The 52,905-nt window shown below is 44.0% G+C and carries 77 protein-coding genes, 1 other RNA gene and 2 pseudogenes (1 of these 80 only partly in view); 26 read left to right on the forward strand and 54 right to left on the reverse strand.

All coding sequences use genetic code 11. From position 1 onward, the window contains the following. The 9 genes from sstT to P404_RS0100405 form a co-directional block, all read right to left on the reverse strand. Positions 1–1,260 carry the 5' portion of a serine/threonine transporter SstT gene (sstT, locus tag P404_RS0100360; RefSeq protein ID WP_026829667.1) on the reverse strand. It extends 12 nt beyond the left edge of the window, so the window shows 1,260 of its 1,272 coding nt (coding positions 1–1,260); the start codon lies at positions 1,258–1,260; the stop codon falls past the left edge of the window. Positions 1,261–1,683: 423 nt separating this feature from the next. Continuing rightward, positions 1,684–2,535 (reverse strand): hypothetical protein, encoded by an 852-nt coding sequence (locus tag P404_RS0100370; protein ID WP_026829669.1) that lies wholly within the window; start codon positions 2,533–2,535, stop codon positions 1,684–1,686. Between the two features lie 126 nt (positions 2,536–2,661). Then, entirely contained in the window at positions 2,662–2,895 is a 234-nt protein-coding gene (locus tag P404_RS0100375; protein WP_236624172.1) for a hypothetical protein, read from the reverse strand. 274 nt (positions 2,896–3,169) lie between these two features. Continuing rightward, on the reverse strand, positions 3,170–3,364 hold the full coding sequence (locus tag P404_RS0100380; protein WP_026829670.1) for a hypothetical protein: 195 nt from the start codon (positions 3,362–3,364) through the stop codon (positions 3,170–3,172). 19 nt (positions 3,365–3,383) lie between these two features. Continuing rightward, positions 3,384–3,767: a hypothetical protein gene (locus P404_RS0100385; RefSeq protein ID WP_014970234.1), complete on the reverse strand. Its 384-nt coding sequence runs from the start codon at positions 3,765–3,767 to the stop codon at positions 3,384–3,386. 18 nt (positions 3,768–3,785) lie between these two features. After that, positions 3,786–4,094 (reverse strand): hypothetical protein, encoded by a 309-nt coding sequence (locus tag P404_RS0100390; protein WP_026829671.1) that lies wholly within the window; start codon positions 4,092–4,094, stop codon positions 3,786–3,788. Positions 4,095–4,222: 128 nt separating this feature from the next. After that, positions 4,223–4,906 carry a hypothetical protein gene (locus tag P404_RS0100395; protein ID WP_026829672.1) on the reverse strand — a complete coding sequence of 228 codons (684 nt, stop codon included), beginning with the start codon at positions 4,904–4,906 and terminating at the stop codon, positions 4,223–4,225. Then, on the reverse strand, positions 4,896–5,522 hold the full coding sequence (locus P404_RS0100400) for a hypothetical protein (protein WP_026829673.1): 627 nt from the start codon (positions 5,520–5,522) through the stop codon (positions 4,896–4,898). Before P404_RS0100400 ends, P404_RS0100395 begins: the two co-directional genes overlap by 11 nt. Positions 5,523–5,631: 109 nt before the next feature. After that, positions 5,632–5,889: a hypothetical protein gene (locus tag P404_RS0100405; protein WP_026829674.1), complete on the reverse strand. Its 258-nt coding sequence runs from the start codon at positions 5,887–5,889 to the stop codon at positions 5,632–5,634. 235 nt (positions 5,890–6,124) lie between these two features. Here P404_RS0100405 and P404_RS0100410 point away from each other — a divergent pair, with 235 nt between their 5' ends. Next, entirely contained in the window at positions 6,125–6,619 is a 495-nt protein-coding gene (locus P404_RS0100410; protein WP_026829675.1) for a transposase family protein, read from the forward strand. Here the strand turns inward: P404_RS0100410 and istB are convergent. Beyond that, a complete protein-coding gene (gene istB, locus P404_RS0100415) occupies positions 6,608–7,309 on the reverse strand; it encodes an IS21-like element helper ATPase IstB (protein WP_034773873.1) in 702 nt (233 codons plus the stop codon). The two genes, P404_RS0100410 and istB, sit on opposite strands and share 12 nt — an antisense overlap. 11 nt (positions 7,310–7,320) lie before the next feature. Continuing rightward, positions 7,321–8,757 carry an IS21 family transposase gene (gene istA, locus P404_RS0100420; RefSeq protein ID WP_026829677.1) on the reverse strand — a complete coding sequence of 479 codons (1,437 nt, stop codon included), beginning with the start codon at positions 8,755–8,757 and terminating at the stop codon, positions 7,321–7,323. 152 nt (positions 8,758–8,909) lie between these two features. On the opposite strand from istA, the gene P404_RS17085 reads away from it, so the two are divergent. Then, positions 8,910–9,650 carry a transposase gene (locus P404_RS17085; RefSeq protein ID WP_236624174.1) on the forward strand — a complete coding sequence of 247 codons (741 nt, stop codon included), beginning with the start codon at positions 8,910–8,912 and terminating at the stop codon, positions 9,648–9,650. Positions 9,651–9,836: 186 nt separating this feature from the next. Here the strand turns inward: P404_RS17085 and P404_RS17090 are convergent, their stop codons facing one another. The 4 genes from P404_RS17090 to P404_RS0100445 all read right to left on the reverse strand — a co-directional run bounded on the left by P404_RS17090 (position 9,837) and on the right by P404_RS0100445 (position 12,589). Continuing rightward, on the reverse strand, positions 9,837–10,322 hold the full coding sequence (locus P404_RS17090; RefSeq protein WP_051590434.1) for a DUF2691 family protein: 486 nt from the start codon (positions 10,320–10,322) through the stop codon (positions 9,837–9,839). Between the two features lie 56 nt (positions 10,323–10,378). Then, positions 10,379–11,071 (reverse strand): hypothetical protein, encoded by a 693-nt coding sequence (locus tag P404_RS0100435; RefSeq protein WP_026829678.1) that lies wholly within the window; start codon positions 11,069–11,071, stop codon positions 10,379–10,381. A 32-nt stretch (positions 11,072–11,103) separates the two neighbouring features. Next, positions 11,104–11,805: a hypothetical protein gene (locus P404_RS0100440; protein WP_026829679.1), complete on the reverse strand. Its 702-nt coding sequence runs from the start codon at positions 11,803–11,805 to the stop codon at positions 11,104–11,106. Positions 11,806–11,878: 73 nt separating this feature from the next. Next, positions 11,879–12,589, reverse strand: coding sequence for a hypothetical protein (locus P404_RS0100445; protein WP_236624176.1), 711 nt, complete (start codon positions 12,587–12,589; stop codon positions 11,879–11,881). 104 nt (positions 12,590–12,693) lie between these two features. On the opposite strand from P404_RS0100445, the gene P404_RS0100450 reads away from it, so the two are divergent. Beyond that, entirely contained in the window at positions 12,694–13,116 is a 423-nt protein-coding gene (locus P404_RS0100450) for a hypothetical protein (protein ID WP_026829681.1), read from the forward strand. 21 nt (positions 13,117–13,137) lie between these two features. Next, on the forward strand, positions 13,138–13,494 hold the full coding sequence (locus P404_RS0100455) for a hypothetical protein (protein WP_026829682.1): 357 nt from the start codon (positions 13,138–13,140) through the stop codon (positions 13,492–13,494). A gap of 44 nt (positions 13,495–13,538) precedes the next feature. On the opposite strand, the gene P404_RS17950 is transcribed toward P404_RS0100455, so the two are convergent. From P404_RS17950 to P404_RS0100470, 3 genes are all read right to left on the reverse strand, one after another. After that, the gene (locus tag P404_RS17950) at positions 13,539–14,597 is read right to left on the reverse strand and encodes a hypothetical protein (RefSeq protein ID WP_051590435.1); all 1,059 of its coding nucleotides are present in this window, start codon (positions 14,595–14,597) and stop codon (positions 13,539–13,541) included. A 74-nt stretch (positions 14,598–14,671) separates the two neighbouring features. Next, positions 14,672–15,427, reverse strand: a complete 756-nt coding sequence (locus P404_RS0100465) for a hypothetical protein (protein ID WP_026829684.1) — start codon at positions 15,425–15,427, stop codon at positions 14,672–14,674. Between the two features lie 142 nt (positions 15,428–15,569). Next, positions 15,570–16,049, reverse strand: coding sequence for a hypothetical protein (locus P404_RS0100470; RefSeq protein ID WP_026829685.1), 480 nt, complete (start codon positions 16,047–16,049; stop codon positions 15,570–15,572). A 102-nt stretch (positions 16,050–16,151) separates the two neighbouring features. On the opposite strand from P404_RS0100470, the gene P404_RS18700 reads away from it, so the two are divergent. Further along, on the forward strand, positions 16,152–16,340 hold the full coding sequence (locus P404_RS18700) for a hypothetical protein (RefSeq protein ID WP_209548445.1): 189 nt from the start codon (positions 16,152–16,154) through the stop codon (positions 16,338–16,340). 65 nt (positions 16,341–16,405) lie between these two features. On the opposite strand, the gene P404_RS0100475 is transcribed toward P404_RS18700, so the two are convergent. The 9 genes and pseudogenes from P404_RS0100475 to P404_RS0100515 all read right to left on the reverse strand — a co-directional run bounded on the left by P404_RS0100475 (position 16,406) and on the right by P404_RS0100515 (position 20,721). Beyond that, positions 16,406–16,852: a DUF4304 domain-containing protein gene (locus P404_RS0100475; protein ID WP_026829686.1), complete on the reverse strand. Its 447-nt coding sequence runs from the start codon at positions 16,850–16,852 to the stop codon at positions 16,406–16,408. Beyond that, positions 16,833–17,057: a hypothetical protein gene (locus tag P404_RS17095; protein WP_034773858.1), complete on the reverse strand. Its 225-nt coding sequence runs from the start codon at positions 17,055–17,057 to the stop codon at positions 16,833–16,835. The genes P404_RS0100475 and P404_RS17095 overlap by 20 nt, the downstream gene beginning before the upstream one ends. Next, positions 17,054–17,740 (reverse strand): hypothetical protein, encoded by a 687-nt coding sequence (locus tag P404_RS0100485; RefSeq protein WP_026829687.1) that lies wholly within the window; start codon positions 17,738–17,740, stop codon positions 17,054–17,056. Before P404_RS0100485 ends, P404_RS17095 begins: the two co-directional genes overlap by 4 nt. Positions 17,741–17,766: 26 nt before the next feature. Next, positions 17,767–18,333, reverse strand: a complete 567-nt coding sequence (locus P404_RS0100490; RefSeq protein ID WP_026829688.1) for a hypothetical protein — start codon at positions 18,331–18,333, stop codon at positions 17,767–17,769. Between the two features lie 29 nt (positions 18,334–18,362). Next, positions 18,363–18,545, reverse strand: a complete 183-nt coding sequence (locus P404_RS17100) for a DUF5412 family protein (RefSeq protein ID WP_236624178.1) — start codon at positions 18,543–18,545, stop codon at positions 18,363–18,365. A gap of 89 nt (positions 18,546–18,634) precedes the next feature. Next, positions 18,635–19,357: a DUF2750 domain-containing protein gene (locus P404_RS17955; protein WP_051590436.1), complete on the reverse strand. Its 723-nt coding sequence runs from the start codon at positions 19,355–19,357 to the stop codon at positions 18,635–18,637. A 153-nt stretch (positions 19,358–19,510) separates the two neighbouring features. Then, positions 19,511–20,092 (reverse strand): hypothetical protein, encoded by a 582-nt coding sequence (locus P404_RS0100505; protein ID WP_026829689.1) that lies wholly within the window; start codon positions 20,090–20,092, stop codon positions 19,511–19,513. 59 nt (positions 20,093–20,151) lie between these two features. After that, positions 20,152–20,367 (reverse strand): annotated as a pseudogene (locus tag P404_RS0100510) (suppressor of fused domain protein); the annotation flags it as partial. An 18-nt stretch (positions 20,368–20,385) separates the two neighbouring features. Then, complete coding sequence (locus tag P404_RS0100515; protein WP_026829691.1) at positions 20,386–20,721, reverse strand: suppressor of fused domain protein; 336 nt, start codon at positions 20,719–20,721, stop codon at positions 20,386–20,388. Between the two features lie 203 nt (positions 20,722–20,924). Here P404_RS0100515 and P404_RS0100520 point away from each other — a divergent pair, with 203 nt between their 5' ends. Then, a complete protein-coding gene (locus P404_RS0100520; RefSeq protein WP_026829692.1) occupies positions 20,925–21,452 on the forward strand; it encodes a hypothetical protein in 528 nt (175 codons plus the stop codon). 70 nt (positions 21,453–21,522) lie between these two features. On the opposite strand, the gene P404_RS0100525 is transcribed toward P404_RS0100520, so the two are convergent. From P404_RS0100525 to P404_RS0100550, 6 genes are all read right to left on the reverse strand, one after another. Next, positions 21,523–22,110: a hypothetical protein gene (locus P404_RS0100525; protein ID WP_026829693.1), complete on the reverse strand. Its 588-nt coding sequence runs from the start codon at positions 22,108–22,110 to the stop codon at positions 21,523–21,525. A 13-nt stretch (positions 22,111–22,123) separates the two neighbouring features. Further along, a complete protein-coding gene (locus P404_RS0100530) occupies positions 22,124–22,993 on the reverse strand; it encodes an SMI1/KNR4 family protein (protein WP_026829694.1) in 870 nt (289 codons plus the stop codon). A 26-nt stretch (positions 22,994–23,019) separates the two neighbouring features. Further along, entirely contained in the window at positions 23,020–23,187 is a 168-nt protein-coding gene (locus P404_RS18705; protein WP_236624180.1) for a hypothetical protein, read from the reverse strand. A gap of 154 nt (positions 23,188–23,341) precedes the next feature. Continuing rightward, positions 23,342–23,662: a hypothetical protein gene (locus P404_RS0100540; RefSeq protein ID WP_026829696.1), complete on the reverse strand. Its 321-nt coding sequence runs from the start codon at positions 23,660–23,662 to the stop codon at positions 23,342–23,344. Between the two features lie 48 nt (positions 23,663–23,710). After that, complete coding sequence (locus P404_RS0100545) at positions 23,711–24,394, reverse strand: hypothetical protein (protein WP_026829697.1); 684 nt, start codon at positions 24,392–24,394, stop codon at positions 23,711–23,713. Between the two features lie 90 nt (positions 24,395–24,484). Beyond that, positions 24,485–25,060, reverse strand: a complete 576-nt coding sequence (locus tag P404_RS0100550; protein ID WP_051590437.1) for a hypothetical protein — start codon at positions 25,058–25,060, stop codon at positions 24,485–24,487. Positions 25,061–25,293: 233 nt separating this feature from the next. Here P404_RS0100550 and P404_RS0100555 point away from each other — a divergent pair, with 233 nt between their 5' ends. The 4 genes and pseudogenes from P404_RS0100555 (at position 25,294) to P404_RS0100570 (ending at position 27,611) form a co-directional block, all read left to right on the forward strand. After that, positions 25,294–25,515 (forward strand): hypothetical protein, encoded by a 222-nt coding sequence (locus tag P404_RS0100555; RefSeq protein WP_026829699.1) that lies wholly within the window; start codon positions 25,294–25,296, stop codon positions 25,513–25,515. 109 nt (positions 25,516–25,624) lie between these two features. Next, complete coding sequence (locus P404_RS0100560) at positions 25,625–25,972, forward strand: hypothetical protein (RefSeq protein ID WP_026829700.1); 348 nt, start codon at positions 25,625–25,627, stop codon at positions 25,970–25,972. A gap of 23 nt (positions 25,973–25,995) precedes the next feature. Then, positions 25,996–26,550 (forward strand): annotated as a pseudogene (locus P404_RS17110) (GNAT family N-acetyltransferase). A gap of 152 nt (positions 26,551–26,702) precedes the next feature. Beyond that, complete coding sequence (locus P404_RS0100570; protein WP_026829701.1) at positions 26,703–27,611, forward strand: hypothetical protein; 909 nt, start codon at positions 26,703–26,705, stop codon at positions 27,609–27,611. A 162-nt stretch (positions 27,612–27,773) separates the two neighbouring features. On the opposite strand, the gene P404_RS18965 is transcribed toward P404_RS0100570, so the two are convergent. From P404_RS18965 to P404_RS0100600, 5 genes are all read right to left on the reverse strand, one after another. Next, positions 27,774–27,896, reverse strand: coding sequence for a hypothetical protein (locus tag P404_RS18965; protein ID WP_256439793.1), 123 nt, complete (start codon positions 27,894–27,896; stop codon positions 27,774–27,776). A 105-nt stretch (positions 27,897–28,001) separates the two neighbouring features. Next, the gene (locus P404_RS0100585) at positions 28,002–28,268 is read right to left on the reverse strand and encodes a hypothetical protein (protein WP_014970096.1); all 267 of its coding nucleotides are present in this window, start codon (positions 28,266–28,268) and stop codon (positions 28,002–28,004) included. Between the two features lie 21 nt (positions 28,269–28,289). Continuing rightward, positions 28,290–28,706, reverse strand: a complete 417-nt coding sequence (locus P404_RS0100590) for a hypothetical protein (protein WP_026829702.1) — start codon at positions 28,704–28,706, stop codon at positions 28,290–28,292. 74 nt (positions 28,707–28,780) lie between these two features. After that, entirely contained in the window at positions 28,781–29,737 is a 957-nt protein-coding gene (locus tag P404_RS0100595) for an SMI1/KNR4 family protein (RefSeq protein WP_026829703.1), read from the reverse strand. 129 nt (positions 29,738–29,866) lie between these two features. Further along, positions 29,867–30,805: an IS30 family transposase gene (locus tag P404_RS0100600; RefSeq protein ID WP_026829704.1), complete on the reverse strand. Its 939-nt coding sequence runs from the start codon at positions 30,803–30,805 to the stop codon at positions 29,867–29,869. 160 nt (positions 30,806–30,965) lie between these two features. Here P404_RS0100600 and P404_RS0100605 point away from each other — a divergent pair, with 160 nt between their 5' ends. Continuing rightward, positions 30,966–31,871: a DMT family transporter gene (locus P404_RS0100605; protein WP_026829705.1), complete on the forward strand. Its 906-nt coding sequence runs from the start codon at positions 30,966–30,968 to the stop codon at positions 31,869–31,871. Between the two features lie 14 nt (positions 31,872–31,885). Further along, positions 31,886–32,350 (forward strand): hypothetical protein, encoded by a 465-nt coding sequence (locus tag P404_RS0100610; protein WP_026829706.1) that lies wholly within the window; start codon positions 31,886–31,888, stop codon positions 32,348–32,350. Between the two features lie 83 nt (positions 32,351–32,433). Here the strand turns inward: P404_RS0100610 and P404_RS0100615 are convergent, their stop codons facing one another. After that, complete coding sequence (locus P404_RS0100615; protein WP_026829707.1) at positions 32,434–32,910, reverse strand: glutathione peroxidase; 477 nt, start codon at positions 32,908–32,910, stop codon at positions 32,434–32,436. Between the two features lie 74 nt (positions 32,911–32,984). Continuing rightward, positions 32,985–33,203 carry a hypothetical protein gene (locus P404_RS0100620; protein ID WP_026829708.1) on the reverse strand — a complete coding sequence of 73 codons (219 nt, stop codon included), beginning with the start codon at positions 33,201–33,203 and terminating at the stop codon, positions 32,985–32,987. A gap of 490 nt (positions 33,204–33,693) precedes the next feature. Between P404_RS0100620 and P404_RS18710 the strand changes: the two genes are divergently transcribed. The 6 genes from P404_RS18710 (at position 33,694) to P404_RS0100650 (ending at position 36,765) form a co-directional block, all read left to right on the forward strand. Continuing rightward, entirely contained in the window at positions 33,694–34,314 is a 621-nt protein-coding gene (locus P404_RS18710; protein ID WP_236624182.1) for a DUF2268 domain-containing putative Zn-dependent protease, read from the forward strand. A gap of 120 nt (positions 34,315–34,434) precedes the next feature. After that, complete coding sequence (locus tag P404_RS18715) at positions 34,435–34,686, forward strand: DUF2268 domain-containing protein (protein WP_236624192.1); 252 nt, start codon at positions 34,435–34,437, stop codon at positions 34,684–34,686. 38 nt (positions 34,687–34,724) lie between these two features. Further along, positions 34,725–35,162 carry a hypothetical protein gene (locus P404_RS0100635; RefSeq protein ID WP_026829709.1) on the forward strand — a complete coding sequence of 146 codons (438 nt, stop codon included), beginning with the start codon at positions 34,725–34,727 and terminating at the stop codon, positions 35,160–35,162. A gap of 77 nt (positions 35,163–35,239) precedes the next feature. Next, the gene (gene relB / locus P404_RS0100640) at positions 35,240–35,464 is read left to right on the forward strand and encodes a type II toxin-antitoxin system RelB family antitoxin (protein ID WP_026829710.1); all 225 of its coding nucleotides are present in this window, start codon (positions 35,240–35,242) and stop codon (positions 35,462–35,464) included. After that, positions 35,461–35,751 (forward strand): type II toxin-antitoxin system RelE family toxin, encoded by a 291-nt coding sequence (locus tag P404_RS0100645; RefSeq protein ID WP_026829711.1) that lies wholly within the window; start codon positions 35,461–35,463, stop codon positions 35,749–35,751. Before relB ends, P404_RS0100645 begins: the two co-directional genes overlap by 4 nt. A 774-nt stretch (positions 35,752–36,525) precedes the next feature. Further along, a complete protein-coding gene (locus P404_RS0100650) occupies positions 36,526–36,765 on the forward strand; it encodes a hypothetical protein (RefSeq protein ID WP_026829712.1) in 240 nt (79 codons plus the stop codon). A gap of 340 nt (positions 36,766–37,105) precedes the next feature. On the opposite strand, the gene P404_RS0100655 is transcribed toward P404_RS0100650, so the two are convergent. The 4 genes from P404_RS0100655 to P404_RS17960 all read right to left on the reverse strand — a co-directional run bounded on the left by P404_RS0100655 (position 37,106) and on the right by P404_RS17960 (position 38,988). Further along, positions 37,106–37,510 carry a cytidine deaminase gene (locus P404_RS0100655; RefSeq protein WP_026829713.1) on the reverse strand — a complete coding sequence of 135 codons (405 nt, stop codon included), beginning with the start codon at positions 37,508–37,510 and terminating at the stop codon, positions 37,106–37,108. Then, complete coding sequence (locus P404_RS0100660; protein WP_026829714.1) at positions 37,507–37,980, reverse strand: GNAT family N-acetyltransferase; 474 nt, start codon at positions 37,978–37,980, stop codon at positions 37,507–37,509. Before P404_RS0100660 ends, P404_RS0100655 begins: the two co-directional genes overlap by 4 nt. 39 nt (positions 37,981–38,019) lie before the next feature. Then, positions 38,020–38,307 (reverse strand): hypothetical protein, encoded by a 288-nt coding sequence (locus tag P404_RS0100665; protein WP_026829715.1) that lies wholly within the window; start codon positions 38,305–38,307, stop codon positions 38,020–38,022. A gap of 66 nt (positions 38,308–38,373) precedes the next feature. After that, positions 38,374–38,988: an SMI1/KNR4 family protein gene (locus P404_RS17960; RefSeq protein WP_026829716.1), complete on the reverse strand. Its 615-nt coding sequence runs from the start codon at positions 38,986–38,988 to the stop codon at positions 38,374–38,376. Positions 38,989–39,155: 167 nt separating this feature from the next. On the opposite strand from P404_RS17960, the gene P404_RS0100675 reads away from it, so the two are divergent. Then, positions 39,156–39,485: an ABC transporter permease gene (locus P404_RS0100675; RefSeq protein WP_026829717.1), complete on the forward strand. Its 330-nt coding sequence runs from the start codon at positions 39,156–39,158 to the stop codon at positions 39,483–39,485. A 51-nt stretch (positions 39,486–39,536) separates the two neighbouring features. Here the strand turns inward: P404_RS0100675 and P404_RS0100680 are convergent, their stop codons facing one another. Both P404_RS0100680 and P404_RS0100685 read right to left on the reverse strand, forming a co-directional pair. Continuing rightward, the gene (locus tag P404_RS0100680) at positions 39,537–39,821 is read right to left on the reverse strand and encodes a hypothetical protein (protein ID WP_026829718.1); all 285 of its coding nucleotides are present in this window, start codon (positions 39,819–39,821) and stop codon (positions 39,537–39,539) included. 176 nt (positions 39,822–39,997) lie between these two features. After that, the gene (locus P404_RS0100685; RefSeq protein WP_034773861.1) at positions 39,998–41,152 is read right to left on the reverse strand and encodes an ISL3 family transposase; all 1,155 of its coding nucleotides are present in this window, start codon (positions 41,150–41,152) and stop codon (positions 39,998–40,000) included. 350 nt (positions 41,153–41,502) lie between these two features. Between P404_RS0100685 and P404_RS0100690 the strand changes: the two genes are divergently transcribed. After that, positions 41,503–41,748 carry a hypothetical protein gene (locus P404_RS0100690; protein WP_026829720.1) on the forward strand — a complete coding sequence of 82 codons (246 nt, stop codon included), beginning with the start codon at positions 41,503–41,505 and terminating at the stop codon, positions 41,746–41,748. 225 nt (positions 41,749–41,973) lie between these two features. Here P404_RS0100690 and P404_RS0100695 read toward each other — a convergent pair whose 3' ends face one another. From P404_RS0100695 to rnpB, 3 genes are all read right to left on the reverse strand, one after another. Beyond that, positions 41,974–42,714, reverse strand: a complete 741-nt coding sequence (locus P404_RS0100695; protein WP_026829721.1) for a hypothetical protein — start codon at positions 42,712–42,714, stop codon at positions 41,974–41,976. Positions 42,715–43,178: 464 nt separating this feature from the next. Continuing rightward, positions 43,179–44,324 (reverse strand): THUMP domain-containing class I SAM-dependent RNA methyltransferase, encoded by a 1,146-nt coding sequence (locus P404_RS0100700; RefSeq protein WP_014970202.1) that lies wholly within the window; start codon positions 44,322–44,324, stop codon positions 43,179–43,181. Between the two features lie 109 nt (positions 44,325–44,433). Beyond that, positions 44,434–44,807: RNase P RNA component class B (gene rnpB, locus P404_RS18130), an RNA gene on the reverse strand. A gap of 134 nt (positions 44,808–44,941) precedes the next feature. Between rnpB and P404_RS0100705 the strand changes: the two genes are divergently transcribed. Further along, a complete protein-coding gene (locus P404_RS0100705) occupies positions 44,942–45,385 on the forward strand; it encodes a hypothetical protein (protein ID WP_236624194.1) in 444 nt (147 codons plus the stop codon). Positions 45,386–45,435: 50 nt separating this feature from the next. Here P404_RS0100705 and P404_RS0100710 read toward each other — a convergent pair whose 3' ends face one another. From P404_RS0100710 to P404_RS17130, 4 genes are all read right to left on the reverse strand, one after another. Next, a complete protein-coding gene (locus tag P404_RS0100710; protein ID WP_026829723.1) occupies positions 45,436–46,779 on the reverse strand; it encodes a S8 family peptidase in 1,344 nt (447 codons plus the stop codon). 60 nt (positions 46,780–46,839) lie between these two features. After that, positions 46,840–47,256, reverse strand: a complete 417-nt coding sequence (locus P404_RS0100715; RefSeq protein WP_026829724.1) for a hypothetical protein — start codon at positions 47,254–47,256, stop codon at positions 46,840–46,842. A 59-nt stretch (positions 47,257–47,315) separates the two neighbouring features. Then, positions 47,316–48,008 carry a hypothetical protein gene (locus tag P404_RS0100720; protein ID WP_026829725.1) on the reverse strand — a complete coding sequence of 231 codons (693 nt, stop codon included), beginning with the start codon at positions 48,006–48,008 and terminating at the stop codon, positions 47,316–47,318. 68 nt (positions 48,009–48,076) lie between these two features. Further along, complete coding sequence (locus P404_RS17130) at positions 48,077–49,072, reverse strand: potassium channel family protein (RefSeq protein WP_236624196.1); 996 nt, start codon at positions 49,070–49,072, stop codon at positions 48,077–48,079. Positions 49,073–49,142: 70 nt separating this feature from the next. Between P404_RS17130 and P404_RS0100730 the strand changes: the two genes are divergently transcribed. From P404_RS0100730 to P404_RS0100740, 3 genes are all read left to right on the forward strand, one after another. Continuing rightward, positions 49,143–49,370 carry a DUF1659 domain-containing protein gene (locus P404_RS0100730; RefSeq protein ID WP_026829726.1) on the forward strand — a complete coding sequence of 76 codons (228 nt, stop codon included), beginning with the start codon at positions 49,143–49,145 and terminating at the stop codon, positions 49,368–49,370. 28 nt (positions 49,371–49,398) lie between these two features. Continuing rightward, complete coding sequence (locus P404_RS0100735; RefSeq protein ID WP_026829727.1) at positions 49,399–49,605, forward strand: DUF2922 family protein; 207 nt, start codon at positions 49,399–49,401, stop codon at positions 49,603–49,605. A 98-nt stretch (positions 49,606–49,703) separates the two neighbouring features. Beyond that, positions 49,704–50,603 (forward strand): hypothetical protein, encoded by a 900-nt coding sequence (locus P404_RS0100740; protein ID WP_026829728.1) that lies wholly within the window; start codon positions 49,704–49,706, stop codon positions 50,601–50,603. Between the two features lie 151 nt (positions 50,604–50,754). Here P404_RS0100740 and P404_RS0100745 read toward each other — a convergent pair whose 3' ends face one another. Continuing rightward, on the reverse strand, positions 50,755–51,189 hold the full coding sequence (locus P404_RS0100745) for a hypothetical protein (RefSeq protein WP_236624198.1): 435 nt from the start codon (positions 51,187–51,189) through the stop codon (positions 50,755–50,757). Positions 51,190–51,531: 342 nt separating this feature from the next. On the opposite strand from P404_RS0100745, the gene P404_RS0100750 reads away from it, so the two are divergent. Together P404_RS0100750 and P404_RS0100755 are read left to right on the forward strand one after the other, a co-directional pair. Then, a complete protein-coding gene (locus P404_RS0100750) occupies positions 51,532–52,215 on the forward strand; it encodes a lytic transglycosylase domain-containing protein (RefSeq protein WP_026829730.1) in 684 nt (227 codons plus the stop codon). 14 nt (positions 52,216–52,229) lie between these two features. Beyond that, positions 52,230–52,811 carry a DUF1643 domain-containing protein gene (locus tag P404_RS0100755; protein ID WP_026829731.1) on the forward strand — a complete coding sequence of 194 codons (582 nt, stop codon included), beginning with the start codon at positions 52,230–52,232 and terminating at the stop codon, positions 52,809–52,811. Positions 52,812–52,905 lie beyond the last annotated feature (94 nt).

Here is a 52,905-nt window from a genome sequence, read left to right on the forward strand (position 1 = left end):
GACTTGTTCCACCGGTTCTTCAGCCATGATTGGCCGATTGATTGACAGTTGTTCGCCGTCTTTTAACCGTTTTTTAAATTCAGCAGTCGCTGTAAACAGAACATCGGTCGAAGAGTTGAGTCCTGTTTCAAATGAATCTTGTAATACACTGATGATGAATCCGACAGCGATGACTTGCATCGCGATCTCATTCGGAATACCAAACAGGCTACACGCAAGCGGAATCAACAGGAGTGATCCGCCCGCAACACCGGAAGCACCACAGGCACAGACAGCAGCCAGGACGCTTAAGATGATGGCCGTCGGAAGATCGACCGGGATGTTAAGCGTGTTCACCGCAGCAAGGGTCAAGACCGAAATCGTTACGGCTGCGCCCGCCATGTTAACTGTCGCCCCAAGCGGAATCGAGATTGCGTATGTCTCTTTATCGAGACCAAGCTTTTTACACAATTCCATGTTGACAGGAATGTTAGCAGCCGAGCTTCGCGTGAAGAATGCCGTAATTCCACTCTCGCGGAGGCATTTGAATACAAGCGGATAAGGATTTTGACGGACGTTGATGAAAACAATCAGTGGATTGACGATCAGCGCAACAAACAGCATCGTACCAATCAAAAGAACAAGTAATTTACCATAGTTGAGAAGTGATCCGAGACCATTTTTTGTAATCGACTCAATCACAATCCCCATAATTCCGAGCGGAGCGAGTTTAATGATCCAACCGACCATTTTTGCGATTGCATCCGAGAAATTAGAAACGAAGGTTTTCGTCGAATCCGAAGCATTTTTCAGTGCTAATCCCAACACGATGGCCCACGTTAAAATACCAATGTAATTGCCTTGGACTAACGCATTGACCGGATTGTCCACCATATTCAGGACAAGTGTCCGGATGACTTCAATCGCATTACCCGGAGCAGCTAATTTCTCCGTACTCTCGGTCAGCGCGATGTTGACAGGGAAAAGGAAACTGAATGCGACAGCAACGGCTCCCGCTAAGAACGTACCGAGGAGATACAAGAAGACAATCGACTTCATGTTCGTCTGTTGTCCCTTTTTATGCTGCACAATAGCTGCCATAACTAGGAAAAATACTAAAATAGGCGCAACTGCCTTCAGCGCGGAAACAAACAGTGTTCCAAAGATGGTTAAGGATTGTGCTGCTTCAGGAATTGATACAGCTAAGATAATACCAATAATCAAACCGACTGCAATTTGTTTCACTAAACTGATTTGGTTCCACATCTTCAACAATTTCATACGTTCCCCTCCAGGCTCAAAACGAATAAGTTATTTAGAATTTGAAAAACGACGATTTCTCTCTCTCTCTCTTCTATCCAAAAAAAGACGGATAGTCTGTTCGTTCATTTTTCTAAAAATTCTATCAGTTTGTTGTTCTCTATTTTTACATAAAACTCATGAAATAAAAACTAGTTTTTTGCAAGAAATATGATTTGTTTATGATGACTCTTTAATAGAACAGGTATGCAATCGCTTGCATAATTAAGAGATTGAGGTGCTTCCTTTTCTTCTGATTTTCGTTTATTTGCTTGAAAAATAACGAAAATGGACTGACCAATTTGAAAAAATGAACCTTCATTTTTCGCGACAATCGTTTCCATTAAAATAAATAAAAAAAGCATCTAAAAAGGATGCTTTTTGTCGTAAAATCATGCTGTTTTTTTACTTTTTCGTCATGTATACTTCAATGATTTTTGTGTATAACGCGTCCAACCGCGCATTCTCTTGTACCATGATCGTTTCTTTTGTGTTCGTGAATAGTTGATTCGCTTCTTCAAATTTTCCGGCGTAAATCAGCAGCTTGATTGCGCCGCGTTTGTCTCCGACGATTTCCGATGATTCTTCCCGCGCATCAAGCAGCCGATCATTGACTTGATCCATAATTTCGGCTTTTGCATCCGCACTGAAGTTATTCGCATTCAGATAGTTTCTCAAACGATCGGCGTAGTCCTTATAGCTAAGCACTGTTAAGGCTTCTGTAATGGATCCGTACTGGTTTTCAAATGACTTGATTTGGTTCTTTTCGTAGTCAACGATCACTTTATACAAGGCCTGTCCTTCTTTGGTCAACACTTTTGATGTCGTCGTCAAACGGGCTGTCTCTTTTTTCAAAGCAGCAATTCGTTTGTCCGCCACCTTTTTTTCTTTCTGCGTGTTTACTTCTTTAATCAATTTTTTGAGGGCTGTCGCTTCTTTTTGTGCCTTCTTGCGATCAGTCATATATTGTTTTGATTTTTTGTTATTAGCATCCACTTTGGCGCGGTAAACAGAATCCGTGATGTAGTCCGGTACTTTGATTCCGCCTAGATTTCCCAGATGGAATAATGTGCTGTCATACGACGCCACGACTTTGGTTTGTTTGGCCCGGTACTTTTTATAGTCAAATTTTTTCTTAGCGACTTGGGTCGTTTTGGTTGCCGCATCCGCTACATTGTTGTTTACTCCGACTCCCGTCAATACAAGAGCCGTTACAAGCGTACTCGCCACCGCTTTACGAACCGTTACCTTTTTCATACGTTCACGTCCTTTTTTTATGTGGGTTGTGTTTCAGTCAGTTTCTGCATAAGAAAATAAGTAAATATATTCCATGCATTCAGTTTAGCATTTTTGGTGCGCATTGTTGAATAGAATTCATACGGGTTACCACTTTATTTTATCTTCCGGAATGACGAGATAAATTCCTAAAACAATCAGAATTCCGAACAGGACATAATCAGTTGTCGGTAAACCACCTCCCCAAGCAAGATCTCCGTCTTTCGTGACTATGATCGATCCCACTTCAGCAATTGTGTCCGTCATTTTATTGAGTTGAATGATCAGCATGCTGAACAAAACCGTCTGCACGATAATCAAAACACCGATCCATTTTTTCATGTCCATCTCCTCCTGCTCAAGGTTATAATACTGTTGCGATTTCCGGATAACTGTGTTGTACGGCGAAGTCGAGTGCCGTTTTCCCTTTACACTTTGATGATTTCGATCTGCTCCGTATTTTAATTTTGTCTTTGCTTTTCAACTGTTATCGAATTGAGCGCCGTCATCATATGTACTGGTAGAGCACTTTGGAATTACAACATGCCTTACCAAAGGATCTCTTCATGTGCTTCCTGTTCCTTTAATTTAATGTATAGAAAAAGAAGAAAACGACTTAAACCGTTTCCTTCCTCTTGGTACGTCGAATCAAGAAACGTTCCAAATACAATAACGAAAACACAACTGCCAACTTGATGAAAAAACTGAGTACCATCATTAATGGCTTTTTGTCATATGTCAGGTACATCGAAATATAGTACGAGACCGTGACAAGAATCATGAAGTACAAAAAATAGCGGACATAACGCATGACGCTCCTCCTTATGTTTTCACATTCTATAGAGCGCAAGACCAGTAATCGTCCGCTTGAACTTCGGATGATCTACAATCCGATCCGTAAAGTTTTGAATCCAGTAGTCTGCAACCATCGTTGTCTCTTGTCGTTGAATGACTTGCAAAATAGTTAAAAACTGCGGGGCATATTCGAGTTCCATCGCTTCGACGATCGTCAATCCTTTTAGGAAAAACCGACTCGCTTCTTGCTCTTCGCCGAGTTCGAGATACAACATACCGATATGGAGCAGCATACTCGATTTTGCTCTCGGTTCTTCAAGACGAACGACGTGTTTCACTAACAAAGCAATCGCTCGTCGTCTCATATCGAGAATCGACAGTTGTGTAGCGGCGTGGGTGACCCAGGTGTAACGATTCATGCTTAACTCCTTTACCTGTTAAAAGCTAGTTTGTTTTTTTCGTTTAATCATCAAGAGAACAACCAGGAGGAGAACCTCAAGAATCAGGAAGATACCTCCAAAGAAATAGACGACCAGAACCTGACTGACGCCGTCGATTGCCACTGCAAAAAACCAAATCAAGGAAATGGCGAGTGTATAGGTAAAGTTGACTACCGTTCCTCGTAACAGACTTGCTTTTAAGTTCCTCGTGTTGCGAGCTTGACTGATAATGACGATGATTGCTCCCATTGCCCAGATGACTAAAAAAAGCTCAAAAATAAAATCATCATTCCATTGTACGCTCATTACATGACTCTCCTTCTCGCATCGACTGACTCCGTTCATGAGTCATGCAGATTAACATGATACCTATATTTTACAGGATCGTTAAGCTCATACGTCTTCCGAAAGTTGAGCGAATGAGATTTTAAGTTTCACTCCTCCCAATCAGTATATTCTTTTATCTTTCGTCTGCTGACACGTTCACCTTGTCCGATGTGGTCTGTTTCTTTCAGGTGGTATTGGACGAAAAGTAACACCAACATCACCCCAGACAAAACCGAGACAGTGGCATAGTACGGTTGCACTTCCCGTTCCAGTTCAAAAGCAGATAACACCTGTAAGAGCGTCAAAACACCAAGCATTCCGTGAAAATACCGTCGGAAAAGTGATGGCAGACCGGCTTGCCCAAACGTCTCGTACCAGACGAACAATCCTAAGCCAAACGCCAATCCATTTAAGATCGTAGAAGGAATGAGAAAAAGAACAATCCCAAGTGCAAGAAACAGCCACGCATAACGAATTGCCGGCTTAAAAAAGGCCGGATCAAGCGGTAGTTCTTCCGGTTCATCGATGACATGCGTTGCCCGCTCTTCCTCTGTCAGCGGTCGAAAGCCGAGTGCTTCTTTTTCTTCCGTTAACTGACACATTCGCTTTTTCAGGCCGACATAAAATGGAAATCGTTCTGTGGTGACCTCTCCTTCGTTCGTTTGACCATTTGTTTGCTCCTGGACGGAGATCTGATAAAGCGTCTGTCCCACCTGGTAACAGACCCAGTAATCGACGGTTTGGCTAATCTCTCGTTTTAATTGAATGAGTGGTGCCTGTTTATCCTTCATGCTGCGTAATCTCCTTCGTCGTCAGGTCCTTCAGTTGTTGAGTCGCGTACAGCAAGAGGATAAATCCTGCGATAAGGCAGACGGTTCCGTTGGCAGAAAGATTAAATGGTTTTAAATATTCTTTTGATGAACCGGCTAATATAAAAAAGAATATGCCTCCCGACCAACGATAAAAGCGGGCACGGGCTGTTTTCCCTTCGATGTAAATCGGATAAAAGAAAGGAAAGAACACAAGCGGAACATATCCCGGGATTGGTAACAGTCCGGTCAATGTCGATAATCCGCACAGCATGAGCAATAGAGCACTCAGGAGGCGCAGTTTGATGTTGCGCCGATCTGCGCGGTAGTCCATCGCCTCAGATTGAGAAAAAGGTGCTTTCAAATACCCATCCTCCATCTTTTGAAGCATCCATTCTTTTTTCTGACGATAGGCGGCAAACGTATTTTTAAAAAGCATACGGACAGTCGCCGTCTCTTCGTTAATTTCAATCATATCGTCACTATCCGGGGCCGGTTCTTTCCGGGCAACGCCTTCCCTGACGAATAACGTGCGTCCTTCTTGGTGATAGACGACATGATAGACTTCATCGTCGATTTGTTTTAACAATTGAATCATGCTGGTAGCTCCCTTTATTCTGCTCTATATGAATTAATACCATTGATCGGCTTCAGACGTTCAGCCGTATCTGATGAATGATTCCAGCCTCCTGTTTCTTCTCTTTTCCTTACCAAACTGCATTGACACCATACAGTAAAAGCACTCCTCCTGCTAAGCAGAAAAAACCGTATTGTCTGACGGATAATGAACTAAAGAGGATGACACCAATTGATAAGAAGACACTGAGCACAAACGAATCGACATGATTGACCCCGTCTCCATGTCCAGATAGCGGCGTTTTGTTTGCATGCTTACATCGGATGAAGTACGTTCCTAACATCAGCAAAAAGAGTCCGGCAGCAAGACTGATGAATGGTAAGATCACGATCGGTTCCTCCAAGATATGTATTCATTTTCATTAGATAGCAAGTTAATTTTGATAAAGATATTATACTACTAATAAATACGATATTTTCCTTTATTAAGTTTCATTAGGGCTCATCACCATAAGGTGTGGTTGACACATAAAATCCATCGGATTTTAAATCGAACATAGAAAAAAAGCGAAAACCCCGGTATCGTAATTGTTGTCTAGACAAACCACGATTGGAGTTTTCGCCTTGTCCCAACAGTTTATCAAATTAATTCTTCCGCTTCCAGCCCTTTTTCAAATCCAGATGTCGTCCGATGAAGAACCGCACGTATTTCCTGTCATTCCTGATACACATGAAATCCCTTGTCCGCTATGCGAAAAAAAGACCATCCTGCATTCGAAAAAGCGTCGTCGTTTTCGACACGGTCATGCGTGGGGAGTCGGTGCCTTGTGGATCGAACTGGATGTCCCACGTCAAAGATGCCTCTCTTGTGATTTGACGTTCGTATATGACTACGGTCTCGGACTCGTCCGTACTTCTACCGAAGTGTTCCGAAAAGGCATCACAGAACGGTGCCATGGCCGGACAATTTCAGATGTTGCGCATGAATATGAACTTCCTTATACGACTGTGGAACGGTGGTTTTATCAGTACGCTTCAGTGGTGTATTTTGCAATAGGTTTGTGCAGTGAATTGCAGAAAAAAGTACAGAACTTTGCCAGTAAATATTTAATTTCTTGATAATGCATGTGTGACACGATAACTATCGCCTGTGAAGGTCAGAATGTGCGCATGATGAATCACACGATCAACGAGTGCTGACGTTAATCTAGGATCTGCGAAAACACGATTCCATTGACTGAATTCTAGATTCGATGTGATGATGATACTTTTCTTTTCGTACCAGTCTGTAATGAGATGGAACAGGAGCTCTGCTGACTCTTTGGATAATGGAAGATAGCCCATTTCATCCAAGACGATAAGATCCGCAGAATCGAGGCGTGTATGGAAGCTACTCAGCTTCCCATCACGCCATGCTTTGGTGAGTTGCTCTACGAGCTCCGAAACACGAAAGAAACGTACTTCTTTTCCTTTACGACAAGCTTCCCGTCCTAAACCAATCGCAAGATGTGTCTTACCAGTGCCGGGGGCACCTGTGAGCACTACGTTTTGCTGATGATCGATGAAAGAGAGCGACATCAATTCTTCTTTCTTGAGATGACGAGGAAAGTAGATGTTGTCATGCCAGCGATAGTCTTCAAGTGATTTATTGTTGATGAATTTTGCTTTTTTTATGAGCCTCTCTGCCTTCGCTTCTTCACGAAGTCTCATCTCCATTTCAAAAAGTGTCGTGAGAAACGTCTCGGACGATTCCATCGGAATCGATTCGTAAATTTCAGCGACGTAAGCGAGCCGAAGGGATTTGCACATCTCTTTTAGATTCACGGCTGCACCTCACTCTGCCATGGTCGATTCAAACTGTCATACTTACTCCAGTCGACATCGTAGGGATGCTCTTCGATGTCAGAATAGGCATCGCTCTGGCTCAGTAGCTCATACAATCGTTCATCGATTTCAGTGATTGAATGCAGGACTAATCTAGATCGTAGCCATCCCAGTCTTTCTCTCCGTATCATCAGATTCTGGATGTTCAGATACTCTCGAATTCGTCCAGGGAGGTACTCTGCGTGGCGTGAATGACCATAACTACGCGGCTTTTTGTACCATTCGTTGAGAATGCTTTCCCAAGGTAACGCCCGTTTCGTCATCATATAAGGTCGCTTTTCTTCGTACAGGATTTCTCCGTGACGAGAAATGATTTTCATATCGTCCCATTTTAGGATTGCTCTCACTTGTCCATGTCGAGAACCAGATGGAACGAGAATCTTCGTTTGATCGATGGTCACTTCTCCATATTTGTTTACCTTCAACAGTTCCTCCTTGAACACCGGAAAGTCTTCTTCCGGCAGTCGAAGGAGATGCTTTTTCTCTTCCACAACGAGATCCTTGATACGTACTTTCTTTTCATAATGTATACGTTCCATGTCATCCCTGAGGGATGATGCGAGGCGTCTGTTCAATGATTCGAAGTCATTCATGACGGGAGAAGGAACCAGGAAGTTGTAACGGACATATCCAACCTTGTTTTCGACGCTTCCTTTCTCATTCCCACTATACGGATTACAGCTTTGAACTTGGAAACCATAGTGCGTTACGAATTGCTGAAAAGCGTCCGTATAAATGGCATCTTCCTTTGTTGTCCGTACTTTAGCGACGGCTGCTGGGAGATTGTCGATTCGTAATTGTTGCGGCACGCCTCCGATTTCTTCGAACAGTCTCTTCAATCCGGTCAGGAAACATTCTTGGTTCTCTGCTGGTAATGCAACCGCAGCTGTTCGATTGCTATACGGCATGGATAGGATCAAGCAATGCACATCGACCGCATGACTGTCCTTCACGACTTCCATGACGCCAAAATCTACCTGTGCTTCTCCGGGCGGGTGGGCCAACCGCTCGAATCGACTATCGTTTTCTACATCGCGACCTAGGCGCCATTCTTTGATGAATTGACAGACGGTCCGGTAGGACCCTTCAAATCCATATGTACATAATGTCTCATATAGTTTTTTATTGGTTCGTCGTTGTTTCTTTTTCATCATCGCATCTTCCTGTAGCCAGTCCTCGATCATTTCGCCCCAACGGGTGCCATACATCATGCCACGCTTTGAAGAATGACTTTCTTTTGGTAGAAAAGACTCATCGGCATATTTTTTAGCAGTTCGCCAGTTCAGGTTAAGATCTTTCGCAATCTTATTGATGGAATAGGATTTATGGTTCCTTAAAAATTTGATACAATTGATTTCAGACATTGTTAGCATTCCTTTCATCTCCTTCACGTTCTTGTTTCGCAACTTAAACGTTAGGATGAATTTGTGGGTGCTGGCAAGTCTTTTTCTTTTTTCGCAAAAGGAGTGCAGAACTGTGTACGTTTCCGTCGCACAAGTCTGCACTCCTATTTTGCATTACACAAGTGGATACAGTGGGACAGGCGACACACATCCTCGTCGATGAGTTCGCCACGAGAAAAGGACACCACTATGCGACGATCGTTCTTGATGCCAAGACTGGACGTCTTCTGTCTATCGTCCCGGGCCGGGACGTATCGGCGATTACGGCTGCGCTTCAAGGTGTACTGGGAGATGTTCGTTCTGTCGTCAGTGATTTTGCACCTGCGATGGCGAAGGCAACTACTCGTGTCTTCCCGAATGCAGCGCATGTGCTGGATCGTTTTCATCTCATCCAGTTCTTTACGGATGCTCTTCGCCGCCGGCGTCGTTTTTTGAACGAGGCAAGACGCCATCATCATGTTCGTGTGATTGATCGTGCTCTCGCTTGTCGTCCGGAAGCATTGGCTCTTGAAGATCGAGAGGCCGCCCATTCTTGTATTCTAGAAGACTCGTTTACCCGGGATCTTTATCAAGGACTCCAACATATCCGATATGTGTTGAAAGCAACGTGCGACGGGCAGGCATGCCGAAGACTGAAAGACTGGCTGGAACGTTATCAGTTCCATCCGTGCGGACCTCTTGCGAAAATCGCGAAAGCGATTCGTGGCCGTGAAGAAGCGATGCGTCACACCATTGTATCGACACTATCGAATGGGAAAATGGAAGGGACGAACAATAAGATTAAGCTCATTAAACGTCGTGGTTATGGCTACCGAAACCTCGAACGATTCTTTTTGAGATTGCGCCTTGAGATTGGTCGTTAAAATAGCAACCACGTGTTATGGTGATGAGCCTTCATTAATGAAAAAAATCCCAAATTAAATGTTTAGAGATCGTAATGTAAACCTTCCAAATTACTTCTCTAAATGATCAAGATAATTCATGATTTAACCTCCATGTGTTACTCGTTTTGATACGAGTGAATAAAGCTTCTACTGAAAAATGTACACTCAAGGGATTGCTACTCTTTTGGAGTACGGATCATCTTCGAGTATGTACTCTATGTTTTTGAAATCACTCCGCATAGCATTGTCAGACAACTGTTCTAATAAATCGACATCCTTACATAACAAGATGACATTCGTACAATCGTCTATGGTCAGACAGAATGTACAATCACTATTCAAATATTCACTGTATGTATTTACTTCAACCGGCAGAGAATCATGAAATGCTTGCAAGCCACAAAAAATTATATAATATTCATCAATATTCAGTATTCTTTCTAATTCTCTTCCTTCCACAATCTCATAATCCGGAATATTAAATTCTTTTAAGTTTTCAATAGTGTGATCCTTTATATCCCTATCTTCTTTTATGTACATTTCGATCCAATCTACTCTCCAATTATACTGCGTTATATCAATTGGATTTAAGATATCATTGATATACTTACCAAAATTATTAGGTATTTTAAATTCGATACCAACTTTCACGTCATCCACCTCATCTCTAAAAATCCTAAACAGATCAGCGATTACAGAATAGATGGTCACTCCAAATTGTCATTGATTTCTTTCAGTCGTTCTTCGTATTCGTAAACAGCAGCTACATCACCACTTGAGCCATATGGGTTTATGACCGCTTTTGCCTCTTTTTCATTCACAAAAACTCTCGATCCCCATAAACCCTTCGTAATAAAGTATTCTTCCTCATTGGATTCTAAAGTATCAAAAAATAAAGGAGTTAGAAACGTACCTTCTTCTCGATGCCGTTTTCCAAGTACAATCCATTCCCCTTCTTTTATGCCATAGTAACCCGTTCGAATTACAATGCATGATTCTGGATTTTTTCGATCTAATTCATGTAGTGTGAGAACCTTCTCCGTTCTGAGATTATAATATTGGATATAGTCCATAAATTCTAGTTTTCCAGTCTCATGATTTTCATCTTTAGAGACTCTCATTTCCCCATACCCGTAACCACCGAGTCGAGGTAACGGAATGGCGTATACGACTCCTGATGATAGCTTCCACCGGGAAGGTCTTTTTTTCGTACGAATGGAGACGTTTGAAATCATTTGTTGTTCATCTTTTCGTATACTCAGGAGGCTGTTTAGTCCATGCTCAAGAAGATAACGCCATTCATCAACTGAGAATTCATAATTCACTTCTTTTTCGAATTGATAGAGTGTATTTCTAAATTGGTTCACATGCTTTTCTAGTTCTTCTTTAGGATTCGACATTATTCAATCCTCCTCACTTTATTTCGTAGCTACTACTTCAACTTATTATTAATTTCTTTCAATCGTTTTTCGTATTTGTAAACAGCAGATAAATCACCACATGTCGCAGATGGGTTTATGATTGATTGTGCCTCTTCTTCATCTACGAAAAATCTCTCCCCATATATCCCGCTAGTAATATAGTAGTATTCTTCATCGGAATCCAAGCTAGGTACACTCCCAAAAAGTAACGGCGTTTCGAAAGTCCCTTCTTCCCGATGCCGTTTTCCGAGTACTGTCCATTCCCCTTCGGTAATTCCGTAGTATCCAGTATCCATAATGATACAAGGGTCTGGATGTTTCTCATCTAGTTCTTGAAGCGAGAGCATCGTTTCCGTTCTGAGATTATAATATTGGATATAGTCCATAGATTCTAGTTTTCCAGTCTCATGGTTCTCGTCTTTAGAGACTCTCATTTCTGCATATCCGTACCCACCAAGTCGAGGTAACGGAATGGCATATACGACTCCTGATGATAGCTTCCACCGGGAAGGTCTTTTTTTCGTACGAATGGAGACATTTGAAATCATTTGTTGTTCATCTTTTCGTGTACTCAGGAAGCTATTCAGTCCATGCTCAAGAAGATAACGCCATTCATTAACTGAGAATTCATAATCCATTTCTTTTTCGAATTGATAGAGTGTATTTCTAAATTGGTTCACATGCTGTTCCAGTTGATCTTTAGATTTCAACATTTTTCAATCCTCCTCATAAATTAGACTAAAAGCCATTGCCAGCTTAAAAATTTAATAAAGTATCCATTGATTTTTATGTGCTCCTCTTGTGTTCAAAAATGGCCCATGGAAACCATAGTACGGATTCTGTCTCTTCTTCGCCTAATTCATTACAATAATCTGAATAACGATCAGCTTCTTCTATCGAATCAATCAACCCATAACGATTTGGTGAAAAATTAAAATGTTGACGAAAATCACGCTCTAATCCATTGCACAAGTAAGAATGAAACGAGCCAGAGTCAAATCCTAAAACTTCGTATCCTACTTTTTTTGCTCCATCCTTCTCAGGTGGGTGGTGCTGTAACAACATTTTTTCCACTCCATATGGTTCAGGATTTTTACTGCTAAACAATTCTATATCTTCAAGAAAATCTGATTTATAACGTTCAGGTAATCCAATGCTGATGATGCGTATATCAGGAATCTGGATCAAAAAACGATTTAAAAAATCTCCCGCAGAATGTAAATCAGAAAATACTTGAGGAAACAAAACATCACCAGTATTCCTATGTTCTTCTATCCAATGTTCGAATAACTGAAAGGTGTTAAGCGAAAGACCGAGTTGATCCATATAGCGTTCTTTTTTCACTTCAGAATTTCCCCATAAGATACTGGTATCAGGATATTGCTTACAAAGACAACCACTCACTGATAGCACGGTTTCAGGAACAATCTTTTCATCCATATAATCTTTACGGGGTGTTGGCATAACAAGAAAATATCCTGCAGATATGTAATTCAAATGTTCATCTCCTTCTCATACGGGATTGCTATAATAATCATAAAGTATTTGAACTTTTAATGAATCTTCATGCCGGAGTGCTTGAATAGAAAGGAAATCGAGATATGAATAAAGAACAGGAAGCGATTCTCGTTAAATCATTCTTCGTCAAACGGGTGCAAGAGCGTGTACTCCATGAACTGTTTTCGCCTAAAAAACGGGATCAAGCCCTCTATCGACTGGATCATCTCTATAAAAATATGCTCAAAAACGAGTACTTAATTGAAATCACCCTACCCAATTCGTGGTACGAAGACATTTACGGTCTATTAAAAAAGCATGGTGCGCCGGATACCTGTTACTGCTTGTCAGAGAATGAAGTGATCAATGGAAAAGAATTGCCTCTGAAAGAAGCGCTTGAACACGCCGTCGGATTTGGGTTTTCTTCCATCATTTCCTGCATTCCCGGTGAACTCGCTTACTTTGAAGCAGAACAGTCATTCGGAGCCCCGCCCCGTTATTTACTGAAGAAACCTGCTTATCACTAAAATACGAAGGAGGACTTGCAGATGTTTTTGATTAGAAACGATTTAATCGATATTTCAGATCAAGAGGAGACGTTAATCTATCGCGATCACCTACAAATTTTTTTATCTCAGGATGCTGAGGTCATTAAGCACCGCTGCGCTTTACTCATCCAACTGGATGAATACGAAGATAAACTATTCAAGCCCACTGAAGTCCTTGAACTTCTTGGTATTTGTGAGGTTCTTTCTCATCGACATTGTTTCCCTCATGAACCATGGAAGTTGAAGTCAGCAGACCCTCTCATTCAAGATTTGCATTATTTTTTGCAAAAATTAAAAAGTATGTGTATACAGGCTGTTTATCAAGATCGACTGATTTTATTCCTAGGATTATCCTGAGAGTGATTTTTAAGCAACTAATTAACGGATTACATTTTAGTGAATCAGTCACCCCAAAAACAAATCAACGCGTTCTGGTATACAGACTCGATGCACATTCGCTTAAGCAATTCTAAAAATTGATGTAGCTCCATTATTAACTCATTTGATTGATGGATCATCCAAGGTTCGTTTGGATAATAATGTGCCTGATTCACTAACCATGCTTCATTCGGCGTACAATACCGTTGAATAAGTAGTTCACAAATTCCAATCAGCTCGTTTACTTCTCTTGCTAAAAACAATTTATCAGAATAGGAATCCAAATGAATCAGTAAATCACAACGATCAGAAACGCTGGAGAAGTCTTGAATCAAAAAAATGTGGACGCGACTCGGGTAACGGAGAATATCTTTTTCTTCTTCCGGAAATTCTTTTAAGCTCGTACTGATACCAAACATATTTTTTCCTCCCCTTTCTTTAAGATTTGCCGATTTTGATTTTTCTTGCTCATAGTAGTCGATGCCGTCACCTTCAGGCAGAAACGCTTTCACCTTGTCCTCTGTATCGAAACAGGCTTCATTCGAAAACAGATAATAGCCCATGAAATCATGTTCGATCGTGATGAAAGACATTTCTTCCGTTGTATGAATGACAGAAACGACACGTTCTTTTTTGAAAAACCATCCTTTGACCATTCTCGACTCAAACGTCAGGAGATTCGTAAACGATAGGAAGTAAAAGTCGTTTGCGGCAGCATACCAGTACGTTTCGTCTAACAGACGTTCCAGTTCGCTTGCATCGTTCACTTGAACGCTGTAATAAGGTCTTTGCTTATCCGGTTTAATCTTCGTGTAAGACAACTTCTCCTGATGAAAGAACGCCTCTACATCCTCATCTGTAAAACCGCCACCAAACGTCACGAAGACCGGGTAACGATTCAAGCACATCAAAAAATGCTTCAATACAGCATTCGAGTCACCTTGATAGTCTCTTTTCTCATCATTCGGGATGCACCCCATCGAATAGATCGACTTGATGCGATCTGATTTATCGATGTCTAGATAGCGGTCCTTGATCACTTTTTTATGATCGGTATGTTCTTCGAGATAGATGTATAGCATAAGAATTCCTCCACGTATCCTGCTTGCTCCACATTCACTAAACGAAACTTCCCTATGCATAATGATCCAGTTATTTACGCATGTTGAATATCGTCTGTATTTCCAAAGTGCGCAATCTTTCCATTGGTACAGAAATGATCGAGCATACCAAACCGTCCATTTGCATCGCGTGTCACAATAAAGTTATATGGCATGCACAACATGAACTCTGTCATGAAGTTCTCGAGCGTTCGTCGAGAAGGCTTTGAGTAGTTCGTTGGCAGGAATCCAGAAGTGATTTCTTTTCGGTTCAGCAAATGCAACAAACGATTTTCGAAGACGGCTTGCCAATTCGTATCGGTTAATGTCATCGCATGGATCGAGTCCTCATCATTTAAAACGCCACGGCCGCAAAAGACGACCTCAACCGGGAACGTCGCATACGGTAAGACAGCATCAAAAAAGTTTTCGTACTCCGTACCCGACTCTCTTAGTTCCTCATAGAAGACACCATACATTGAGACACTATCGTTAGTAACGCGAACGATTTCCTGCCCGTGTTTCCCAATGCTGAGAATCGTCTTCGACTCGGCTGACATCCCTATCTGTTCGATTTCAAGTTGATTTAGAAATGTCTTCAGTTGCGAAGTATCTGTCATAATGACATGCGACAAGACCGTCCAATCTGATAAATCGTAGGTATTGCGGTTTTGTTTCACCGGACATTCCAACAACTTAACTTCAAAAGGATAGCTATGCTGAGTCACCTGAATTCGGACGAGCTTTTGCCAATCGTCATGCGGTAACAGCTCCCGGTAGACATCAATCCATTCACCACTCTGAAATTCCACTTTTGTCCCTCCTAACCCTTGGCTTACCTCATTCATTAGTATGTTGTAAACCCAAAGCCCCATTCACCAATCGCATCGTTCGACTACTAAGGGTATACCGTTAAACTTGTCTTTGAATCATCGTTGGGATTTTTCTATCTATTCAATCCCACCTACAGGTCACGCTTTGGTCTACTTCAAGCCGTAGATGAATCAGGGTATTTGCGTTCAGACCTGAAAGAGTCAGAGCGCGAGTTTCTCCACCCGTATAGGACAATTCGAAAACGACATCTTTCATCTCTTTTAGTAAAAAGAAAGCCCAGTGAAGGTCGTATTCACGCTCATACAAAAGATCCCACAATGCTTCAGTAAAGGCTGTTTCGTCTACCACATACAACTTCATGAATTCATTTTCGTCCAACAGTTGAAACGCGGAAAACACCTTTTCAGTTGGAATCCGCGGTTTTTGAATGATCAAGGAGTAACCTTCCGCGAGCTTCTCAAGCAGTTTCGTTTTACTGTCCGGAATATCTTCTTCCATCACGGATGAGGGCAGGTCGCTGATTTTTAACGGAAGACCAATTTCATATTCAAACGGGTCATCAAAATTCAGAAGTTCTTCATAGGAATACGTTGTTTTCATCGGCATAGTCCTCTCTGCATTAGCTCGTCTTTTAAATTCTCTTTAATATCCTGTGATCAATTTTTCGAATCTGGATACTAAAACATCTCACCCTCTACTTGAATGGTTACTTCAACAAGTTTAGGTGAGACGCTTTTAATCACTGGTATTGAATTATTCGAAGTCCTCTTCAAAATCTTCATGTTCCCCGATAACCAGCAAAATACCGGTGACCTGATCTGCATCGCGTCGTACGCGAACCTTGAAGTGGCCGTCCCCCATCAACTGGACGGCAGCACCAAACGGAAATAGAAAGATTTCCTCAGTATTTAATAAATTGATTTTTTCTACTTAGAAGTAAACATAGCTGTTTTCTTTTACGCGTCTTCCTCATCAAACGATTCATACAATTTTTTATTCCATTCGGAGCAACGGGCTATCCAGTCCGGTTCACTCGTTTTCAAGTATGTAAAAGCTTCTTCAGCCAGTTGTTCGTGCTCTTCTTCAGAAGATAGTCCTTTCATCATAAAATACATTCCATCATGATTAGCTACAACGTCTGACCCGACTATAAATCTCTCATTCCCTTTTAAAGAAAAGACTGTCACTTTACTTGGAGGAATGAGATCCCCTTCATAGTTAAGATAACCGGTTAACGGAATGACTCCCGTCTCGATGTAAAAATTTTCACTGTACTTTGTAATATAAAACGTCAAGAGTTCCTGATGGGTATCTTGTTTCCGTCTGAAATGTGGATAGCTTCCTTTAAACCCTTGTTTCCTTAATTCAGGGACAATAATTTTTTTAATCGCTTGAGTCATCATCTTTCGATTTCCTACCGGTACGATTCCCACTACTCAGTTCCCCCTTCTCCATTAGGCTAGATGAGACTTTTTGACAGAGGTATCCGACGATATGATCATGGGTCGTCCGTTCCTCCAAGTCATCGTTTTCAACCAATTCGTCAATCGCTTCCGAAATGACGTTCCACAGTTCTGTTTTTTTATATGGATCGTATGGGGTATTCATTGTTTATTCTCTCCCTGCTTTTCTAGTCGTTCCCGCCACTCCATGAAGCCTTCCGTCTCTTCTTCTAAAAAGCGCAGCCAAAGTTCATACGTCCGGGCGTGTTCCTGCCACTCTTCCATGAACTCGGCCTTTTGAACCGAATCACCGAGTTGATCCATCAACAAACGGGTTTCCTGCAGCGTCTCCGCATCGTCCTCCGTCTCACTTAAATACAAATCTTCATTGAGATGATGGAAGGCGTACCACAGCCAATTCAACAGATGACGAATCATCGTCTCGATCGCCAGTCGTTCCTGCCGACCGCCGCGGTCAATCGCCGTCTGCAGATATTCAAGACGGTTGTCTTCTTCAAAAGAGAAGATCCCAAACCACCGATACGGTCGTACGTCTTCCGGCAAATCATTCATCCATTGTTTCAGGACAGGCTTCAATAACCTCTCCTTCAGCGGATGAATCAACAAGTCCTGTACTGCTTCCTCCCGTTCACATGCGGTCAGCAGACCATCCGTAAACTGCCGTTGCCTCTTGACATCCCATGCAAGTGCTTCCGCTATAAAGGTGTTCATCTGCTGTAAAAACACGTTTCGCAATCCCTGTTGTTTTGCAAGATAAGCGAAACGTAATGATGCGAAGTCTGAACGCTCTTCCTCTTGCAGCAATTGCTTTAAAAATGTTGATGGCATGCCTGATCCTCCCGCTTCTCGTCAGCTTACGCGTTAAAACGTTTTTTGCTTTTTTTCATATACACAAACAGGAACACACCCGTTACGAGTAACAGACCGGCGTCCAAATATTTTATGTCCGGTGCCTGTCTGTAACTGATGTTAATCAGGAAGTAACTGATAAAGCACATCGCTTTGACCCAAAACGGCAGCATTTTTCCGCTCGTCGACATGATGAGGAAGGGTACTGCAAGGATGACTATCACGTACGGAGATAAAGTCCAAGGTGTTACAATCGGAATCAATCCCACTCCGAAAAGTACATACGCAAACCATGTCGCCCTCTTGTGAAACGTCAACTGTTCTTCTTGACTCGGCACCGGATCCGGTGTGATTTCCTGTTGATACCCGTCTGCCTGCTTCTCGGCAATCAGTTCCTTCACGCGACGTCGGGCTTGAAAACGAAACGTAAACCGTTCTTCCGTTTTTTCATCAATATCTTCATCAAGCATCCATGGTTCATTGACTCCAAAAAATGCCTGAACCGTCCGGCCGTCGCGATAAATGGTCCAGGAATACATCAAGCTGCCGATTTGCTTTCTAAGTATGATCATCAGGATATTTCATCTTCCCTTCATGAACTCTATTTTGCTGGATAAATCGGTTGATCCAATCTGAAATCATACACCTCGGTCCAGATGTTTAAGCGGGTGTCATTAATAATGACAACGTCCCGTCGCCATTTCACACTTACCTCCCTACACGGATATTCCCAGTAGACACGCCGCTGTTCTTTTGTTTTTTGATCTTCCATGATGCCAAGCATCGCAAATCCCGTCGTCGCCCCTCCGCTCGAACGATAAAACCGTAACGTATACCGCTCGTCCAGCCGGAAAAGTGATGCTTACTCTGTCGTCAGCCTTCGAGTTCCTCGAGAACGTTCTCCGGATTCAGCTCGAGCCCCTGTAAACTGGCATCCCAGTTTAGTCCGCAATACAAACCGTCTTGCATCATGTTCGGCAACCAGTCGTCTGTAAAGACATCGAGATCGAGGCGAATGAGATGATAATTCTCCCATCCGTTTGTCTGGCAAGCACGTGCCCCTTCTTTTGTCGAGAAGAACAATAACACATCCGAGTCACCTTGGTTCGATGGACAATACGCCCATCCCGACTGCTTCAATTTCGATAAACCGTAAACAGTTCCTGTCTCAATTACCGTCTGAAGAAAGTCTTCCGCCCGCATGGCACTCTCTTCAACTTGTTGTTCTTGTTTCATGAATGCTCTAAGGGTCGGAGCGACCGGAAATACTTCCTCTTCCTCGTGATTCCACAGAACAATCGTTTTTGTATCCGGCAATAAGTAGCCAAGTTCATCCCCGGAACCGTCCGTGGCAATTCGGAAGAAACCGTTCGGATAGTCTTCCACATCAGTCGAGTTGACACGGACAATGTCTTCCCACGTCCGCTTGATATACTGTTCGTCCTTGATCGGATGGAATTGCCACTCACCGGCTTCGAACTTGTTTTCCTTTTTAAAGCGTGCCCGCAGCTCGGACGGCAGCGAAAATCCGAGTTCTGCCTCGACTTCTTGCAACCGTTCTTCTGTAATGCCTGGTAATCCGATCTGATGTTCCATTTTCACTACTCCTTTATGTACAAATTCTTTTCTTCCATTTTCATATATTCAAGCGGACTTTCAAATTTGTATCTGTATCCGATTAATCAGCTAACAATTTACTTCAGTCCTTTTCTCTCCAAAGCTTTTGTGAATCATGGCGCTTTTCTGCATCTATCTATTTCGCACTTGTCGATACAGCAGAATGATCCGTTCCCTCGGTCCGATGACATCCACACCTTCTCCATCCGGTCCAACCGAGACGACCGCGTACGAGACATCGATTCCCGGAAAGTCTTCTGTTTCTGTTAATGCATCTGTTCCGTCCGTCATCATGGAATAGAGATAATTTTTCTGACCGTGACATCCGCATGCGTACAGAAATGGAATCATTTCTCGCAACGTTTTTTCCCGATCAACAATGAGCCGTATGTTGGTCTCACGCGAAGCTTCTTCTCCATCAATGAGCTCTGGTTCGTTATTGTTTGACGCATAATACGGTATGTCGAAGGATTCGAGAACCGCAATTGTTTCCTTCATCGAAAAATCAAATACATCAAAGACCATGCAGATCGGGAATGCATTCGTTTGCCCAAGTAACCACATCGCATCCTCACTGGCGACTGCTTCGGTTGATTGGTTGATTGCGAATCCCCACTCAAAATAAATATTGAGATGTTCATACTTTTGAAAACGCTCATCCTTCGGTATATCGACTTCTAGATGATGAAGCTGTTTGTAGTGATCGACTAACATGTTGCTTTCTCCCTCTCTTTAGCAACGTATGATTGCTTTCCGCTCTATGAATAGGATTCTCAAATCAATGGTTGACGTGTTAAGTCAAGCAGTTCATCCTTTGTCTCAAAAAGCTTTTCCTCAAACGCTTCAATACCCTGTTGCTCAAGATAGTCTGCCTCCGATTCGAAAATCGGAACAAACCAGACCGGTAAGACGTGATCCGGTTCTTCAAAACTCGCATCGACTGTATGGACGAAAAAGGTTTCATCAAAATAAAACGGTGCCGTCACATAGACTCCTGCAAATCCGTATTATCCGAACACCGTCTCAGGCATACTGTAAAATTCGCCCAATTCAAATGCCTGTCCGGTTTCCAAAGCATGCGTCGTCAGACGCCATAGCAATTCGATGACATCTTCCTCCGCTTCCGGCTGCTTGACCGACATCATCAGTTCCTGATGATAAAATCGCTCCTCTTCAAACTGAAGCGGTCGCCACAGTAATCCGAGTGTTGTCGCCGTATAGGTATTATCGATAGGTGCGTTCTCAAACTTCAGGAATTGAATGTTTTCTTCCATCATATCTTCTAGTTCTAAACTTCCTTTAATCTCACCACAGTGTTTTTCCAAATGCTCAATATAATTCATATGTCCTCCCGTTTACTTTCTTCGCCGGCCAAACAAGGCCCAAAAGAAATTCCATTTATACTTCATATTATATAATCAGATAACATTATTGGGAATTTTTATTTTAATTGTTAACCCCTATTTTTTCATTTCGATTTAGGTACATCTTCCAATTTATTGGTATAATTGCTGTAGTGTTAAATGGACGTGAAAGGAACGTGGACATGAAAAAATTGTTACTTGGTTTACTGATTGCCGCGACCGCATTAGCAGGCTGTGGTGTAGATGCATCAACACAAGTTAAAGACACTTCCTATGATGGAACGTACTTAAAAATCGCTGTGATTGGAGAACAGCCTAATCTGCAAGAGAAAAATGTAAAGTTTTCAACACTTTCATTTGAAGACCTAGAGGACACGAACCGGATTTCCTCGAAGTTTGATGCGGTGTTCATCGCAAAAAATAACCTAAAACAGGCAGATGAAGAGAAGTACGTGAAGGTGTACCGGAAACTTGATGTTCCGACCTTCTTCTTAGAGACGACAAAAGGATTTTTACCATTCGTATCTGAAGACCTGACGTATGCCACTGCGAGCGAACTGGAGCATTCCTATGCATCCGGTTATCTGCAAGAGAAAAAAGATAGCTATCGCTACTGGGAGTATGGATTAAACAATGATCAAACGAACAATAAAAATGTCAAAGACGTCTACTCACGAATCTTCGAGACAATTGCAGAAGTGAAAGAATAACAAAAGGAGTGTAACCGGGTCTGTTTCCATCGCCTGGTTGCACTCCTTTTGCCGTAGTTCACTATGACGTTCATTCAACGTCCGCGATTTTAATCGTCTCGTGTTGATACGGATGATCTGAAAAATTCGCAACAAAGTCAAAACCGTTTCCGTCATGGTTCACCCACAGAAAGAAACAATTCCGCTCGTCATCCGAAAAGTTTAACCTAAACTTTTTAAAATAAAAGTCATTTTTTGCCTCATCCATTTCAATCGTCTTCTCGCTTGAAAATAATACACTCTCGTTATTGTATGCATCTTGATAAGCTTTAGGGAAGTAATGAAGAAATGCTTCTTTTGAAGTGATGGTCAATCGATGATAAATATTCCCCCGGTCAAATCTTTTACTGCTGTCAGCGTCGTGCGCAATGTTGATCTTGCTCGAACCACTCATACTGTGAACGTACAGTGGATAATGATTCAACTCCAGTAAAAATTCTCGAATGTTCTTGCTGTAAAGAGCCATCCCGTCCTGCCACGACTCTTCCAACAGCTGATCCATATCGACATCTGCGTATTCTTCATCATCCTCATGACAGTGAAAACGAACTTTTCCTTTGTCCTCGGATATAAAGATAAAAGCAGTTCCTTCACCGACCAACATACTATCCAATTCCATTAGCCCAACTCCTTCATTCGTCATCTGCGAAGTCAATTCGTACACCGAAGATTTGCCTCGAGACATCATACTGTATGTCAACATCATACAGTCCGTCTCCAAAACCTGACGTCGAGACAGCACCAAACGAAACGATACCGGCCTGGTCGTCGGACGAAACAATTGTCTCAAATTCCATCGCTTGATTCTGACGATAAGCTGTTCGATCAAAAATTCCGGCCAGTGCCGAGTCCGTGCTGATTGGTTGATCCTGACGGCGCCATTTGCCACTCCGCTTTTTATCCCCTTCAAAAACAAGCAGTTGCTTGACCCACTCGTCTTTCGTGTAAATGGTGGCTGCAGTCCAACTGCCTGATTTCACATTCGACAAAATCAGCTGTGAATCCGTGTTTTCCTCTAGTCCGTAATAAGGATCCGTCACAATCAGCTCGTTGCTCTCGACCGTAAAACGGCCAAGTCGGTAGGCCTGATTCGTTTTTCGTTTCGGGACATGCCAATCGATGAACTGTTCCAAAGAAGACGATGGATATTTTGCGATTCCCGTCTTTTCGTTCCATCTAAAGACGAGCTCCTGCAGGAAACGTTTTCGAATCCGGTAACACAGCTTGTCACCCGTTAGATTTTCACCGATACAAATCAAGTCATCGGGCAAGCCAGCCGGACGCTTCTCATTGTGACGAACGATATCCTGTAAGACTTCTTGTCTGGTTGGTACAGGATACAGGCTCCATTCGCCAAACTGTGCACCATTCGTCTGTAAAAAAAGGTCTTTGTATTCATCTGGAAACAAAACACCTAAGGCACGTTCTGCTTTTCTCAGGTCAACAGCTGATGCCCCGGGCACCCTTGAATCGGGATGGAGACGTTTAATGAGTTTACTCACGACATCTTCGCTCCTGTCCATGTTGTTTAGACGGCGTAAGGCAACCAAATAATTAATACAAGTGACAGCACCGTTTTCGAAAATTGTTTTTTCTCCAGAAACCATGGCAGTAACACCAGCCCGACTAGCGTCATGGCAAGTAATACCAGTCCTAGATTAAAGTAATGCGCTCCCGTTGCTAACGGAATACTCATAATTCGAAAATCTGCATTCGGAAAATAACCGAGTCGGGTAAAAAGTATGTTTCCAAATACGCCGCCTACCATCAACAGGATGGAGATGTTCAACATTTTTTTCTGCAATATGAATAGCCTCTTTTTAACGCGTATGTACGATTCCTATTATATGTCATCCTAAAATTGTTCCGAACAACACCACGACCAAGGCCAGCGTCAGTGACCATACGATGGTTTTCCTATTGTCCCCTTCAATTCGTTCATACCAAAGCGGAAAGATATTCATGACTAGCAAGCCAAAGGACCGATACAGCTTTTCCTCTGTAGCATCCCACCCAAGCAACGCGGTTACACCCACTAAAACTAGCAATAAAACGTTTAGACTGATACTGATCGTCCGAATACGACTGCCCGGTTGCAACCGATTAAACAGAAAGGCCACGACCGTTCCGATACAGGTTGCTATACACAGATAATACAAAACGTGCTCCATTCTCATTCCTCCATGTCCAATTTCATCCTTCTTTTACGTGTACCAAAATCAATCGGTTTCGTCGTCTAGTAACCAGTCATCATTGATTTGCGAAATGACGGTCCCTTTCGGAAGCCGGGTCACCAGGTGTTCAATTGGTATATAGCTTTCATCGTTTGACAGCAGGTAAAAGCCGTTACCATCGTGGGCAATCTTAAAACAGGTCGTGTTCGGATGCATGGTCAGAACACAAATCGGGCGAATCAGTTTCAATCGCCACCACTTTATCTTCTCCAACTTAAATGACAGGTTATCTGAGTACGAAATGGTATAAAACAGATTTTCCGATGCCAGCCAGTAGGTTTTGTTCAGGACAAGACGCAGTTCTTCCGTATTTTGAACGGTAATCGTATAACACGGATGGTACTCCTTATAACGGACTTTCACCTCTCCACTTCGAAACTGTGTATCTAAATCCAATACGACATACGAAAGATTATTTTGCTTGAAAAACGCGTCATGTTCTTCATGTAATCCATACTCATCCACGAAACTGATATAGAGTGGAAACACCTGTTGATGAATTAAGAATTCGAGTAAAAAGTCTTTGTTTTCATCTGCCCCGTCTTTTTCAATACGGCTCACATCAATGAGATAAGCTGTCGTCAACTCTCCACCCATTTCAAACGGGTATCCTAAGTTCAACGCATCCTTTTCGATAATCTCTTTTTCCATAATCATGATTTCTGCCATTATATTCTCCTTACTGGGACACAGCTTTTTTATTTTCTAAAGTGCAAATGATGCAGAAGAAGAGATTTAAATGTCTTTTTCTTGATCATCTTAATCTAGTACCTCGTTTTCCTCTATCACTTCATCGTTGATTTGCGTAACGACCATCTGGTCCGGCAAACTGGCGATCAATCCGACAAGTGAATTGTACTGCGTATCCCGGCTGAGTAAACAAAATCCTAATCCGTCATAATCAGTGGTGATGTAGATCTTTGAAGCATCAAAATCAAATACAGCGATGGATCGTCTTCTTTTGACTCCCCGCTCCCAAAAGTCTCCCCATTCGAACGTTAAAGAATCTGAATGACTGATACAATAGAATACATTTTCAGATGCGAGCCAATACGTCTTGTTTAATACAAGCAGTAAGTCAGCAGGATTTTGAATTTTCGCCGTAAAGCAAGAATAATAGTTGTACCGTCTGTACCCGTAAGATTTCAAGTTGCCGTCACAGTCATCGATCGTGTAATCAATCTGATGCTGCTGAAAAAAGGTTGTGAAGTCTTTAGACAGGTCATACTCATCAACAAAATGCACATACAACGGGAAAACCGCTTGATGTGTTAAAAATGCCATTAAAAAGTCTCGACCTTCTTCGACATGTCCTTCTCCGCTTAAACGATGCACAACAGGTAAACCTCCGTCAAACCGATGGGGATGCACTAGATTTTCTATAAAATGTTCCGTGACAGGCTCTTCTATAATCAGGACTTCTACCATTTAATTTTCCTCTCCCTGCTATTTTTTCGAGCTATTTTTTTAAGCATAACGAAACCGATCCTGTCTTTCCATTTTTTCTAGTATCCGGTATACATTTTGATATACTGATAGAAATGATTATGGATGAAAGGAGAATTTGTATGTGGAAACCTCTGTTGTTTTTTTCTGTCTGGCTTAGCATTACTATGCCCCTTTTGCTGATTGCCATCTTTACGATTTTTCAACCGTCCCTTACTTTTGATCAGAGCGGGATCATTCTGCTCGGTATCCTTTTAATTATCACAACCGGAAATGTCTATCTCGCATCCCGGGTCTGGACACGGATTGAAAAGAAGCTGTATCGTCGTAAGCATTTTAATTAAAAAACGCAGATCCTCCTGTTCACGGAAGAACAGAGCGTCTGCGTTTTTTACACCTTTGCATCCATAAGCAAATAGATACCAAATCCTCTAAAGATAGGAGTCGAGACAAGTGGTCGATCAGGATACACAGATTAAAATACTTCTATATGGCAATCCGCTTCAGTTCGCCTGCGAAACCCTCGGCGTTTCTGATATGCGGAAAAATTCCTACGCCGACGTGTTTACCGTCACCGAAGCAGATGTCTTCGCTTATACCGAAAAACACGGTTTTCCCGATTCACCGTCCATCGACCGGCTGACGGACGGATTCCATTACTACGAGGAACAGGGTGTATGGTATATATTCTTCCGTGAACGAGGGAAAACGTTTGACCAGCAACAGTTTACAGATACGCGAACTGCAAAAGCCTACATCGTCTCGATGCTGTTGAAACTGACGATGACCGGATTGTATTAACTATTTAGAAAGAAGGGCTCACCTTGACGACACTTGCATTTCCTGTACTGACGACAACCAGGCTGACCTTACGCGAAGTTACGCCGCTTGACGCTCCAAGTCTGCTGACGTATCTCGCTGACGAACGGGTCGTTGCACAAATGGGACTCGACCCGTTCCAAACGGAAGCTGATGCGTTGGACGAAATCAACTGGTATCACTCCATCCGAACAGAACAGACCGGTCTCCGCTGGGGCATCACCGAACATGCAACTCCTGATATCATCGGCAGTTGAGGTTTCCTGAACATTTCTTCCCGGCATCAGCGGGCGGAACTCGGCTTTGAACTGAGTCCTGCTCACTGGGGCAAAGGACTGGCACAAGAAGCGGTTCGGGCCGTACTCGCACACGGGTTAAATGAATGGGACCTAAACCGGATCGAAGCGCTTGTTCTGCCGGACAATACGGCCTCTCAACGGTTGCTCGAACGGCTTGGTTTCCAGCGGGAAGGATTGTTGCGTCAGTATGAGAAGACACGCGGACAGTTCGATGATTTATATATGTACTCCTTGTTGAAGACAGAATGGCAGGACGATTGATTGATCTTTTAAATAAATCAAAAATGAGAGATTACCAACACTATTCCCTTTATTTTTAAAGTATTGGAAATAATATTTTGTTTTATAACATATAATGTTATTAGTATAATAAAAAGTGTTTACTTTGAATTTTAAATAGGGGGAAATATGTCATGAACAAATGGATCATTGCCAGTCTTGTGTCTTCATTAACTTTCGGAGTCATGCAAACATCAACTGTTGAAGCAAGTTCAAAGGAAGTCTCAAAACTAAAAAAGGAAAAGGCTACATTACAAAAACAATTGGCCGACGAAAAGAAAAAAACTAAGAAGTCGGAAACCGCGTACAAAACGTTACAAGGACAACATGAGAATCTTTCAAAATCCTATAAATCCTTAGATTCAAAGTATAAAAAGATTCAAATTGAAAATGAATCAAATAAAAAGAAAGTTAAAGAACTTTCAGTAGCTTATCGTCTTTTGACTTCATCTAAATCACTAGTATCTGATGGGGTTAAAGTCGATGGAAAGTATGACGGTAAAGAAAGTCTGTTAATGTTTGGAAAAACTGCTTATGTTCCCCTTCAGCTTTTTGCTAATATTTCGGGTTTACCATTAAAAGAAACGACTAATTCTTTCGAATTTGGTACGCCAGCATCAGGAACTCCACTTTCTGCCGTCCATATGAGTGCATCCAGCTTTAATCATGTATATCAAAATGAACCAATTACGATCATGGGAAAATTAAACAATCAAAGTATTCTATTAGAAGGCTATTGGCCAAACGAATTTGCCACTTTCAGTCTCAATAGTAACTACAAAAAACTGAAAGGTCAGCTTTCACTTTTGACAGAAGAAGCTTTATCTGATAATCCTAAATATCTTGCCTATGCACAAACTGATGACGAGACAAATATCGTTTTCTCTGACAATAACGGAAAAGAACTGGGACGTTATAACCTCGTATTTGGTGCAGATCCTATCGACTTTGAAATTGACGTTACAAACGTCAAAGGACTTCGTGTGACTGCTGAAGGAAAATCGACGGTATCAACAATCATTTCACCAATCCTTACAAAATAATCATGTATGATCGAACGAAGAGGCGCTCTGCTTCTTCGTTATTTTTATGTTAGATAAAGAAATAGCTATTTAAGATTTATAACATAAAGGCAGCTCGATGATCTCTAAAGGAGACTTCAACGAGCTGCCTTACTTGTGAATCAATTTTTTGGCCATTGTTATTTAAATCCGCTTCTTGTTTCGTTCATACCCCATGATCCAGAAGTGCAAGATCATGCCGATGATTCCCCAGCTGAGCATGACGAGTCCGACAAGCGTCCAAGCGCTTTTAAAAAGTGTTCCCATCTCCGTGTTCGATAAAAAAAGTCATAAATGCAATTCCACCCACCAGCAACATCAGTAAAGCAGGAAAGTTCTTAACCATTGTCTTCGCTCCTCTAAAAATTGAGTTCACTCTAAAGGTTTGTCAGCTTCGAGTGCTGTCCGTTTTTGAGCTTCCTGTTTTGCATCTTCATTCCACCAGCCGTTAATGAAAAACGCACAGCCGACAAGCAAAGCACCAATCGGGAAATACTTCAGGTAATAGTCATCAAGCGATTCACCGGCAAAGTTCGGTGAAAGCTCAATGTAGGCACTGAACAGTTGAACGATAAAGAACAAGAAAAAGCTGACAATCAATGCCCACGTGCCATAACGATAATTTGGATTCTTCAACATGTATGTTCGTCCTGGATTGAATTATTTTAATCTGATTTCTATATCGCCACCGCTACTTTCACCTTTATCGTCACGGACGATGTAGTCAATGTCATACACACCCGCTGGAATGACACCGGCTTTGACTGTTTTCTTCAGCATCACCGTTTTATTCGGTTGCACTTCTTTCGACAACCGTTTCGGCTCCACCTCTTCGTACGAGTCATAGACGACTTTTTGCGAATCGTGCTTTCGGACCTTGACGTTGAGCAGATGACCGGCCCGGGAGGCGACTTTTACCGGATAATCGCCGGTATTGGTCATTTTGTATTCAAACACAAACCCGTCTTTGACACTTCCTGTGTACCCCGTTTCAACCGACTGACTGCTCGGTTTCATATCAAGAGACATGCATCCGGCTAAACTGAATAACAACGGAATAATCAGTAGTTTGTTCATTTCCATTTCTCCTTTTCGCATGCATTTCAAAAGAGTCGAAGAAATGAAGATGCTCCTTGAACGTAATGCTTTGCTTACTTCCAACCCGGTAACGGACGCGGCAACTGGTCCGCAAAGGCGCGGTAGCCGTCATAACTGAGCCCTTGTTTTTGCGGGCTTTCATTTATAATTAATGAGTCGCCTGTTTCTTCTTCGTTTTCCCAAAATCGAGATTCTGTCTGAAAGACATTAATTAATGAATAATGAAATTGTCGACCAGACAACCGGTTACGGACATCCTCAATTAGCTTGTTAAAACGGGATCCGCCTTCATGACGCGACATCAACCGTTCTTTCCCAGACTTCCCTTCGTAGATCGAAACGGTATATTCGTAATCTGAATCAGTTTTTGAGATCGGATATTCGATTTCGACCCGAACGGAATCGACGAATTTGATCGGTAGCGGTGGCTTGACGTCTTCTTTCGGAGGGTCTTCGTCGACGAAATAATTGTCCTTTTCAATGCTGAAGTCTTTAAATTCCCAAAACACGTCCCCTTGGGCGATGATTGAATACTCAAGGAACGTGCCGAAGTTTTGGTAGATTGGATCGGCGTCCTCAGTTGTTCCCTCATGATACTTCCAGTACATATAAGGTGTGTCTTCTGTTTTAGCATGTTCCGTATGAATTAAGAGATATCCTTCATTGACTTCACCAATCACCCAAAAGTAATCAAAATCTTCATCAATAAGACCATCTTCTTTTGCTTCTATTGTCGATTCGATTACTTTATCAAGAGAATACAACACTAGCCCAAGACCGTCGTCAAGAATAAACAGATCCGCTCCGTCATGCAGTTCAAGAAACGTTTGGTATTCACTCGGCAATTTTTGATTAAATTCAGCTTCAAATGCTGCAAGTGATGCTGCTGTCACCGGTGCCGGAAAATTAAATTTCGCCTGACCGATTTCATTGTACTTCCGTTGAATGAAGGTTGATCCATGATTGATTTTTTGCTGAAGTCCATCAAGTACTGCTGCGATTTGATTCATTGGATCCACCCTCTTACTTCTCTATGTATGAGCCGCCCTGCCTCATCTTCCTTTAGTCTACCATTTTACCAATAATTTGGGTGAGCTCAACTTCCTCTTTCTGTGGTATTCTTTTTCTAAGACGGTTTGTCAAATTAAGTGCAACACTTCTTCCGAGAAGACCTCGTATGCAGTTTTCCAGTTGAGACATTTCCGTGGTCTCCCATTGATCCAGGCGAGCGCTTGAGCGAGTTCAGAACGACTGACCTTTCCGAAATCCGTCCCCTTCGGGAAAAATTCACGGAGAAGACCATTGGCGTTCTCGTTACTTCCACGTTGCCAAGAAGAATACGGATCCGCAAAATACATCGGTACGCCTAACGTTTCACGAATTCGTTCATGACAGCTAAACTCTTTTCCACGATCTGTCGTCGCGGTTTGAAACGTTCCCGACGGGAAGTAGAGATGCAATGCTTTAATCGCTGACTCCATCGAGGCAGCGGACCGATCCTCCATCGGCACAGCGAGATAGAAACGGCTCTTTCGCTCGACGAACGTTGCGACACATGCCTTGGATTTCCCTCTGGCTGAGACGACAGTATCCAGCTCCCAATGTCCAAACGTTTGGCGCCCTTTGACGTCGGCTGGACGTTTACTGATTGGTAATCCGACATTGAAGCGTCCACGCGTCTCACGTGGTTTCTGACGCTTTCCCTTTTGGCGAAGAAAACTAGAATTGGCCTCGACGAGGCCCGTATAGATCCAGCGATAAATTGTCTTGAAGGATAGTCCTTCTTCTTGGAATAAACGTCCGGCAATCTGTTCAGGCGACCATGTCTCGCGTAACTTTTCGAGGATACGAACTCCTTTTTCTAGCGTGAACTTCGTCCGTGCACCGCACTTCTTTTTGCGCTCAACATAACGCTGGTCAGCACAGGAAGCATCATAGTAAGGGTTTCGTTTTAATTCTCGTGAAATCGTAGAAGGTTGACGCCCCAGGCGTCCCGCAATCTTTCGGACGGATAAACCTAAATCGAGATACGTTTCTATTTTGACTCTTTCTGATGTGGTAAGATGAATATAGCTCATAACGAATCCTCCGTTGAATGTGGTGTGGTAACTCCATTCTACACGAGGCCGTTATGGGCTTTTTGTGTTTTCCGTCAGGTGTTGCACTTAATATTACAATTCGTCCTAATCAAAAATGATTCCTGAACAGCATCTATGTCTATCCATCTGGAGGTAAACCATGCAAAAACAGTCTTCGATGCTGCTGATTTTACTGGCGGCAATGCTTTGGGGTACGACCGGCACGTCCCAAGCCTTTGCGCCGGAAACGGCCCATCCGATTGCGATCGGCGCAGTCCGCTTGGCGGTCGGTGGCTTCTTTTTACTCAGTCTCGTCTTACTGACCGGAAAGCTGACCCTAAAAGATTGGCCGCTGCAAACGATTTTCCTCGCTGCACTCAGCATGGCCGTCTATCAGCCACTATTCTTTTCCGCCGTTCTCATGACCGGAGTCGCCGTCGGAACCGTCGTTGCAATCGGCAGTGCGCCGATTTTTTCCGGAATGATTGAATGGCTGGTCTTAAAAAATCGACCCGGCACTTTTTGGTGGCTGTCGACGTCACTATCGATTACCGGCTGCCTGTTGCTCGTCATGAATCAGGCAACGGTTTCGGTGAATCCGCTCGGCATTTTGCTCGCCCTCGGTGCCGGATTATCGTTTGCTGTCTATACGTTCGTCAGCCGGAATCTGGTCAAGACGCACTCTCCGTTATCAGTCGTCGCGGTCGTCTTTACGCTCAGCGCCCTGCTGTTGTCACCGCTGTTGTTCCTGTTTGATGTGTCGTGGGTCTTCAGTCTGCGCGGCACCGGCATCAGTCTGCATCTTGGCGTCTTCGCAACAGGTGTTGCCTATCTGTTGTTCGCACGAGGTCTTGCGCATGTCTCGTCTTCGACGGCTGTCACGTTGTCGCTTGGTGAACCGTTGACCGCTGCCCTGCTCGGCGTGTTTGTCCTCGGGGAAACGTTAAGTCTGTTGTCGTGGGTCGGCATATTACTTTTATTCTGCGGTATCGGTCTGCTCATCTGGTCGTCGCGTTCGACACGTCAGCCGGACATCCTCGAACTCGCTAAAGAAAAACACTCTTAAGGAGGGAATCAGTCGTGCACATTACATTCGAGAAGCTCTTGTACCGAGAAGACTATCAGATTGCGCTCGATCACATTGTCATGAACGAGGAAAACGGCAATCGACTGGCACTCTATTTTCGCGGCCATACGGACGAAGTCATGGTGCTCATCGGTGACTATTCCTGCAATTATTTTGAACTGTTGTTTGAAGCAGATTGCGTCCTGCTCCGCTCGTCGGATTTGCATGAACTGGATGACGGACTGGAGTTCAGTACGATTCCGCTCGTCCTATATAAGGACTCGGCACTCCTGACCTTTGCGACAGCCTGGATGGGCTTGAAGCGGGACCCGTCGCGAGACTGGACCCACTACGCCATCCGGGCATTCGAACAGGACTTTCATGTCCTGTCCCCGCGTCCGCCGGTCTTTACAGATCTTGGTCATAAGATGAGTGATTTTACGGTCAGACATTCTTTTAATCTGCCAAAGGAAAATTGACATAAAAAAGCCCTACCTCGCCAAAGGTAGGGTGATGCGACTCGTCCCGTTCGACGGCTTGCGCCGGGCGGGACGTATTTTAATTATACATAGCGCGCCAGTGTTTTTTCAATCACCTGGATTGAATCGACCGGCGCAAACCGTTTAACGACCCGCCCTTGGCGATCGACAAGAAACTTCGTGAAATTCCACTTGATGTTTGACGAAAGTAGTCCTCCCTGTTGCTGTTTTAAATACGTATACAACCGGTGTTCCGTCGGTCCGTTGACGTCAATCTTCTGAAACATCGGGAACGTCACGCCGTAGTTGCGCTGGCAAAACTGCATCGTTTCTTTCGGATCGGCGAACTCCTGATGGTTGAACTGGTCACACGGAAAGCCGAGGATTTTGACGCCTTGATCGGCATACGTTTCGTACAACCGTTGCAAATCCCCGAGCTGACCGACGAGTCCGCATTTACTGGCTGTATTGACGATGAGAAGTACCTCTCCGGCATAATCCTGCAAGGAAATGGTCTGTCCGGTTGCGTCTTTCACCTTAATCTCATAGAGCGATGGCATCCCGTCGCACCCCCTTTTCCGTCAGTATACTCCGCTGAAAAAGCTCCGTCTTTTTTGAACACGCAATCAGTTGACTACCAGATGGATTCTTCCCGGTCACTCAGCTTGATGACAAACGGCATGATCAACAGAAAAAACAGGCTGACGTATCCGAGTGACAGATAGTGTTGGGTATCTTTTGAAAGATATTGTTTTTTACCGCAGTTTGGGCAGTCCTTGCCATGCTTCACAAACCCAACAGCCAGTATTTCTTTCGTCTTCCACTTGTAGTCACAATTCGTACATCGTACCATCTCATCATCCCCTTTGAATTCTTTTACCTGTTTTTTAAGGTAAAGGTTTCGTGATTGGGATGATTGGTTGAGAAAAGTCAATCAGCGAAACGTGCTCATTCCTTAGTTTTAAAGCTTCTCTCCACTTCCTGAAACGCTTTTATCCAATCCCGAAAATCGTCGTCCACATGAAAATACTCATCCGGACTATTTTGAAAATCCATTCCACAGACTGTCGTCAGACAATGAAAGGCGGCCAATTCCTCCTTCGTCAACGTCCGGTCTCCCTTCTCTTCCATCCATTCTAAAGCCGTCATCCGTTCATCTATAAATCATTCACGTAGAAAAATTAAGTATTTCCCTCTAGGTAGATTCGATTATCAGTGATTGAATCAGTACCGCCCTCTTTAATTCCCATGGTATAATTTTACATATCGAGTTTCGATCTCTATTCGTATTGAAAAACATGAGCTTTTAGCATCCTAATCATTTAGAAATGGAGGTCATCCCGTTGAACAAAGTAATTGCTCCGTTGCTTTGTGTCCCTTTCCTTCTGTTATCGGCATGTACGGACAAAACGGACGAAACAGAAAAAGCCGTGACCCACCAAGAAAGTAAAGAATTTAAACCGGAAACCGTGAAGATCGACAAGGATAGTGAATTAAACATCGTGCCGCTTTATGCGCCCTATCAAACGTATTTGAAAGCATCGCTTAAAGCCGACACTTCAGAAATGGATATAAAAAATTACGCAAAACATGTCCTCGGTTACATAGATGAGATTGGGGAGAAGCAAAACTTTGATACGACCAGTTTAAAAACATTCTTCATGTTGCAATCAACAGCTTACGAGAAGGATCTGCTGGACCAAACGAATGAATTGATAAAACAGCATGACGAAATTAAAAGCATCATTACGAAAAACTATATCGCTTCCCACGAAGCGCTCCCTAAAAAGAAAGCTACGATTTTCATCGCACCGTCTAATCCGGAATTTTGGTCGATGACGGATCCTTTAGCCGGAGTGTCTGGGGCAGCTTTTCAGGACTCGATTATTATTCAACTAAATCCTAACTTCGATAAAGAGGTTTTGGCCTATACGATTGCACATGAATATCATCATCTGGTTTAAAAAGATACACCCGAGTTAAGCAGAATCGACACATCACTTGATTCGTTCATCTTCGAAGGGAAAGCAGACGCCTTTGCCGATCGGATCGTCACGAACGTCTCGCCTCCTTGGAATGTACCGATGGATGATACGACCAAAAAACATGTGGCGCGTCTGATTCAAAACGGCGAAGCCAATTATCAGGATGTCGCCATTGGGAACGAACAAAAAAATATCCCAATTTGGAGCAGATACTCTCTGGGACGTGATATCTTAAGTCATCATTTGAAGGCCCATCCTGATCTTTCCATCAAAAAATGGACGTATGAAGAAAATGAGGACAATTTAGAGGGTTATAAGTATCAAAAGCGCATTGAATCAAAAGATTTTTGACACATAGAAATACCACTTACGAAGGAGGGTAGTTTCACATGCGTAAATATTTATTGATCGGCTCAGTGATTATCATCATTGCTTTTTTCGTTCAATTCGAACCTTTCCGTGATGAACCTCCAGATCCCCGTGTCGAGATAAAGGGAAAAAGTATTCCAACGGTCCAAGGGACATTTTGCTGGAGTGGCATGTTTAGTAGTCAATGTGTAGACAAAATCTACGTAGACGGTCTGCATATGACTGAAAAAAGTAAACCGGTCACCGTCATGCCGAACGAGAAAATCCAGATTTCCTTCGATCCAAAACCTGATACAATCAAAATCATTCGATTTAACAAGGTGACCGGTAAGCCGGTTACGTTAAAAAATAATCAACTCGTAACACCGAAAGAAGCCGGCACATATGCCTATGAACTTCAAGCAAGATGGTCTGAGAATGGTGATGGTCAGTTTGCTTTCTTAATCAAGGTAGATTGAAGGGTAAACAAATGGAGCTCGTGTCTGTACTAACATTTAAATATGTATTACAATGTATTACAAAGGAGATGATAAGAATGAGTACGATTTCTGTTCGACTCGATGATCAGGATACGCGACTGATCAAAGAATATGCGAAAGCAAAAAACATCACGATTTCTACACTTGTTCGCGATGCCGTCCTCGATCGTATTGAAGATGAGATTGATTTACAACTCTATCATGATTCCATGGCAGCACACCGCAAAAAATCAGAAGCAATCTCGTTTGACGATATGATGAAGGAACTTGATTTAGAATGACAGCATATACAGTGGAGTTTGAGCGCGGAGCTCAAAAGTCCCTTAAGAAGATGGATCCTCAACAATCGCGGATCATCATGTCCTGGATCAAGAAGAACCTGGTCGGGGCGGATGATCCGCGTCGTCATGGAAAGGGACTTGTCTCGAATCGTTCGGGTGAATGGCGGTATCGCATCGGCGACTATCGTCTGATCGCTGACATCCAAGATGACAAAGTCGTGATCTTGATTCTTGAGATCGGGCATCGTCGAGATATCTTTGAACTACCTCCACCTACGCTTCGCTAAGAGATGGAGGATTCCTGAGTTATTCAACCTAGCGGCCAAAAAATTATCAGGCTAACCCCGTCGTCCCGACGGTTGAACGTTGATCTTGTCCGTTTCTTTTATACGGATGCCTACTCTGCTTGGTTTTCGCTACTTCGGTCATCCGCAAGGTGAACGTTGAAGATTTTACGTGACAGACGAACTTCCTATCACAACCCTATATCTTCAGTTTTCAAAGAACATGACTCTTTTTTTGTTCCTGATTTTAATTGTTTTCAAACCAAGAGTGTCGGACAATTGACGTGTCGCAAGACACGCCTTGCCCGAAGACGATTCATTTCCCACTTGCACTAGGGCTTCGCCCTGAACGTTTAGAAGTGGGAGTATTCTCGTCTAATTTTGATAAATAAGGGAGTTAAGACTCACGAATGAGGAAACATATTCGTTTTATCTTTTTAACGACCGTTTTTGCAAACATCACTTAAACATTATTCATACGTATGATGAAAAGGAGGAAAGTGACCTCACCTCTAACAGAGAAGGGATTTTGCTCCTTTTGATAACTTTAGGTGTTACTTAGTCTACGCTGTTCAGATCCCCATACCATTTTTTCTATCCTAAACTGTCTTCTATCAGTCAGCTATTACCGGTACACCGTCCTCTTCTCGATTCATAATGCAAAAATTCGTGGTTTTAGAGGGTTACAGGCAAAGACATTTAAGGCGCCCCTTCCCTAGTTGGCAATTTTATGTAAAAATATATAATCATATAGTAATTTAAACAGGATGTGACTCGATGCAAAAAGTTCTATTCTATTTTTCCGTACTGAACAGCCTTTACCTCGCAATTAACTCACTCACGTTTTCAGACAGTCTTCTCAATGCACCGCTCGGCCTAACAACACTGTTTGCCGTCCTTTTGATGTTTCTTAATGACAAAGCGAAGAAAACGGGACGATCGTTTTTTACCAAATCAACGGATGTCCTCAGTTTCATCAATATCCTGATTGGATTTTCGCTGATTGTCTTTATCTAGGAGTGAGGAATACCGATGACGATTTTTATTGATTTGGGATCATAATCGAAAATTTAAGAAGAGCATACATAGGAAGCACATGTACGCTCATCTTTTTGTAATTAAACACGCTAATATTCGTTTAATTGCGGAAGGATCTTCATCTGGATGGTCATTTCTTCAAAATCTTCTTGAGGATGTGGACCGCAAGAGCAATCAGAGCACATCCGATACCTAGCACTAATGCTAGAAAACTTGATAAATGTAACACATTTAACCTCACCTTCTAACATGGATGTTACCTGATAACCTTTGATCAGTGCCGGTTTCATACTAACATTATTTCTCATTCTCTCACTTGTTACTCAGCTTGATAAGCTTTTAACCAATGGTACGGTTGCAACTCACAGAGTGCTTTAAAGACCAGTGCTTGCTCGGGATTTGTGACAGCAGCTTTGACGTCCGCACCAAAGTAAAACAGACGCTCCTGGCAGACACCGCATGGACTCAAAATCTTGAACGGTGCCTGTTCATCGTCCCGCACGACACAAATTGTATGTGTGATCCGACAGTTCAACTTGTGTGCTTCGAGGATGGCACCTGTCTCAATACACAATTCGGTCGACGCGTTCACGACTTCCGGTGCGACACTAGTCAAGATTCGTCCGTCATCGGTCGCAATCGCTGCCGCTCCGCCCCATCCGTTCGGATACCTCGTTTCGATTAATTCTTTTGCTGCCTCAAATAACTGTTGTTCGATATTCATTTCATCACTCCTGTGTACAGACGCATTTTGACGAATTCATAGCTTCCACCGTTTGTTGACTGCTGAAACTGTTCAATCGTTTCAAAACCGCTTTTAGTGTACAGCCGGATTGCCCGTTCGTTAAACGTTGCGATGGCTAATTCAATTTGACGTGGTTGATACTGCTTGATCGCAAAGGCAAGACCGGATTCCAAAAAGGCCGTTCCGTTTCCTCGTCCCGTCAAATCAGGTCGCATCCCTAACGCCAATTCAAGGCTGTCCTGTCCGGGTTCGAACACAAAAAATCCGATCAGTTGCGTACCGTCCATCACAGCATAGTAATGTTCCGTCCGTTGATCCGGATCCAAAAATTCCGCCAGGTCCTCTTGATCATTCGGCATATCGTAGAACGCAAAGTCACCCTCGTATTGCCAGTCATACGCAATCTGTTCCGCCTGACGTTGTGTCAGTGGTAAATAGGTATAGGTCATTGCAAGCGACCTCCTTTTCAAAATGAATTTATGTGTTAATCAAGATCGATTTTTTCTGTATTCGAGTAACAGTGGTGTCAGATTCAGTCCAATCGACACAATCGTTAAGAACCACCAGGCGCGTTCCATTCCGGGAACAACGTCTGCCAAGGCCGCCCAATCTTCGGCTTCGACCCAGTTCGCAATTTGACTGTTTTCCGCACACAGCGTGAGCGCCGTAAGCGATAACCCGACAGCCATTGCCAGCTTATAGTCCTTGCCGATGAAGTACAAAATCAGATTCACCGCCGTCGCGAAGATGGCAAGTATCCCAAACAGTAGCCACATGACACAATTCCTCCTCTCCTTGTTGTGTTTCCTATTGTTATTCCTTTCGACAATCAATCAAATGTTTTATTTCTTATCTTCAAGATAAAGTGTTTCATCGATTTCTTCATACGTCGAAACATCACCATACGTTACAGTTAGTTCAGTGTCTTCTGACCACTCCCAAAAGTAGTCGCCTTGCGCGATGATAGCACGTTCTAAAAAACATTCGAAATTTAAATTTAACGCAACAGCAGTGTCCAGACCATCCGATGGATGCACGACCGTGATATATGGTTTTTTAAAGGAGTCTTCTGTATCTGTACATTGATTTTTATCAATTAAAATCCATTTCTCATCTATTTGACCTATGATCCAGTAGTTTCCTTCTGAGACGAGACCGTCTTCTGAATGGTGCTCTTCCGACATTTCGAGCATTTCCTCAAGAGGAAACAATTCTAGGATTAAATCGGATTCTGTTTCAAATAAACCGCATCCATTATGTAACGTTAAAAAATGTTTGTAGTCCCTTGGTAAAGAAAAAGTATCTTTCAGGAAGTGTGAATCAATCTCTTTAGAAGTTAACGGTGTATTGAAGGTGCAAGTTGCCCATCCATTTCTCCCGTATCTCCCCATAATAAATCTCGGTTCGTTTTTGAACATTTGTTTGAGCAAAATCAACGTTCTTTCAATCCGTTTCATTTTATCTCCTCCTCAATTTTTTCGAACTATAATCACGCCAAAATATCCTTTTCAGTTTATACCTTTAGTTGGAAATAAAGATACTAGATTACAGGCTTTATGATATGATCAACACAGTGTTTTTATTACATTTATTACCTATTTTATCATTAGAAGGAGGGCTTTAGATGAGTGGTGATGGACTACTTTGGAGTATATTATTACCAAGCTTAATCGTATTAAATGTATCAGCTATCCTTTTATACAAGAAAGGGAAAATGCCTTTATGGGGATCCGGCTTACTAATTGTCATACTCGGACCAATCATCGCTTTGATAACCGGCCCTGTTTTTTTAAAGATCGACCATAGTATGGGCGGAGACGGTTTTGGAGCAGCTTATTCAGCAGCTTTTATTGGATTCGTGATCGTTGGTAACGGGATCCTGTATCTCATCATCGGTCTCGTATTAGGGATTAAGAACTTCATTAAACGACGGCAAGTAAAACAGTCAAGATGAAACTACAGAGTATAAAAAAACCATAACTTCGAATCATGATGCATGGTCTGCTCACTTGAAATCCTGTATTCTCATACGATTCCATTCTTTTTCCTGATTTGTCCGAAACACTTCTCGACCTCGATCCCACTCTGCAATCAAACAAAGCAGACCAAAACCTGTCATTAGCAGGTAGTGCATTGTACTGACGGACTCCACGTTACCATACCGCCAAGTCATTCCCGCTACAAAAAGCAACGGAACAACTGCCCCTAAGTACACATTCTTTTGACTGGATAATATATACTGCACTCCGAGTATGCCGGCATAAAGTAACCCCATCCACAGAAAATCCATTCTTCTTCCTCCCCTAGTCGAGCATATTTTAAAATCTTCAACTGTCAAACGCCTTTTTATACATACAGGCTGGTTTCTTCAACCATTTGCCACCATCAATAATTTACCATATTAAAACGAAGAATGATTTGATATTTCTGATGATTGGCTCATCACCATAACACGTGGTTGCTATTTTAACGACCAATCTCAAGGCGCAATCTCAAAAAGAATCGTTCGAGGTTTCGGTAGCCATAACCACGACGTTTAATGAGCTTAATCTTATTGTTCGTCCCTTCCATTTTCCCATTCGATAGTGTCGATACAATGGTGTGACGCATCGCTTCTTCACGGCCACGAATCGCTTTCGCGATTTTCGCAAGAGGTCCGCACGGATGGAACTGATAACGTTCCAGCCAGTCTTTCAGTCTTCGGCATGCCTGCCCGTCGCACGTTGCTTTCAACACATATCGGATATGTTGGAGTCCTTGATAAAGATCCCGGGTAAACGAGTCTTCTAGAATACAAGAATGGGCGGCCTCTCGATCTTCAAGAGCCAATGCTTCCGGACGACAAGCGAGAGCACGATCAATCACACGAACATGATGATGGCGTCTTGCCTCGTTCAAAAAACGACGCCGGCGGCGAAGAGCATCCGTAAAGAACTGGATGAGATGAAAACGATCCAGCACATGCGCTGCATTCGGGAAGACACGAGTAGTTGCCTTCGCCATCGCAGGTGCAAAATCACTGACGACAGAACGAACATCTCCCAGTACACCTTGAAGCGCAGCCGTAATCGCCGATACGTCCCGGCCCGGGACGATAGACAGAAGACGTCCAGTCTTGGCATCAAGAACGATCGTCGCATAGTGGTGTCCTTTTCTCGTGGCGAACTCATCGACGAGGATGTGTGTCGCCTGTCCCACTGTATCCACTGAAGCGTACTGATAAAACCACCGTTCCACAGTCGTATAAGGAAGTTCATATTCATGCGCAACATCTGAAATTGTCCGGCCATGGCACCGTTCTGTGATGCCTTTTCGGAACACTTCGGTAGAAGTACGGACGAGTCCGAGACCGTAGTCATATACGAACGTCAAATCACAAGAGAGGCATCTTTGACGTGGGACATCCAGTTCGATCCACAAGGCACCGACTCCCCACGCATGACCGTGTCGAAAACGACGACGCTTTTTCGAATGCAGGATGGTCTTTTTTTCGCATAGCGGACAAGGGATTTCATGTGTATCAGGAATGACAGGAAATACGTGCGGTTCTTCATCGGACGACATCTGGATTTGAAAAAGGGCTGGAAGCGGAAGAATTAATTTGATAAACTGTTGGGACAAGGCGAAAACTCCAATCGTGGTTTGTCTAGACAACAATTACGATACCGGGGTTTTCGCTTTTTTTCTATGTTCGATTTAAAATCCGATGGATTTTATGTGTCAACCACACCTTATGGTGATGAGCCTGATGATTACAAAAATGTAAGTGAGCACCTAAATAAAGCGAAGCTAAAAAACGATTCTTCTCGTGTAAGAGAACAACCGTTTTTCGTCTTCAATCTGAAACACTTAATTGGATGCTATTCTCTATACACGCAAGGATGATAATTTGACTAATTTTAATCAAACAAAGCATAATGATAAACAGCAAAGCGTTACACAACTCGCTCTGCAATGAAAGGATGTTGGTTATGTCATCAAAAAAAGTCTGGTCAGTAGAAGGTTATGAAGAGCATGGTGTAGAGAACCATCAAAAAGCAACTATGACGGAAACGTTCACGAATGAGGCCGATGCTCGTAAAGCTGCTAAAAAAATGGCGGATACGTACGATCAACTCGATGTATATGTGATCTATACGAATACATCAAGCGGTAAAGCAGAAGAACGTTTCTTTAATTCGGATGGATCTTATAGTGAAGAAGGATTTGAATGGTAACATTTCAGCCGTCGATTTGACGGCTTTTTTGTACGATGAATTATACTATTAAGCACAATACCTAACTGAATACACAAAAAGAACCGCTCAACAGAGCGGTTCGTGAGAATAATCCCGAGTTAGTAGTAAAATTATTCATATAAGACTGCACCCCTATTTTTAAACCGCACGTATATATTTGTGAAATATCGTACTTCAATCATTTGTTAAAATGCGGTAGCCTCATTAACTCTTTATTCTTTGTTGCTTAGTCAAAACAGAGGCATCACTCTTTTGATAAATTTTTGTTCGTAATCGATCTCCGACTGTGTTTATTATTATGTCAATCGTGTTGTCATTTTCCCAATACAGTTCATATCCGTACAAACTAATGGGATTTAATTTACTTTTTGAAGGAATAATAACTGATGGTGGCAATTCAAATACACATTTATTGTATATACATTTTCGAGACTTTAAATCAATAATCTCTAAAAACAAATTTAGTTGTCCAGATGTCAATACTCCTTTCAAAACAGCTTTCTTCGTTTTAGTTTTATTATTTTTTACATCTATGTTTTGCGTATATATAAAATTTTTTTCATATACATAGTCTTCAAATTTATTTATCTCATCGTCAGATAAACATTCTCTAAACTTTGAATGAATCAAACCTTCTTTTAGAGTTTTCAAAGTTTCCCTTAAAAACTCTAAATCTTTTTTAGATTTTAACTCATTTATATTAGTTTCTTTAAAATAATATTCGCGCTTTTCTCCATTTTCAGTTCTGATTCTTCTTTCTTCTTCTTCTGTTAAATTCTCGTAAAAAATAATATAAAAGGAACTGTATTTAGGAATTTTTTTTCTCATTTTTTTCAAAAACACTTGGAAAAGATACACTAAGGGTACATTTCTTACATCAAAATAATCAATATCAAGTTCTTTTTTTTCATTATTTTTAATATACCACACTTCTAATTCTAACATAGTATCTACCTCTCTTAGAGTCTATAATGATATGGTGGTTTCAACTTATAATTTAAGACATTCCTGACATAATTAGTATGACGCCTTTCCCAATTTCTTACGTTTAGTCCACCTCTCATGTTTACTTTTACTATCTTTGAAGCATGTACATTGCCGTAGGCTCAATTGAATCTTTTAACCTGCAATTCTGCTTGTTCTATGTGTACTCACGATATTTCTGTTAATTATTGTAACATGTCCCATTTGTTTTTAGTCCGACAAGGAGATGGTCTGCGTTATAAACGCACTCCCTGATTGGTTTGCCAGCCGCACCTGATCATCTTTCATGTTGTGTGAGCACTCTTCATTTTTCTAATAAAATGCAAAAAAACCGCTCTGTTGAGCGGTTTCCCGAAGAAATCCCGATTTTCACACCAACTGTGCAATGAGTGTGCAATGGGATTTTCTGAAGGGCTAGAAACGGCTTAAGACTGCGGCTTTTTGCGACGCAAACCATAATATTGATAAAACTGAACTTCAATATTTCCGTTATAAAGCTTACGACGTTTTGTCGCCGGGCGACCGAATGCTTTTTCGAACTCGACGTACGACGTGATCATGTAGACACTGTAGTATGGGAATTCACGGAACGCATTACCGATCTTCCGGTACAACTGATGGACTTCACGTGCGTCTTCGAGACGTTCCCCGTATGGCGGGTTGCCGATGATGACACCAAAGTCTTCCTTCGGCTTGAAGTCGGCTGCGTCCCGTTGCATGACGTTGATTGCGTCCCGGACGTCAGCGAGCTCGGCGTTTTGTTTTGCGAGCTTGACCATCTCCGGATCCGTATCGTTGGCATAGATTTTGAGCGGCTTGTCCCACTCGGCTTTGTCGTTCGCTTCCTTGATTGCGTCGAACCAGGCTTTTTTCGGAATACAGGCCCATTCTTGCGAAGCGAACTCACGGTTGATCCCAGGTGCGATATTCCGTCCGATCATCGCCGCTTCGATGGCAAGTGTTCCTGAACCTGTAAAGACGTCGTACAGCGGCATATCCGGCTTCCAGTTCGTCAGCATCAGCATCGCTGCTGCCATCGTTTCTTTCAGTGGTGCCGCGGAGTGGAACTCGCGGTAACCGCGTTTATGGAGGGCGTCGCCTGACGTATCAATCGTCAGTGTCGCAATGTCTTTTAAGAGCGCGACTTCGATTGGGAAGCTGGCACCGGTTTTCGGTAACCACTCGTCGCCCATGTTGTACGCTTCCTGCATATGCGAGACGATCGCTTTTTCCGTGATTTTCTGACAGTCACGGATGGAGAACAACTTCGATTTGACCGAGCGGCCGTTGACGACGTAGTTCGCTTCCCACGGCAACAGTTCGCTCCACGGGAGGTCTTTGACCTGATCGAATAATTTTTCGAATGACGTCGCCTTGAATTCGGCGACGACGAGTTTGACACGGTCCGCTGTCCGTAACCAGAGGTTGAGACGGGGAATATCTTCAAGCTCACAATCGATGTAGACTTTACCGTCCTCGACCGTACACTCGTATCCTAAATCGCGGACTTCCTTGGCGACGAGGGCTTCGATCCCCATTGCCGCCGTCGCGATGACTAAACGTTTTGCCATGATTGTTCACGCTCCTACCTGTTTTTAAAATTCCCAAGTTCAGTTCAATAAAAAAAGAGCCCAGTTGGACCTGGACTCTCGTTCAAAGTAAAAATAACAGCCTATGTGGTCCTGTAAGCCATGTTCTGTTCCCTAGTGTTGCAAACGGTTTGACCCTCACACGTGGGCGACAATCATCTATCTCCGTATTTACATACGCTCTCCTTCGCGTTCAGTTCCGCTCCGGAAATTCCCCTACCAAATTTGGGTTTCTCGCTCGTGGGGTTTACCTCGTTCCACCCTTACTGTTTCCAGTAAGGCTCCGTCACTGTGGCACTTTCAAGAAGTTTCGGCCATATCCGAAGACTTAGGCGTTCCTTCTGCCGTCAGCACGACGCTGCCTACACTTATCTTTTCGTGTAGCACGATCACTACAACCATCGCAGGTTGTGCGAGCATGGACTTTCCTCAAAGCACCGAAGTGCCCCGCAATTGTCCGAACCAACATAGTCACTGCTTAACAGTGTAGCGCACGTCACGGATTCTAGCAAGAGGTATTTCTCGATCAATGGGCGGAAAAGTTGCGTTTCCCCGTGAATTTGCGGTATAGTACAATGGTTCAGAAGGGGGCATGTACTATGAAAAAACGACGCTCTGGTACGAACCAGCGTACCGTACGGAAATTGACGTTCTTGATCGAGATTGATGAAATCAAGGCACTTCATCTCCGGAACGGCATTTTTGCCTTTTACCGCAAGGGTGAACTCATCCATGCGTTCGAGCCATTTAATGTAAAACAACCTGATGCGTTATCAAAACGGAGTTACCATTTCGACCAACATGATATCTTATTGATGAATGAACGGTTCCCGCAACAGATTCCGCTGTACGATGAAGCGATGACGTTACGGTCGTGGGCGAATCAAGTCGAATACGGCTTGTATCAGCTGATTGACACGGGACGTTTGTCTTTCATTCATGAAGACGATACCGGGTACAAAATGGAAGCGACGATTCAGTGGACGGGCGAAACGCTTGCCGTTCCGACGCCGGTCTATAAAAAAGGAAAAGACCCAAAGTAAACACTTTGAGTCCCAGGCTGTCTCCCACTTGGTGAGACGGCTTTTTTTGATTACTTGACGGTGATGAGACGTTCCGTCACCCGTGTGTGACGCCCGGATGACGTCGCAAAGACAAGTTTATACGTCCCCGTTTCTTTCAGGGCGTAGGAATACTTGTGCGTGCCGTTACGCAGATAGTCATTCGTAAACGTCTTGACGACCTTGCCGTCCTTGTAGAGACGGGTCAACGTCTTCGCGTTTGAATACTCGTCAAAGTAAAACGAAAACGGCTGATTCGGTTTCAAGACCGACGGGACCGACACTTTGGAGACGGGTGCCGGAATCCGGGCCAGCATGCCGGCGTTCAGACGACCTGTTCCATAGTGTAACGTCGTATCCCCGGCTTTTTTCGCCGCTGCCTCGTACAATTTACTGCGAAGCGTACTGTTCGTGATGAACGGATTTTTTGATTTTGCGAGGGCGATGACACCACTGACGATTGGTGTCGCCATCGACGTCCCGTCGAGATAACCGTACTTGTTACCGACGATCGTCGAGTAGACGCCTTCCCCCGGTGCCATGATGTTCAACCCTTTCCCGTAGTTCGAGAACGTCGACGCGCGACCGAGCGTACCGACCGACCCAACGGCGATGACGGATTTCATTGAAGCCGGGAACAAAAGTTTATTGCGTCCGTCATTCCCCGCCGCACTGACGACGACGATGTTCTTCGCTTCCGCTTTTTTGATCGCCGCTTCCATGTACGGATCGTACTCGTACTGTCCAAGTGACAAATTGATGACATCCGCGCCTTGTGCGATCGCATACAGAACGCCGTCCCCGATGTCGATCGAACTCGCGAAGTCGCCGTCAAAGACGTCAGCGCCAATCAGTTTGACGCCCGACGCAACACCGACGATCCCTTTGCCGTTTTCCGCTGCCGCGACGATGCCTGCGACATGCGTCCCGTGATCGTCCGGTTTCCGGATGCCGGAAATCGTCGTTGCCTTATAGATGACATTCTTGAACTCCGAGTGATTGACGTCAATCGCATCATCGATGATCGCGACGCGTACGTCGGATTTGCCGCGGCTGTACTTCCAATAAGTAGGAATACGCGATTGGTCCAAATATGTTTGTTGCAATTGCGCTGAATCGGTCGCCTTCTCGACGACGCTGACCGGAATCAGATCAGCTTCGACATCGGTCTCATCGAGGTGTGGTAACGGTTCGACAAGCGAAAAGCCGTCCTGTTTCAGTTCCCGGACTTCCTGGAGACCTTGCTCCGACAACCACGTTTGTTTTTGTTGCTCCGTAAAAGTTGGATCATACTGCACATATTGAGAATTAGCGAACGCAGAGGTAGGTAACCCTACGACGACAGCAAATGTGAGTAGTGCAAGTTTCTTTTTCAATGTGGACCCTGCCCTTCTCTTTTTACACGCCGATTCTATTGATGTGCTGATCCAAACGGACTAAAAAAATGGAACGGTCCCATCGGATTCTTCGCTGACTTCAAATGGAATGATTTTTCCGATCGTGACATAGGAGTAGTAACGGACGAGGACAGCACGCCAACGGTTGGCATCAATCCCGGTCAGATCCTCTCCGAGCGGTGACCCGTCAAACGTCTCGAACTGTTGGCAGAAAAAGGCTTCCTCTGCCTCGCTCCACGTGACGGTTTCTCCGATAAATCCGGTTGAAAATCGGACAAAATCGGCGATCGATGGACCAATCACTTCAGACGGCAAACGTTCGCTCATCCGTCCGACCAGTTCATACCGATCGCGCTCCGCCTGATCGGCCTCCTCTAATGAGTGGCACAACAAGACTTCCCGATTGATTTCAACCAAAACGACATAATCACCTCTCGGCAAATTGACGTGTATCATCCCTACACCCCTTGGATTAAATTCGTGTAGTATCTAGATGTCACTTTCTATGGGTTAACTTATAATGTCCATTTTCGATCAAACATCAATTCTATCGGTTCGTTATCCTTAGACTTTAACATACGAACCCGTGTCGTATCAATTTGATCGAGTAAATCCATGTCACGCAATGACTGGATGACCGGTGCTTCCGCCTGCTCGATCCGCGTCCGGAACGGTGTCAACAAATCCTGTTGCCCACTCGCGATCGCATACCAGGCAAGGCGGGCGAATGGTTCATCCTTCGCCGTTTCTAAGGCGTAACTCTCAAAGATGTCTGGTAAGTAACTGGCAAACTGGTCCAGTGCGTCGATTCGCTCCGCGAGATCGAGAATCGTCAACCAACTCGGCAACGACAATAACGATTCACTTGACCACCAATCGATTAAATCAATATGTTCCTTGAACAGCTGTTGCGCTTCCGGACGGTCGATGAAATGCTGCATCGTCTGAATCAATTCGTTCCAGGCGATCGACCAGTATTCATCAGACGGATTGGCGGAGATGAAAAATTGACGGTAGACCGTCAACAGTTCCGACACTTCCTGGAGATGCTCGACTTCCAACCGTTGATTCAACCGACTAACTGCTTTTGTAAAATAACTTGGTTCTAACGTCAATGCCATATACAGTAATTTCGGGACATCTTTTAGTTCGCCTTGATCGACCGTCTCAAATAATTCCTGGATCCATTCGGGTTGTGGGTTCGTCATACGTTTTTCTCCTCTGCATAGTAAATGTATTTACTATACCCGAAAAAGAATTAGCGTAATCCTTTTTCTCATAATGCCCCGATCTGTTTCGCTGTTTCTTCACTGCATAAAACGATCAACGTCGTATTCGGCGGAATCGGTTCATCAAGCCGGCGGTTCAAATCCAGCCGTTTGCCGTCCGATAAAATCGTCACCCCGTCTTCGAGCATCGCGTGGAACGCTTCCCGGAACGTCGCCCACTCCGGTTTTGCCGGAAGCGAAAACATGCCGTCCCCGTCTTTCGTCAACAGATTGGTCACGACCTTCGTCACGCCGGGATGGTGGGCGGCGAGAATCGCCATCCGGGCAATCGTCTCGTCTCCGAGCAACACTTCATCGACCTTGACTTGTTCGAAACTGTCGAGGTGTTCTTCTAACATCATCTCAACGATCGTATAGATGTTCGGATTGGCGCGTTCGATACTCGCCGCGATCAATAAGGTCCGACCGTCGGCCAGTGCCGGCGGAATCGAATGATCGGCGAGGACGATCGCCCGGGTCGCCTTTTTGATGTTCGCCCGTTGCAGCGTCGATTCGAGTGCCGGATCGCCGCTGACATAATGGAACCGGGGGTGGCTGAACGGTTCACGTTCCAAGTCGTCGATCAAGATGACGTCCGTCGTCTCCAATAACTCATCGATGACGTGTTTCGAACGCCGGCTGTAGCCAAACACTAACGTATGTCCCGTTTCTTTCACTTGCAATAACCCTCTTTCCTTTTGATTGCGGATCAATTGGACGCCGTCGACGAGCTTTGAAATCAAGCCGCCGACAATCCCGATTCCGAAGATGAAGACAAAAATCGTCATGAAGCGACCAAAATCCGTATTCGGGAAAAAGTCCCCGTATCCGACCGTCACGACGGTCGTCATCGTCCAGTAGACGGCCCGGAAGTATGTCCCGAACGTGTCCGGTTCTGCGAGATACATGATCAAGGCGACACCAAATACAAACACGAACGAGGCGTAGCCTAACGTCCGCATCCTCAAAAAGGACATGCGGCGTAAAAATCGTAACCAGACCATAACTTTTTTTCACCCTTTCCGAACAACTTGTCCTTTCGTCCTGTCAATAAGGGCGAAGGAGGTGATACACATGACACAAGCAGAAGAAATCAAGACCAGCTTAGTCGTCGTCTTCGAACGAAACGACAAGGTCACACCAAACGGGGATGCCGTCATCGCCCGCCGTCGCTTCAATGGACTGCGCGCCGATCTGGATCCACAAGCTGTCGCTTCGATTGGTCAAGCGATCGGGAAACTGCTCGCTGGCGCATACACGCACACGGAGATCAGCCGTGACTTTGCCTTACTTAACGCCTAACACACCCACTCACTAAAGGAGGAATTGGATGGAACACACAATTGTTTTGACATTCGAGACGATGCTGAAAAAACCGTATCGTTTACGTCTCGCCGGTGCCAAACCGGAAACGTCGGTCGATGAGATCAAGGCGCTTGGTCAGCTGATGGTCGAGCATGATCCATTTCATAACGGGCTCGTCAAGTTGAGCCAAGCCGAGCTCCAAAACAGTTCGGAATCGGCGTACGTCATCTAATCAACGAAAAGTTCTACCGTCATCATCACCCGTAGAGGTGATGGTGACTTTTTTTTGGTATACTAGAATCATCAAACAGCTGGAAAGGAAGTCAATTTATGGCCAAACGCCCTCTTACGCCCCGCGAATGTGAACTTGTCGTCAGCAGTCTCTACGTGATGGAGCTGATTCCGTTCGAAGGCATCATGGAACGACTCGAATCGATCACACTGCGCGACATCATCGGACCGGTCGCTTCCGGCGAGATGACCCGGGAACAAGCCGCCGACGCCCTCGATCAATACATCAAGGTGCGCCGGCGCCGCTTCCGCAACGTCCCGCCGGAACACCTCTGGTCACTTGACGACCGGATGGAGCAGGAAGCGTTACGGATGATCCGGAAACGGGCTCCGTTGACGGCGGGTGAAAAACTTCAACCCAAAGCGATTCCCTTTGAAATGGGCGATACCGTCGAGATGACCGTGACCGAAGTCCAGGAACGAAACGGAAAGGTCAACGTCATCGGAAAAGTTGGTCAAGTGACGGCAAAGCTTCCGGTCGCCAATCGCCAAGCGGTCAAGAGCAGTAAAAAACTGTCGGCTTGGGTGACGGGAATCGAAAAGAAACCCGCCTTGATCCACTTGTCGACATCCGACTACGGTAAACATCAGCCGTCCGACGACGTAAAAGAAGCCTATGTCACGGCGGTCGCCGCACTACGGCACTATTTCGAGACGAACACCCTTCCCTCGACGGAAGAAGTCGACCTCGCGAAATCGTTGTTCCAACGGATGATCCGTCGTGACCAAAACGATTGGTTCACGGTTTATGTCGCGATGGGGCGTCCTCAGCTCGATCATGTCCGGCGCTGGGTCAAAGTCATCCAGATGCTCGGCAAGTCTCTCCGCGGCGACGAAGAAGCGACACGTCTCTTGGCGTCACAAGAGGACCGGTTCTTTAAAGATGCGTTACTGCGTGCGTGCCGGGCGGCTGAAAACAACTTTTCTACACCTACGTAAGTCTTTCGACTAGGAAGAAGCATTTTCCTCGTTCGTTCGTAAAACATTTTGACCAACCGTCCCGTCCGTCTGTTTTTTCAAATAGACCGGGGCGTTTTTTTTGAGGAACAAAAAAAAGACCGACGGGGGTATGCCCCGTCGGTCCGACGTGTTACGTGATATCAATCGTTGATTCCAGTGCCCGGCACGTCCGGCGAACAGTCGGAAGGAAATCCGTCCGTTTGGCGACGCCACCTTTAATCCGGAAATGTTGAATCCCTTTTGTACGCTGGATCGCGGTCAAGACCGTCACAAGTTCAATGAACCAGTTCGAGATCAATTCGACGACCTGCTCGTCAAAAGCTGCTGCTCCATACACATCATATCCATTGTCGCAGAGATGGTTCGGGAAACGCTCCTTGAACCGAAAAATCAGTGTAGCCGTCGTCGGAATCGAAAAGTGATCGAAGATGATCCGTTGTTCGTGATCTGTTTCCTTCTCCGTCAGTCCATCCATCATCAACTTCGGTTGACTCCCAATATTTAGAGTCCAACTTGTTTTCTTTCGTTCGCCAGTGGAAGTGATCGTTCGCATGGTTTCGTCCATCTCCTTTGATGTGTAAGCGTTTACCTCTTCATTTTACAAGCTCGTCAACAGTTCCTGCAACCGTCAATCTCTTAAAAATGAACGATGACTTCATCTGACGTATAGTCTATCAAATTTTCGCCGGCTTGACGATGTCAGTAATTAACAACTTTTTTCCTAATGGAACACGTCTTAAGCCCTCCGCTCCGGATTTTTGTCGACTTTTTGACGACGACGTGAAAAAGTCGATCCTGTATGTGAACGCTCTCACTGTTGCCCGAGAACAGACTTCACAAAAATACTATTAGCCACTAGCGAAATATGATACCATTCAGTGGAATCACAGAAAGAGGAGAGAACAATATGCGAAAAGTTTTTCGATTGAGCATCTTGTTCGTACTGATCGTCCTCATCGGTAGTAGCATCATCTACTGGCAAAACCGGGAACGTGTCCAAAATGAACTGTACCGCACCTATTATGGACAATACGGTGTCCCAGCCGAGAACATCGACATCTACGAACAAGCCGGTGACCGGTACGAGGTCGATTGGAAGTTACTTGCCGCGATTCATCGCGTCGAGACGATCTTCTCGAAATCGTCCGCCATGCAGTCTTCTGTCGGCGCCATCGGTCCCTTCCAGTTCATGCCCAAAACGTGGGTCGGATGGGGCTATGAAGGTGGGACGTCACTCGGCGACATCGAGCACGACGGGATTGACTTGACCGACCCGGACGCCATCAAACAATATGGTGGTCTTGGTGTTGACGCGAGCGGAGACGGTAAAGCCGATCCGACTGATTTGACGGACAGCGCTCACACGGCAGCGAAGTACCTCAATCAGCATGCCGTCACGACACGCTCTGACCGAGGGACGCTTGAATCTGCCCTGTTTGAATACAATCGCAGTGAACAGTATGTCAGCGACGTCCTCAGCCAATACGATGCGTACCAGCAGCAAATCGAGCCGATCGATGCGAACGACCTCGATTTCAAGAAAGAGACACTCGCGCTACTCCTTCGCATCAGCTTACGGTTGACCAATTAAAAGGAGGCACCACCATGACACAACCCGATCGTTCGACATTGACGATTGAGGAATCGTCGATCCGCGTCCAGACGACGTTTGACGAAGCTAAAACGAAACGGTATTTACGCAGCTACATCTTTGACGACATCGCGGACGGCACGCACGTCGCCGCCTTGATCTATACGCCGCGGACGACGGACGCCTTTTTATCCGGAACGACGACGCAACGCGCCTATAACTTGATGAAGAAATACGTCGAAGGTCCGGTCCAGCAGTATGACATCATCAGTCTGATACCGGACCTGCTCGCCAGCGAGGATTTACCCTTTGCCCAGGCGAGTTTCGATGAAGTCAACTATGAGTTCGTCGAACAGACGTTACGGCAGGTCAAGGAAAAGAACGGGGTCGTCTTATGCGGCTGGGGATCGCCCGGCCGCCTGATGCACCACCTCCCCGCCTACGAAAATCTGTTCGATCAATATGCCGACATCCTGTATTGTTCCGGGATCACCTCTAAAGGTGAACCGAATCACCTTCGTTTGACTGTCGACGACAGTCCGATGATCACGTATCAGGATATGAAGTTAAAAGCGAAGAAGTTAAAGCGTAAGTAATTCTGCTCGTCAGGTGTTCTTCCCGTATGATTGTTGCGGAAGAACACCTTTTTTGCAGACTGCCTTTTTCTCATATCTTGCAAACACGCCATCA

It is taken from the genome of Exiguobacterium antarcticum DSM 14480, from assembly GCF_000685865.1.
Taxonomy (GTDB): domain Bacteria; phylum Bacillota; class Bacilli; order Exiguobacteriales; family Exiguobacteriaceae; genus Exiguobacterium_A; species Exiguobacterium_A antarcticum.

Excerpts from the sequence above, each read along its gene's own strand:
- P404_RS0100370 (WP_026829669.1), bottom strand. The coding sequence starts at position 2,535 with ATGAAAAAGGTAACGGTTCGTAAAGCGGTGGCGAGTACGCTTGTAACG.
- P404_RS0100375 (WP_236624172.1), bottom strand. The coding sequence starts at position 2,895 with ATGAAAAAATGGATCGGTGTTTTGATTATCGTGCAGACGGTTTTGTTC.
- P404_RS0100380 (WP_026829670.1), bottom strand. The coding sequence starts at position 3,364 with ATGCGTTATGTCCGCTATTTTTTGTACTTCATGATTCTTGTCACGGTC.
- P404_RS0100385 (WP_014970234.1), bottom strand. The coding sequence starts at position 3,767 with ATGAATCGTTACACCTGGGTCACCCACGCCGCTACACAACTGTCGATT.
- P404_RS0100390 (WP_026829671.1), bottom strand. The coding sequence starts at position 4,094 with ATGAGCGTACAATGGAATGATGATTTTATTTTTGAGCTTTTTTTAGTC.
- P404_RS0100395 (WP_026829672.1), bottom strand. The coding sequence starts at position 4,906 with ATGAAGGATAAACAGGCACCACTCATTCAATTAAAACGAGAGATTAGC.
- P404_RS0100400 (WP_026829673.1), bottom strand. The coding sequence starts at position 5,522 with ATGATTCAATTGTTAAAACAAATCGACGATGAAGTCTATCATGTCGTC.
- istB (WP_034773873.1), bottom strand. The coding sequence starts at position 7,309 with ATGTGCAAATCCCTTCGGCTCGCTTACGTCGCTGAAATTTACGAATCG.
- istA (WP_026829677.1), bottom strand. The coding sequence starts at position 8,757 with ATGCTAACAATGTCTGAAATCAATTGTATCAAATTTTTAAGGAACCAT.
- P404_RS0100435 (WP_026829678.1), bottom strand. The coding sequence starts at position 11,071 with ATGTCGAATCCTAAAGAAGAACTAGAAAAGCATGTGAACCAATTTAGA.
- P404_RS0100440 (WP_026829679.1), bottom strand. The coding sequence starts at position 11,805 with ATGTTGAAATCTAAAGATCAACTGGAACAGCATGTGAACCAATTTAGA.
- P404_RS0100450 (WP_026829681.1), top strand. The coding sequence starts at position 12,694 with ATGAATAAAGAACAGGAAGCGATTCTCGTTAAATCATTCTTCGTCAAA.
- P404_RS0100455 (WP_026829682.1), top strand. The coding sequence starts at position 13,138 with ATGTTTTTGATTAGAAACGATTTAATCGATATTTCAGATCAAGAGGAG.
- P404_RS17950 (WP_051590435.1), bottom strand. The coding sequence starts at position 14,597 with ATGCTATACATCTATCTCGAAGAACATACCGATCATAAAAAAGTGATC.
- P404_RS0100470 (WP_026829685.1), bottom strand. The coding sequence starts at position 16,049 with ATGAAAACAACGTATTCCTATGAAGAACTTCTGAATTTTGATGACCCG.
- P404_RS18700 (WP_209548445.1), top strand. The coding sequence starts at position 16,152 with ATGGTTACTTCAACAAGTTTAGGTGAGACGCTTTTAATCACTGGTATT.
- P404_RS0100475 (WP_026829686.1), bottom strand. The coding sequence starts at position 16,852 with ATGATGACTCAAGCGATTAAAAAAATTATTGTCCCTGAATTAAGGAAA.
- P404_RS17095 (WP_034773858.1), bottom strand. The coding sequence starts at position 17,057 with ATGAATACCCCATACGATCCATATAAAAAAACAGAACTGTGGAACGTC.
- P404_RS0100485 (WP_026829687.1), bottom strand. The coding sequence starts at position 17,740 with ATGCCATCAACATTTTTAAAGCAATTGCTGCAAGAGGAAGAGCGTTCA.
- P404_RS0100490 (WP_026829688.1), bottom strand. The coding sequence starts at position 18,333 with ATGATCATACTTAGAAAGCAAATCGGCAGCTTGATGTATTCCTGGACC.
- P404_RS17100 (WP_236624178.1), bottom strand. The coding sequence starts at position 18,545 with ATGCTTGGCATCATGGAAGATCAAAAAACAAAAGAACAGCGGCGTGTC.
- P404_RS17955 (WP_051590436.1), bottom strand. The coding sequence starts at position 19,357 with ATGGAACATCAGATCGGATTACCAGGCATTACAGAAGAACGGTTGCAA.
- P404_RS0100505 (WP_026829689.1), bottom strand. The coding sequence starts at position 20,092 with ATGTTAGTCGATCACTACAAACAGCTTCATCATCTAGAAGTCGATATA.
- P404_RS0100515 (WP_026829691.1), bottom strand. The coding sequence starts at position 20,721 with ATGAATTATATTGAGCATTTGGAAAAACACTGTGGTGAGATTAAAGGA.
- P404_RS0100520 (WP_026829692.1), top strand. The coding sequence starts at position 20,925 with ATGAAAAAATTGTTACTTGGTTTACTGATTGCCGCGACCGCATTAGCA.
- P404_RS0100525 (WP_026829693.1), bottom strand. The coding sequence starts at position 22,110 with ATGGAATTGGATAGTATGTTGGTCGGTGAAGGAACTGCTTTTATCTTT.
- P404_RS18705 (WP_236624180.1), bottom strand. The coding sequence starts at position 23,187 with ATGAGTATTCCGTTAGCAACGGGAGCGCATTACTTTAATCTAGGACTG.
- P404_RS0100540 (WP_026829696.1), bottom strand. The coding sequence starts at position 23,662 with ATGGAGCACGTTTTGTATTATCTGTGTATAGCAACCTGTATCGGAACG.
- P404_RS0100545 (WP_026829697.1), bottom strand. The coding sequence starts at position 24,394 with ATGGCAGAAATCATGATTATGGAAAAAGAGATTATCGAAAAGGATGCG.
- P404_RS0100555 (WP_026829699.1), top strand. The coding sequence starts at position 25,294 with ATGTGGAAACCTCTGTTGTTTTTTTCTGTCTGGCTTAGCATTACTATG.
- P404_RS0100570 (WP_026829701.1), top strand. The coding sequence starts at position 26,703 with ATGAACAAATGGATCATTGCCAGTCTTGTGTCTTCATTAACTTTCGGA.
- P404_RS18965 (WP_256439793.1), bottom strand. The coding sequence starts at position 27,896 with ATGGGAACACTTTTTAAAAGCGCTTGGACGCTTGTCGGACTCGTCATG.
- P404_RS0100585 (WP_014970096.1), bottom strand. The coding sequence starts at position 28,268 with ATGTTGAAGAATCCAAATTATCGTTATGGCACGTGGGCATTGATTGTC.
- P404_RS0100590 (WP_026829702.1), bottom strand. The coding sequence starts at position 28,706 with ATGAACAAACTACTGATTATTCCGTTGTTATTCAGTTTAGCCGGATGC.
- P404_RS0100595 (WP_026829703.1), bottom strand. The coding sequence starts at position 29,737 with ATGAATCAAATCGCAGCAGTACTTGATGGACTTCAGCAAAAAATCAAT.
- P404_RS0100600 (WP_026829704.1), bottom strand. The coding sequence starts at position 30,805 with ATGAGCTATATTCATCTTACCACATCAGAAAGAGTCAAAATAGAAACG.
- P404_RS0100605 (WP_026829705.1), top strand. The coding sequence starts at position 30,966 with ATGCAAAAACAGTCTTCGATGCTGCTGATTTTACTGGCGGCAATGCTT.
- P404_RS0100615 (WP_026829707.1), bottom strand. The coding sequence starts at position 32,910 with ATGCCATCGCTCTATGAGATTAAGGTGAAAGACGCAACCGGACAGACC.
- P404_RS0100620 (WP_026829708.1), bottom strand. The coding sequence starts at position 33,203 with ATGGTACGATGTACGAATTGTGACTACAAGTGGAAGACGAAAGAAATA.
- P404_RS18715 (WP_236624192.1), top strand. The coding sequence starts at position 34,435 with ATGGATGATACGACCAAAAAACATGTGGCGCGTCTGATTCAAAACGGC.
- P404_RS0100635 (WP_026829709.1), top strand. The coding sequence starts at position 34,725 with ATGCGTAAATATTTATTGATCGGCTCAGTGATTATCATCATTGCTTTT.
- relB (WP_026829710.1), top strand. The coding sequence starts at position 35,240 with ATGAGTACGATTTCTGTTCGACTCGATGATCAGGATACGCGACTGATC.
- P404_RS0100645 (WP_026829711.1), top strand. The coding sequence starts at position 35,461 with ATGACAGCATATACAGTGGAGTTTGAGCGCGGAGCTCAAAAGTCCCTT.
- P404_RS0100650 (WP_026829712.1), top strand. The coding sequence starts at position 36,526 with ATGCAAAAAGTTCTATTCTATTTTTCCGTACTGAACAGCCTTTACCTC.
- P404_RS0100655 (WP_026829713.1), bottom strand. The coding sequence starts at position 37,510 with ATGAATATCGAACAACAGTTATTTGAGGCAGCAAAAGAATTAATCGAA.
- P404_RS0100660 (WP_026829714.1), bottom strand. The coding sequence starts at position 37,980 with ATGACCTATACCTATTTACCACTGACACAACGTCAGGCGGAACAGATT.
- P404_RS0100665 (WP_026829715.1), bottom strand. The coding sequence starts at position 38,307 with ATGTGGCTACTGTTTGGGATACTTGCCATCTTCGCGACGGCGGTGAAT.
- P404_RS17960 (WP_026829716.1), bottom strand. The coding sequence starts at position 38,988 with ATGAAACGGATTGAAAGAACGTTGATTTTGCTCAAACAAATGTTCAAA.
- P404_RS0100675 (WP_026829717.1), top strand. The coding sequence starts at position 39,156 with ATGAGTGGTGATGGACTACTTTGGAGTATATTATTACCAAGCTTAATC.
- P404_RS0100680 (WP_026829718.1), bottom strand. The coding sequence starts at position 39,821 with ATGGATTTTCTGTGGATGGGGTTACTTTATGCCGGCATACTCGGAGTG.
- P404_RS0100690 (WP_026829720.1), top strand. The coding sequence starts at position 41,503 with ATGTCATCAAAAAAAGTCTGGTCAGTAGAAGGTTATGAAGAGCATGGT.
- P404_RS0100695 (WP_026829721.1), bottom strand. The coding sequence starts at position 42,714 with ATGTTAGAATTAGAAGTGTGGTATATTAAAAATAATGAAAAAAAAGAA.
- P404_RS0100700 (WP_014970202.1), bottom strand. The coding sequence starts at position 44,324 with ATGGCAAAACGTTTAGTCATCGCGACGGCGGCAATGGGGATCGAAGCC.
- P404_RS0100705 (WP_236624194.1), top strand. The coding sequence starts at position 44,942 with ATGAAAAAACGACGCTCTGGTACGAACCAGCGTACCGTACGGAAATTG.
- P404_RS0100715 (WP_026829724.1), bottom strand. The coding sequence starts at position 47,256 with ATGATACACGTCAATTTGCCGAGAGGTGATTATGTCGTTTTGGTTGAA.
- P404_RS0100720 (WP_026829725.1), bottom strand. The coding sequence starts at position 48,008 with ATGACGAACCCACAACCCGAATGGATCCAGGAATTATTTGAGACGGTC.
- P404_RS17130 (WP_236624196.1), bottom strand. The coding sequence starts at position 49,072 with ATGGTCTGGTTACGATTTTTACGCCGCATGTCCTTTTTGAGGATGCGG.
- P404_RS0100730 (WP_026829726.1), top strand. The coding sequence starts at position 49,143 with ATGACACAAGCAGAAGAAATCAAGACCAGCTTAGTCGTCGTCTTCGAA.
- P404_RS0100735 (WP_026829727.1), top strand. The coding sequence starts at position 49,399 with ATGGAACACACAATTGTTTTGACATTCGAGACGATGCTGAAAAAACCG.
- P404_RS0100740 (WP_026829728.1), top strand. The coding sequence starts at position 49,704 with ATGGCCAAACGCCCTCTTACGCCCCGCGAATGTGAACTTGTCGTCAGC.
- P404_RS0100745 (WP_236624198.1), bottom strand. The coding sequence starts at position 51,189 with ATGGACGAAACCATGCGAACGATCACTTCCACTGGCGAACGAAAGAAA.
- P404_RS0100750 (WP_026829730.1), top strand. The coding sequence starts at position 51,532 with ATGCGAAAAGTTTTTCGATTGAGCATCTTGTTCGTACTGATCGTCCTC.
- P404_RS0100755 (WP_026829731.1), top strand. The coding sequence starts at position 52,230 with ATGACACAACCCGATCGTTCGACATTGACGATTGAGGAATCGTCGATC.